This window comes from Bradyrhizobium sp. USDA 4011, from assembly GCF_054063415.1.
The window spans coordinates 1,872,215-1,928,415 of sequence record NZ_JBSSGG010000001.1 but is presented as its reverse complement, the minus strand read 5'-3'; the positions used below and the strand labels follow the sequence as shown (position 1 = coordinate 1,928,415).

50 protein-coding genes, 1 tRNA gene and 2 pseudogenes (2 of these 53 running past the window's edge) are annotated in these 56,201 nt (G+C 64.6%); 27 read left to right on the top strand and 26 right to left on the bottom strand.

Going from position 1 to position 56,201, the window contains the following annotated elements:
* On the top strand, positions 1 to 837 hold the 3' portion of the coding sequence (locus tag ACVW1C_RS08905; RefSeq protein ID WP_456758100.1) for a DnaJ C-terminal domain-containing protein. The gene continues 126 nt to the left of window position 1, outside the view; only the last 837 of its 963 coding nucleotides appear in the window; the start codon falls outside the window, past its left edge; it ends in the stop codon at positions 835 to 837.
* A gap of 390 nt (positions 838 to 1,227) precedes the next feature.
* Here the strand turns inward: ACVW1C_RS08905 and ACVW1C_RS08900 are convergent, their stop codons facing one another.
* Together ACVW1C_RS08900 and ACVW1C_RS08895 are read right to left on the bottom strand one after the other, a co-directional pair.
* A complete protein-coding gene (locus tag ACVW1C_RS08900; RefSeq protein ID WP_176532930.1) occupies positions 1,228 to 1,992 on the bottom strand; it encodes an anti-sigma factor family protein in 765 nt (254 codons plus the stop codon).
* A 67-nt stretch (positions 1,993 to 2,059) separates the two neighbouring features.
* Complete coding sequence (locus tag ACVW1C_RS08895) at positions 2,060 to 2,548, bottom strand: sigma-70 family RNA polymerase sigma factor (RefSeq protein WP_456758099.1); 489 nt, start codon at positions 2,546 to 2,548, stop codon at positions 2,060 to 2,062.
* Between the two features lie 175 nt (positions 2,549 to 2,723).
* On the opposite strand from ACVW1C_RS08895, the gene ACVW1C_RS08890 reads away from it, so the two are divergent.
* The 4 genes from ACVW1C_RS08890 to ACVW1C_RS08875 all read left to right on the top strand — a co-directional run bounded on the left by ACVW1C_RS08890 (position 2,724) and on the right by ACVW1C_RS08875 (position 6,631).
* Complete coding sequence (locus ACVW1C_RS08890) at positions 2,724 to 3,323, top strand: histidine phosphatase family protein (protein WP_456758098.1); 600 nt, start codon at positions 2,724 to 2,726, stop codon at positions 3,321 to 3,323.
* A gap of 75 nt (positions 3,324 to 3,398) precedes the next feature.
* Positions 3,399 to 4,487, top strand: a complete 1,089-nt coding sequence (gene aroC / locus ACVW1C_RS08885; RefSeq protein ID WP_456758097.1) for a chorismate synthase — start codon at positions 3,399 to 3,401, stop codon at positions 4,485 to 4,487.
* Positions 4,488 to 4,537: 50 nt separating this feature from the next.
* Complete coding sequence (locus ACVW1C_RS08880) at positions 4,538 to 5,731, top strand: adenylate/guanylate cyclase domain-containing protein (RefSeq protein WP_456758096.1); 1,194 nt, start codon at positions 4,538 to 4,540, stop codon at positions 5,729 to 5,731.
* A gap of 12 nt (positions 5,732 to 5,743) precedes the next feature.
* Complete coding sequence (locus ACVW1C_RS08875; protein ID WP_456758095.1) at positions 5,744 to 6,631, top strand: DMT family transporter; 888 nt, start codon at positions 5,744 to 5,746, stop codon at positions 6,629 to 6,631.
* 7 nt (positions 6,632 to 6,638) lie between these two features.
* Here the strand turns inward: ACVW1C_RS08875 and ACVW1C_RS08870 are convergent, their stop codons facing one another.
* Together ACVW1C_RS08870 and clpS are read right to left on the bottom strand one after the other, a co-directional pair.
* A complete protein-coding gene (locus ACVW1C_RS08870; protein WP_456758094.1) occupies positions 6,639 to 7,403 on the bottom strand; it encodes a hypothetical protein in 765 nt (254 codons plus the stop codon).
* Positions 7,404 to 7,491: 88 nt separating this feature from the next.
* On the bottom strand, positions 7,492 to 7,797 hold the full coding sequence (gene clpS, locus ACVW1C_RS08865) for an ATP-dependent Clp protease adapter ClpS (RefSeq protein ID WP_456758093.1): 306 nt from the start codon (positions 7,795 to 7,797) through the stop codon (positions 7,492 to 7,494).
* A gap of 255 nt (positions 7,798 to 8,052) precedes the next feature.
* On the opposite strand from clpS, the gene ACVW1C_RS08860 reads away from it, so the two are divergent.
* A complete protein-coding gene (locus ACVW1C_RS08860; protein WP_173641407.1) occupies positions 8,053 to 8,901 on the top strand; it encodes a DUF1194 domain-containing protein in 849 nt (282 codons plus the stop codon).
* A gap of 79 nt (positions 8,902 to 8,980) precedes the next feature.
* Here ACVW1C_RS08860 and ACVW1C_RS08855 read toward each other — a convergent pair whose 3' ends face one another.
* The 9 genes from ACVW1C_RS08855 to ACVW1C_RS08815 form a co-directional block, all read right to left on the bottom strand.
* On the bottom strand, positions 8,981 to 9,814 hold the full coding sequence (locus ACVW1C_RS08855; protein WP_456758092.1) for a nucleotidyltransferase domain-containing protein: 834 nt from the start codon (positions 9,812 to 9,814) through the stop codon (positions 8,981 to 8,983).
* Positions 9,815 to 9,867: 53 nt separating this feature from the next.
* Positions 9,868 to 11,109 carry a class I SAM-dependent RNA methyltransferase gene (locus tag ACVW1C_RS08850; RefSeq protein ID WP_456763025.1) on the bottom strand — a complete coding sequence of 414 codons (1,242 nt, stop codon included), beginning with the start codon at positions 11,107 to 11,109 and terminating at the stop codon, positions 9,868 to 9,870.
* Entirely contained in the window at positions 11,102 to 11,875 is a 774-nt protein-coding gene (locus ACVW1C_RS08845) for a TlyA family RNA methyltransferase (RefSeq protein ID WP_456758091.1), read from the bottom strand. The genes ACVW1C_RS08850 and ACVW1C_RS08845 overlap by 8 nt, the downstream gene beginning before the upstream one ends.
* Positions 11,872 to 12,435 (bottom strand): nucleoside 2-deoxyribosyltransferase, encoded by a 564-nt coding sequence (locus tag ACVW1C_RS08840; protein ID WP_456758090.1) that lies wholly within the window; start codon positions 12,433 to 12,435, stop codon positions 11,872 to 11,874. The genes ACVW1C_RS08845 and ACVW1C_RS08840 overlap by 4 nt, the downstream gene beginning before the upstream one ends.
* Positions 12,436 to 12,474: 39 nt before the next feature.
* Positions 12,475 to 14,403: a 1-deoxy-D-xylulose-5-phosphate synthase gene (gene dxs / locus ACVW1C_RS08835; RefSeq protein ID WP_456758089.1), complete on the bottom strand. Its 1,929-nt coding sequence runs from the start codon at positions 14,401 to 14,403 to the stop codon at positions 12,475 to 12,477.
* Between the two features lie 557 nt (positions 14,404 to 14,960).
* The gene (locus tag ACVW1C_RS08830) at positions 14,961 to 15,212 is read right to left on the bottom strand and encodes an exodeoxyribonuclease VII small subunit (protein ID WP_456758088.1); all 252 of its coding nucleotides are present in this window, start codon (positions 15,210 to 15,212) and stop codon (positions 14,961 to 14,963) included.
* A 125-nt stretch (positions 15,213 to 15,337) separates the two neighbouring features.
* Positions 15,338 to 16,264, bottom strand: coding sequence for a histone deacetylase family protein (locus ACVW1C_RS08825; protein WP_456758087.1), 927 nt, complete (start codon positions 16,262 to 16,264; stop codon positions 15,338 to 15,340).
* Positions 16,265 to 16,372: 108 nt separating this feature from the next.
* Complete coding sequence (locus ACVW1C_RS08820) at positions 16,373 to 18,040, bottom strand: bifunctional metallophosphatase/5'-nucleotidase (RefSeq protein ID WP_456758086.1); 1,668 nt, start codon at positions 18,038 to 18,040, stop codon at positions 16,373 to 16,375.
* Between the two features lie 76 nt (positions 18,041 to 18,116).
* On the bottom strand, positions 18,117 to 18,878 hold the full coding sequence (locus tag ACVW1C_RS08815; RefSeq protein WP_456758085.1) for a crotonase/enoyl-CoA hydratase family protein: 762 nt from the start codon (positions 18,876 to 18,878) through the stop codon (positions 18,117 to 18,119).
* Between the two features lie 404 nt (positions 18,879 to 19,282).
* On the opposite strand from ACVW1C_RS08815, the gene paoA reads away from it, so the two are divergent.
* Genes paoA through paoC form a run of 3 tightly spaced genes read left to right on the top strand, consistent with a single transcriptional unit; the run spans position 19,283 to position 23,096 of the window.
* The gene (paoA, locus tag ACVW1C_RS08810; RefSeq protein ID WP_456758084.1) at positions 19,283 to 19,924 is read left to right on the top strand and encodes an aldehyde dehydrogenase iron-sulfur subunit PaoA; all 642 of its coding nucleotides are present in this window, start codon (positions 19,283 to 19,285) and stop codon (positions 19,922 to 19,924) included.
* The gene (locus tag ACVW1C_RS08805) at positions 19,921 to 20,871 is read left to right on the top strand and encodes an FAD binding domain-containing protein (protein WP_456758083.1); all 951 of its coding nucleotides are present in this window, start codon (positions 19,921 to 19,923) and stop codon (positions 20,869 to 20,871) included. Before paoA ends, ACVW1C_RS08805 begins: the two co-directional genes overlap by 4 nt.
* A 17-nt stretch (positions 20,872 to 20,888) precedes the next feature.
* On the top strand, positions 20,889 to 23,096 hold the full coding sequence (paoC, locus tag ACVW1C_RS08800; protein ID WP_456758082.1) for an aldehyde oxidoreductase molybdenum-binding subunit PaoC: 2,208 nt from the start codon (positions 20,889 to 20,891) through the stop codon (positions 23,094 to 23,096).
* 27 nt (positions 23,097 to 23,123) lie between these two features.
* Here the strand turns inward: paoC and ACVW1C_RS08795 are convergent, their stop codons facing one another.
* Positions 23,124 to 23,852 carry an alpha/beta fold hydrolase gene (locus ACVW1C_RS08795; RefSeq protein ID WP_456758081.1) on the bottom strand — a complete coding sequence of 243 codons (729 nt, stop codon included), beginning with the start codon at positions 23,850 to 23,852 and terminating at the stop codon, positions 23,124 to 23,126.
* Between the two features lie 114 nt (positions 23,853 to 23,966).
* Entirely contained in the window at positions 23,967 to 24,530 is a 564-nt protein-coding gene (locus ACVW1C_RS08790) for a DinB family protein (RefSeq protein WP_456758080.1), read from the bottom strand.
* A gap of 128 nt (positions 24,531 to 24,658) precedes the next feature.
* Here ACVW1C_RS08790 and ACVW1C_RS08785 point away from each other — a divergent pair, with 128 nt between their 5' ends.
* The 3 genes from ACVW1C_RS08785 (at position 24,659) to rpsU (ending at position 26,266) form a co-directional block, all read left to right on the top strand.
* Positions 24,659 to 24,811 carry a hypothetical protein gene (locus ACVW1C_RS08785; protein WP_456758079.1) on the top strand — a complete coding sequence of 51 codons (153 nt, stop codon included), beginning with the start codon at positions 24,659 to 24,661 and terminating at the stop codon, positions 24,809 to 24,811.
* Between the two features lie 119 nt (positions 24,812 to 24,930).
* Positions 24,931 to 25,677, top strand: a complete 747-nt coding sequence (locus tag ACVW1C_RS08780; RefSeq protein WP_456758078.1) for a VOC family protein — start codon at positions 24,931 to 24,933, stop codon at positions 25,675 to 25,677.
* A 292-nt stretch (positions 25,678 to 25,969) separates the two neighbouring features.
* Complete coding sequence (rpsU, locus tag ACVW1C_RS08775; RefSeq protein ID WP_092124744.1) at positions 25,970 to 26,266, top strand: 30S ribosomal protein S21; 297 nt, start codon at positions 25,970 to 25,972, stop codon at positions 26,264 to 26,266.
* Here the strand turns inward: rpsU and ACVW1C_RS08770 are convergent.
* Complete coding sequence (locus tag ACVW1C_RS08770; RefSeq protein WP_456758077.1) at positions 26,263 to 26,745, bottom strand: hypothetical protein; 483 nt, start codon at positions 26,743 to 26,745, stop codon at positions 26,263 to 26,265. The genes rpsU and ACVW1C_RS08770 overlap by 4 nt on opposite strands.
* Before the next feature lie 208 nt (positions 26,746 to 26,953).
* A pseudogene (locus ACVW1C_RS08765) lies at positions 26,954 to 28,733 on the bottom strand (acyl-CoA dehydrogenase).
* Positions 28,734 to 28,953: 220 nt separating this feature from the next.
* Here ACVW1C_RS08765 and ACVW1C_RS08760 point away from each other — a divergent pair.
* Positions 28,954 to 29,028: transfer RNA gene (locus ACVW1C_RS08760), tRNA-Gln, on the top strand.
* A gap of 345 nt (positions 29,029 to 29,373) precedes the next feature.
* Positions 29,374 to 29,705 (top strand): annotated as a pseudogene (locus ACVW1C_RS08755) (thiaminase II/PqqC family protein); the annotation flags it as partial.
* A gap of 11 nt (positions 29,706 to 29,716) precedes the next feature.
* Here the strand turns inward: ACVW1C_RS08755 and ACVW1C_RS08750 are convergent.
* Complete coding sequence (locus ACVW1C_RS08750; protein WP_456763024.1) at positions 29,717 to 29,980, bottom strand: MBL fold metallo-hydrolase; 264 nt, start codon at positions 29,978 to 29,980, stop codon at positions 29,717 to 29,719.
* Between the two features lie 653 nt (positions 29,981 to 30,633).
* On the opposite strand from ACVW1C_RS08750, the gene ACVW1C_RS08745 reads away from it, so the two are divergent.
* Positions 30,634 to 31,575, top strand: coding sequence for a ring-cleaving dioxygenase (locus ACVW1C_RS08745; protein ID WP_456758076.1), 942 nt, complete (start codon positions 30,634 to 30,636; stop codon positions 31,573 to 31,575).
* Here the strand turns inward: ACVW1C_RS08745 and ACVW1C_RS08740 are convergent.
* Positions 31,572 to 34,430 carry an ATP-binding protein gene (locus ACVW1C_RS08740; protein ID WP_456758075.1) on the bottom strand — a complete coding sequence of 953 codons (2,859 nt, stop codon included), beginning with the start codon at positions 34,428 to 34,430 and terminating at the stop codon, positions 31,572 to 31,574. The two genes, ACVW1C_RS08745 and ACVW1C_RS08740, sit on opposite strands and share 4 nt — an antisense overlap.
* A gap of 92 nt (positions 34,431 to 34,522) precedes the next feature.
* Positions 34,523 to 34,954, bottom strand: coding sequence for a hypothetical protein (locus ACVW1C_RS08735; protein WP_456758074.1), 432 nt, complete (start codon positions 34,952 to 34,954; stop codon positions 34,523 to 34,525).
* Positions 34,955 to 35,143: 189 nt separating this feature from the next.
* Here ACVW1C_RS08735 and ACVW1C_RS08730 point away from each other — a divergent pair, with 189 nt between their 5' ends.
* On the top strand, positions 35,144 to 36,067 hold the full coding sequence (locus ACVW1C_RS08730) for a helix-turn-helix domain-containing protein (protein ID WP_456758073.1): 924 nt from the start codon (positions 35,144 to 35,146) through the stop codon (positions 36,065 to 36,067).
* Positions 36,068 to 36,084: 17 nt separating this feature from the next.
* Here ACVW1C_RS08730 and ACVW1C_RS08725 read toward each other — a convergent pair whose 3' ends face one another.
* Both ACVW1C_RS08725 and ACVW1C_RS08720 read right to left on the bottom strand, forming a co-directional pair.
* Positions 36,085 to 36,711 carry a hydrolase gene (locus ACVW1C_RS08725; RefSeq protein WP_456763023.1) on the bottom strand — a complete coding sequence of 209 codons (627 nt, stop codon included), beginning with the start codon at positions 36,709 to 36,711 and terminating at the stop codon, positions 36,085 to 36,087.
* A gap of 14 nt (positions 36,712 to 36,725) precedes the next feature.
* Positions 36,726 to 37,541, bottom strand: a complete 816-nt coding sequence (locus ACVW1C_RS08720) for an alpha/beta fold hydrolase (RefSeq protein ID WP_456758072.1) — start codon at positions 37,539 to 37,541, stop codon at positions 36,726 to 36,728.
* Positions 37,542 to 37,884: 343 nt separating this feature from the next.
* On the opposite strand from ACVW1C_RS08720, the gene ACVW1C_RS08715 reads away from it, so the two are divergent.
* The 8 genes from ACVW1C_RS08715 to ACVW1C_RS08680 all read left to right on the top strand — a co-directional run bounded on the left by ACVW1C_RS08715 (position 37,885) and on the right by ACVW1C_RS08680 (position 45,970).
* Entirely contained in the window at positions 37,885 to 38,523 is a 639-nt protein-coding gene (locus ACVW1C_RS08715) for a hydrolase (RefSeq protein WP_456758071.1), read from the top strand.
* 132 nt (positions 38,524 to 38,655) lie between these two features.
* Positions 38,656 to 38,940 carry a XapX domain-containing protein gene (locus ACVW1C_RS08710; protein WP_456758070.1) on the top strand — a complete coding sequence of 95 codons (285 nt, stop codon included), beginning with the start codon at positions 38,656 to 38,658 and terminating at the stop codon, positions 38,938 to 38,940.
* Positions 38,937 to 40,814, top strand: a complete 1,878-nt coding sequence (locus tag ACVW1C_RS08705) for an amidohydrolase (protein WP_456758069.1) — start codon at positions 38,937 to 38,939, stop codon at positions 40,812 to 40,814. Before ACVW1C_RS08710 ends, ACVW1C_RS08705 begins: the two co-directional genes overlap by 4 nt.
* A gap of 1 nt (position 40,815) precedes the next feature.
* Positions 40,816 to 41,256 (top strand): DoxX family protein, encoded by a 441-nt coding sequence (locus tag ACVW1C_RS08700; RefSeq protein WP_456758068.1) that lies wholly within the window; start codon positions 40,816 to 40,818, stop codon positions 41,254 to 41,256.
* Between the two features lie 25 nt (positions 41,257 to 41,281).
* Positions 41,282 to 42,235 carry a glyoxalase gene (locus tag ACVW1C_RS08695; protein ID WP_456758067.1) on the top strand — a complete coding sequence of 318 codons (954 nt, stop codon included), beginning with the start codon at positions 41,282 to 41,284 and terminating at the stop codon, positions 42,233 to 42,235.
* A gap of 8 nt (positions 42,236 to 42,243) precedes the next feature.
* The gene (locus ACVW1C_RS08690; RefSeq protein ID WP_456758066.1) at positions 42,244 to 43,665 is read left to right on the top strand and encodes an alginate export family protein; all 1,422 of its coding nucleotides are present in this window, start codon (positions 42,244 to 42,246) and stop codon (positions 43,663 to 43,665) included.
* A 1-nt stretch (position 43,666) separates the two neighbouring features.
* The gene (locus tag ACVW1C_RS08685; protein ID WP_456758065.1) at positions 43,667 to 44,362 is read left to right on the top strand and encodes a YoaK family protein; all 696 of its coding nucleotides are present in this window, start codon (positions 43,667 to 43,669) and stop codon (positions 44,360 to 44,362) included.
* Positions 44,363 to 44,368: 6 nt separating this feature from the next.
* Entirely contained in the window at positions 44,369 to 45,970 is a 1,602-nt protein-coding gene (locus tag ACVW1C_RS08680) for a Na+/H+ antiporter (protein ID WP_456758064.1), read from the top strand.
* Between the two features lie 58 nt (positions 45,971 to 46,028).
* Here ACVW1C_RS08680 and ACVW1C_RS08675 read toward each other — a convergent pair whose 3' ends face one another.
* Together ACVW1C_RS08675 and ACVW1C_RS08670 are read right to left on the bottom strand one after the other, a co-directional pair.
* Positions 46,029 to 46,658: an alpha/beta hydrolase gene (locus ACVW1C_RS08675; protein ID WP_456763022.1), complete on the bottom strand. Its 630-nt coding sequence runs from the start codon at positions 46,656 to 46,658 to the stop codon at positions 46,029 to 46,031.
* A complete protein-coding gene (locus ACVW1C_RS08670) occupies positions 46,655 to 47,593 on the bottom strand; it encodes a ring-cleaving dioxygenase (protein ID WP_456758063.1) in 939 nt (312 codons plus the stop codon). The genes ACVW1C_RS08675 and ACVW1C_RS08670 overlap by 4 nt, the downstream gene beginning before the upstream one ends.
* Before the next feature lie 123 nt (positions 47,594 to 47,716).
* On the opposite strand from ACVW1C_RS08670, the gene ACVW1C_RS08665 reads away from it, so the two are divergent.
* On the top strand, positions 47,717 to 48,610 hold the full coding sequence (locus tag ACVW1C_RS08665; protein ID WP_456758062.1) for a LysR substrate-binding domain-containing protein: 894 nt from the start codon (positions 47,717 to 47,719) through the stop codon (positions 48,608 to 48,610).
* Positions 48,611 to 49,621: 1,011 nt separating this feature from the next.
* On the opposite strand, the gene ACVW1C_RS08660 is transcribed toward ACVW1C_RS08665, so the two are convergent.
* Entirely contained in the window at positions 49,622 to 50,251 is a 630-nt protein-coding gene (locus ACVW1C_RS08660) for a hypothetical protein (RefSeq protein ID WP_456758061.1), read from the bottom strand.
* On the opposite strand from ACVW1C_RS08660, the gene ACVW1C_RS08655 reads away from it, so the two are divergent.
* The gene (locus tag ACVW1C_RS08655) at positions 50,250 to 53,081 is read left to right on the top strand and encodes a DEAD/DEAH box helicase (RefSeq protein WP_456758060.1); all 2,832 of its coding nucleotides are present in this window, start codon (positions 50,250 to 50,252) and stop codon (positions 53,079 to 53,081) included. The two genes, ACVW1C_RS08660 and ACVW1C_RS08655, sit on opposite strands and share 2 nt — an antisense overlap.
* Positions 53,082 to 53,944: 863 nt before the next feature.
* Positions 53,945 to 55,519, top strand: coding sequence for a porin (locus ACVW1C_RS08650; RefSeq protein ID WP_456758059.1), 1,575 nt, complete (start codon positions 53,945 to 53,947; stop codon positions 55,517 to 55,519).
* Between the two features lie 495 nt (positions 55,520 to 56,014).
* Here the strand turns inward: ACVW1C_RS08650 and ACVW1C_RS08645 are convergent, their stop codons facing one another.
* A protein-coding gene (locus ACVW1C_RS08645; protein ID WP_456758058.1) for an LLM class flavin-dependent oxidoreductase crosses the window boundary here: on the bottom strand, positions 56,015 to 56,201 show its 3' portion. It continues 848 nt past the right edge of the window; 187 of the gene's 1,035 nt are visible here — the last part of the coding sequence; its start codon lies beyond the right edge, outside the window — the gene reads right to left on this strand; it ends in the stop codon at positions 56,015 to 56,017.

Genomic DNA, 56,201 nt, shown 5'->3' with positions numbered 1-56,201 from the left:
GCCCGCTTTGCGGAGATCAACACGGCCAACGAGATCATCGGCGACGAGGACAAGCGCAAGCAGTTCGACCGCGGCGAGATCGATGCCGATGGCAAGCCGCGCTTCCAGGGATTCCCCGGCGGCGGCGCCAGCGGCCGTGCCGGTCCCGGCGGCTTCGAGTACAGCTTCCGCAGCGGCCCTGGCCCCGGCGGCATGGGCGGCGGCAGCTTCGAGGACATCCTCAACAGCATGTTCGGCAACGCCGCGCGTGGCGGCGGTGGCGCGCGTGGGGGGCGGGCCAGCCCGTTTGAATTCGAAGGCGGCGGGGTCGGCGTCGACCTCGATCTTTCGGTCGCCATGACGGTGTCGCTGGAGGAATCGATCAGGGGCGGCGACAAGCGCGTCCGCCTGCCGACCGGCCGTGAGCTCAACGTCAAGATTCCGCCCGGCGTCACCGCGGGCCAACAGATCCGCCTGAAGGGGCAGGGCGACACCGCGCAAGGCCACCCGCCCGGTGACCTCCTGATCACGATCTCGATCGCGCCGCATCCGTTCTTCAAGGTCGACGGCAACGATCTCCGGATCGATCTGCCCATTACCCTCTACGAGGCGGTGCTGGGCGGCAAGGTCCGGGTGCCGACGCTCGGCAGCGCGGTCGAATTGTCGATCCCGAAGAACACCTCGAGCGGCCGTACCTTCCGCCTCAAGGGCAAGGGGCTGTCGAAGGCGGGCGCCGTCGGCGACCTCTATGTCACGACCCGCATCATCCTTCCCGACGGGAACGATGCCGAGCTTGAGGCATTGATGCAGACGTGGCGGGAGCGAAATCCCTACAATCCGCGCAGCGATCTCGGCTGACCGCCGAGGGCGCGCCCCAAAAGACGCAAGAGACGCGAAACTGCGCTACCCCGGACTCTATCGGGGTAGACGCAGCCGTTGCGAGGGCGTCAATGGATGACCGGCCGTCCGAGGTCTCAATCTGCGGCGTGCAGATCGGACTGCGGAAAAAGAGTGCGGCCTCGAGAGGGGGACCAGCGCGGTACACAAAACCCCAATCGAGGCCGCGTGCGCCGATCGGCGGATCGGGCGCAGATCATCTTCGCGTGAGCATCCGGTACGACAATGAGACGCGTCCATGACGCGAATCGAAATTTTCAATGTCGGAATTGGGACGCCGAGTGAGGCTGGATTCACTTGCTCGAAACGGCACATTGGCGGCGGCTGATCGCCCCGTAAATCTACGGGAGATCAGCCGCCGTTCTTCTCCATCTGATCGTAGACGGCCTGCGCGACCTGGGTCAGGCGCGTGCGGTCGGTGCCGCCGCTGACGACATAGGCGACGCCGCGATCGGCCCAGAACAGCGCGCCGTCGCTGCCCTGGACGGCATAGCGCATCTGGGTCGCCTCGGTTTTCGCCTTGGCGGTGTAGACCGTGAAGCGCTCGCCGGACGTGCTCTCATACATCAGGAACGACGCCGGCCCGCTCGGCCCCGGCAGCAGGCGGCCGCCGACCAGCTTCAGCCCGGTGAGGTCGGGCGCGCGGACGTCCCAGCCGCAGCGCTTGGTCAGCCATTGCTGCAGATGATCGCGCTCGCTGCCGGGCACCTCGACGGGATGACGGACTTCGACCACGTAGAGCCGGTGCGCATCCAGCGCATCGAGCGTGAAGCTCTGGAAGGCCGACGGCGTCGCCGCGGCGCCGCGCGCGATCCAGCCGACGCCGCCGCCGGCGATGAAGGCCATCAGCGTCGCCGCCACCGCGCCATAGACCCAGCGGCGCGGCTGGCGCACCAGCCGCTCGAGTTCGAGCCGCTTCGGCACCGCCTCGTCCAGCACGGCGTCGTAGCGCGCATGCAGCGTCTCGGCCATCGCGCGCCATGACTGCACCCGCGCCGCGTCGTCAGGATGCGCGGCGAGCCACGCCTCGACATCGCCGCGGCGTTCGGCCGGCAGCTCGTTGTCGACGTAAGCATGCAGCTCGTCTTCGGTGACGGGGATATTCGGGTCGGTCATATCAATGGTCTCTGCCAAATCTTGTTCGAAAAACGTGCATGCGTAACGCCTGTCATCGCGCACATTATCACTTCACCCGCCTCAGCGTTGGGCGCTGGCCCTCGATCGAGGCCCGCACATGGGCGCGCGCGCGGGCGAGGCGGGACATCACCGTACCGATCGGCAAGCCCTGGATGTCGGCGACCTCCCGGTAGCTCATGCCCTCCAGCATCACGAGCAGCAGCACCGAACGCTGCTCCTCGACCAGCGTCGACAGCGCGCGCTCGATGTCGCGTCCCTCCGCCTCGGTGCCGCTGGCGTCGGCATTGTTGTCGAGCAACGGCATGAAGGCCGGTCGCCGCGCCAGAGAGCGCCTGCGGTTCTTGTTCAGATTGGTCAGGATCGTGTACAGCCAGCTCCTGACGTCGCCGCCGAGAAACAGCCGCTCCGAGCGCAGCGCGCGCACCAGCGTGTCCTGCACCAAATCATCGGCGATATCCGTGTCACGCACCAGCGCGCGCGCATAGCGGCGGAGCGCTGGAATCATGGCCTCGACACTTTGACGAAACGCGGTCATGCATCCCGGTCTTCGATGGTTGCGGCGATAGCCGCCTTGCTCAACATAACACCCTAACGGCGTGGCTATTCCGGTTTACGCCGACCTGCGCGCATAGCGCCTCGGCTGCGGCCGATTTGGGCTTGTCGCCAGCCAAAGTGCTGGTGTACCTCCGGGCCAGAAAAATTCGAAGCGAATGCCTGTGCCAACGATCTACTACATCCGCCACGGCGAGACCTCATGGAACGCCGAAGGCCGGCTTCAGGGCGTGCAGGATATTGCTCTCAACGAGCGCGGCCGCGCCCAGGCGGCCCATGCCGGCCGCATCCTCGCCGATCTGTTGGCGCGCGACGGCCGTGACAAGACGACGCTGCCGTTTGTCGCAAGCCCGCTGCTCCGGGCGCGCGCGACCATGGAACTGGTGCGCACCGAGCTTGGCCTGCCGCCGGGTGACTACGCCCTCGACGCGCGGCTGCGCGAGATCGCCTACGGGACGTGGGAAGGCTCGACGCTGGCGGAGGCGCAGGCCGCCGACCCCGTCGTCTATGCCCGCCGCCTTGCCGAGAAGTGGACGGTGTCGCCGGAGGGCGGCGAGAGCTATGTCGACGTGCAGGCGCGGATGACCGAGTGGTACCGCGCGGTGACGTCGGACACGGTCGCCATCGCACATGGCGGCACGGCGCGGGCGCTGATGGTGGCGCTCGGCTTCGAGACCCCGGTCTCGGCCGCCGACCTCACCATCGAGCAGGGGGCGGTCTACGTGTTCGGCGCAGCGGGCCTGCGGAAATATAGTTAAGAGGGCCCGGTCGGCCGCGTCCCTGGGGTTATCAAACCCGTTTGACGCTGCCGACCCTGCGCGTTACGACACGCCATGTCTTTCAATACTTTCGGCCATATGTTCCGCGTCACGACCTTCGGCGAGAGCCACGGGGTCGCGATCGGCTGTGTGGTGGACGGCTGTCCGCCGATGATCCCTCTGACGGTGGAGGAGATCCAGCACGACCTCGACCGCCGCCGGCCCGGCCAGTCGCGCTTCACCACCCAGCGCCAGGAGCCGGATGCGGTGAAGATCCTGTCCGGTGTGATGACGCATCCGGAGAGCGGCGTGCAGGTCACGACCGGGACGCCGATCGCGCTGTTGATCGAGAACACCGACCAGCGCTCGAAGGATTATTCCGAGATCAAGGACAAGTTCCGCCCCGGCCATGCCGACTTCACCTATGAGGCGAAATACGGCCTGCGCGACTACCGCGGCGGCGGGCGTTCCTCTGCGCGCGAGACCGCAACCCGCGTCGCGGCCGGCGCGATCGCGCGAAAAGTCCTGCCCGAGGTGAAGGTGCGCGGCGCGCTGGTGCAGATGGGGCCGCACAAGATCGACCGCGAGAAGTGGGACTGGGACGAGATCGCCAACAACCCGTTCTTCTGCCCCGACAAGGACAAGGCGGCGTTCTTCGAAAGCTATCTCGACGGCATCAGGAAGAGCGGCTCCTCGATCGGCGCCGTCATCGAGGTCGTCGCCGAGGGCGTGCCGCCCGGGCTCGGCGCGCCGATCTACGCCAAGCTCGACAGCGATCTCGCTGCGGCGATGATGAGCATCAACGCCGTCAAGGGCGTCGAGATCGGTGCCGGCTTCGGCGCAGCCGAACTCACCGGCGAGGAGAACGCCGACGAGATGCGGACCGGCAACAACGGAACGCGTTTCCTGTCCAACCATGCCGGCGGCGTGCTCGGCGGCATCTCGACCGGCCAGCCGGTGGTGGTGCGCTTTGCGGTCAAGCCGACGTCCTCGATCCTGACCACGCGCCGGACCGTGGACCGCAAGGGCGCCGATACCGACATCCTGACCAAGGGCCGTCACGACCCCTGCGTCGGCATCCGCGCGGTGCCGGTGGGGGAGGCCATGATGGCTTGCGTGCTGGCCGATCATTTTCTGCGCGACCGCGGGCAGACCGGGCGCTGATCCCCTGTATAGTGCAGATCACCGGATCGGGTGCTCGCCTGGGGAATGCCATGAACGCGTCGGAGCTTCGGGACATCATCGAATGGATGATCGGCGGCGCGCGATCGGCGCCGACCCCGCCGCAGATGATGGCGGAATGCTGCGAACGCCTGGTCCGGGCCGGGCTGCCGCTATGGCGCGTCGGCGTCTTCGTGCGCACGCTGCACCCCGAGATCTACGGCCGCCATTTCTTCTGGAAGCTCGGCGCCGAGGTCGAAACCGGCACCGTCGATCACAACATTCTGGACACCCCGGAATTTGCCGTCAGCCCGCTGTCGATCGTCTTCAAGCAGGGCGTTGAAGTGCGCGCGCGGCTCGACGATCCGGCCAGCAAGCGCTTTCCGATCGTCGTAGATTTGCAGGCCGAGGGCGTCACCGACTACATCGCCGTGCCGCTGGTCTATACCGACGGCTTCGCCAATGCCTCGAGCTGGACCACCAGGCAGCCGGGCGGCTTCACCGAGGAACAGCTCGACGCGATCCGCTCGATCACTGTCCCGCTGGCGCGCTACATCGAGATCATCACGCTGCGCCGGACCGCAACGCTGCTGCTCGACACTTACGTCGGCAACCGTGCCGGCGAGCGCATCCTGGGCGGGCAGATCAGGCGCGGTAGCGCCGATACGATGGATGCCGCGATCTGGCTGTCCGACCTGCGCGGTTTCACCGCGCTGTCCGACCGCTTGCCGGCCGAGACTGTCGTGGAGATCCTGAACCTCTACTTCGATTGCCAGGTTACCGCGATCCGCGACCATGGCGGCGAGGTGCTCAAATTCATGGGCGACGGCCTGCTCGCGGTGTTCCCGGTCGACGAGTATCTCGGCGACGAAGTGCAGGTGTGCTCGCGGGTGCTGGAGGCGGCACGCGCATCCCGCGCCGGGGTCGAGGCGCTGCAATTCCCCAATGGCGATGCCGTCGAGCGCTTCCGCTTCGGCGTCGCGCTGCATCTTGGGCGCGTGCTCTACGGCAATATCGGCGGCGGCAACCGGCTCGACTTCACCTGCATAGGCCCTGCGGTCAATCTCGCCGCGCGGCTCGAGAAGATCGCCGGCCGCCTCGGCCGCACCGTCGTGGCCTCCGAGCGCTTCGCCGGCATTCACGACGGCGGATGGAGCGATCTCGGCGAGTTCCCGATCGCGGGATTTGCCAAGGCAGAGCGGGTCTACGGCCTGTTCGACGAGGCGCCGATTGCGGCGGCCGGCTAGCGGCTGCGCGCGGTGATCGACAAGGACGCGCAACATCGCACCGGGATCGCGCTGGTCGTCGCGGCTGCGGCAGCCTGGAGCACTGCGCCGTTCTTCACCAGGCTGCTGCACTTCGATTCCTGGACCATCCTGTTCTGGCGCGGGCTGTTCGGTGGCGGTGCGATTGCGCTGTTCCTGGTCGCCACGCAGGGCTGGCGCGGCGCGCGCGATCTCGTCGTGATGCCTTTGAGCGGATGGCTGGTGGCCGGCCTCTCGACCTTCGGCATGGTGACGTTCATTCCGGCGCTGCAACTGACCAGCGTCGCCAATGTCGCCATTCTGATCGCGATGCAGCCGTTTGCGGCGGCCGCGATCGCCCGGCTTTGGCTCGGTGAGCGGGCGCGGCCCGGCACATTGCTGGCGAGCCTTGTCGCGCTCGCGGGTGTGGCGATCACCGTCAGCGGCGCCGGCGGCATCGCGGATTACAGGGGCATCGGCCTTGCCTGCGTGATGGTGCTGGCGATTTCGCTGATGACGGTGGTGATCCGGCGGCACAAGGGTACGCCGATGATCGCCGCCGCGGCGCTCTCGAACTTTCTCGGCAGCGCCGTCAGCCTGCCGTTGGGGCAGGGCCTCGGCGCGGTCACCGGCGCCGATCTCGGCGTGCTCGCAATGTTCGGCGCGTGCCAGGTCGGTCTCGGCCTCACCCTGTTCACGGTCGGCTCCCGATTGCTGCCGTCCGCGCAGGCCTCGCTGATCGCCACGCTCGAAACGCCGCTGATGCCGTTCTGGGTGTGGCTGGCGTTTGCCGAGGTGCCGTCGTCGCGCGCCCTGATCGGCGGCGCGCTGGTGATGGGGGCGGTCGTCGCCGACATTGCGCTGAGCCAGCGGGCGCAGCTCGCGCGGCCGGCCGAGCGGTGATGGCCAGCTAACCGCTGCGCGCATAAGACTGCTTCAGGCCGAAGGTCAGGATCGACAGCGTGATCCACAGCCGCAGCATCGCGAAGCCGAAGATGAAGACGACGTAGACCAGGCTCTTGATCGGTTGGCCCACCATCGAGGTCTGCCAGAAGTGCCAGATCGCGGTGCGAACCAACCCCTGCCCGTAGCCGAGCGCAACGTTGATCGCGCCCAGCACGAGCACCGCAGCGCCGAGCCAGAGCGCGTGCCGCCCAAGGTCCTTGACGGCGGCAAACAGCGCGACGCGACCGCCATTGCCTTCCGCATTGACGATGATCAGCAGCACCAGCGCCGCGATCGAGGCACTCCAGAACCGGCCGAGATGGGTGCCCTGATCGAACGCCATGCCGTCGAGGCCCCACATCAGGTGCGGTGCAAACGACGTGAAGCCGATCGCGGCGGTCCCGAGTGCCGCCGCGATCATCACCAGCGCGATCCGCCACAGGATCGACAGTGACAGTCTGGTCTGCTCGGCCAGCGTCAATTCACCAAGGGATGATCGGCCTCCGGAGGCCTGAATCGAGTCCCGTGCCGTCGCGAAGAAGGCGAGCAGCACGCAAACGTCGGCCAGCACCAGTGCAGGCAGCATCAGGCCTAGCTTGCCGTAGCCGACGATCCGCAGCGCCGCCGCGATGACGAGCCAGGGCAGAGCGGGCAGCGGGCGAAACGGCCCGAACGAGGTTTCCGGGCGGGTCTTCCGCAGTGAAAGCTGTTGGCGCAGTGCGACGGTCATGCCGCGTTCGTGCCATGCGATACCTAAAGCAGGCGTCGCTGCGATCGATAAAATTCGCGGCAAGACCTGCGGCAATCTGGCGCTGGCGCTATTCCTCGGGCTCGGTGGTGAACAGCAGCGGATAACCCTTGGCGCGGCCGGCGTCGGTGGCGCGCGTCGCCTTGGTCTCGGCGACATCCCTGGTAAACACCGCGACCACGCAGACGCCGCGCTGGTGCGCGGTCAGCATCACCTTGTAGGCTTGGTCGTCGGTCATGCGGAATTCACCCTTCAGCACGGTGACGACGAATTCGCGCGGCGTGTAGTCGTCGTTGACCAGGATCACCTTGTGCAGGCGTGGCCGCTCGACCTTGGTCTTGGTCCTGGTTTTCGGTTTGACGACGGTCTCGGGCATCGCACTCCCTCGCGATTGCCCGTAAGAATACCGTCTTCCCGCGCGTGTTGGAACCGTTCGATTTGCACGGCGTCATTGCGGCAACGGCACGGCGCGTTGCCTCATGCGTGGCAAGTGATGTCCAGCCTGCAAGCGTCTAACTTGCAGGCCTCTAACTTGCAGGCCTCTAACTTGAATGTGAAGGACAGATGATATCTGCGCTTTTCGCCGCCTGATTTGCGTGTCACCATCACAGGACACGACGGGAGGGCCGCAATGCGCTGGTATGTCTCGATCGGAGCGGTGCTTGTCGCGGGCATGTTGGCCAGCGGCGATGTGGCCGGTGTTGCCGCGCCCGGCCCGGGAACACAGACTGGCCGGCTGGCCGAAAAGGAATCCACGCCGAGCGTCGACATCGAGTTGATCATCGCGGTCGACGTCTCCTATTCGATGGACATGGACGAGCTCGCGATCCAGCGCGAGGGCTATGCGCAGGCGATCGTTTCCAAGGAATTCCTGCAGGCGCTGAAGGCCGGCCCGAACGGCAAGATCTCGATCACATATTTCGAATGGGCCGCCTCCAACGACCAGAAGGTCATTATTCCCTGGCGGGTGATCGACGGCCCCGAATCCGCCGATGCGGTCTCCGCCGAGATCATGAAGACGCCGGTGCGCCGCGCCTCGCGCACCTCGATCTCGGGCGCGATCTATTTCGCGATCCCGATGTTCGACGAGAATCCGCATCGCGGCCTGCGCCGCGTGATCGATATTTCCGGCGACGGCCCCAACAACAACGGCACGCCGATCACGCCTGCGCGCGATGCGGCGCTCGACAAGGGCATCGTCATCAACGGCCTGCCGATCATGGTGAAGGAGCCGTCCTACTCGACGATGGATATCGAAAATCTCGACTACTATTATGAGGACTGCGTGATCGGCGGGCCCGGCTCCTTCGTGGTGTCGATCAAGGATCGCGAGAAGTTCAAGGAAGCGATCCGCACCAAGCTGCTGCTCGAGGTCGCCGGCCGCACCCCCGAGCGCCCGATCGTGCGGACCGCCGAGAAGGAGCCGCGGGTCAGTTGCACGATCGGCGAGAAGATCTGGCAGGATCGCTGGGGGCGGTGAGGACGACCACGATGCTTCGTAGGGTGGAATAGTAGTCGAAGGCGCAATCCACCATATCCGCGGCCACGAAGACGCCAGGTTAGGCTTCAGTACAAATCTCTCGAACGTTGCTCTCGAGCTTGCGGAGCGTCTGCATCGCGGCCGTGTGGTCCGCGGCGCCGATCTGTCGCCACACTTCGGCAACGCGCCCGGCGAGACCGCGAACGGTCACTGGAAAATTCGCCGCCTGCGCCAGCGCGCCCTTTTCGTTGATCAGATACTGCCCGTTCAGTGCAAACAGCACCTGCGCGATACACGCCAGCGCGCGATAGGCGCAGCCGGCGATATGCGTGCTGTCGCCGCGCGGCAGCGCAAGCCCGGCATTCTCGATCGCGAACAGGATTTCCCATTGAAAGCGCCGCACCAGCGCATCGCGCAGGGCCGGCGGGTAGGGCGCGGTCTTTGCCTTCAGCGCCGCGACGAGGCCGTCGGGATCATGCAAGGCACGGCACAGCGCCACCTCGCCCATCCAGATCGCCGAGCAGAAGCCGTGCGGATGGCCCGGCTGGTAGTGCATGCTGACCTCACCGTTCCGGCAGGCATCGATCACCGTCGTGACCTGGTCGATGCTGCGGTAAAGCAGGTCGACCTTGCGGCCGCCGATCGCGAGCCAGGCGCCGCCGACGATCCACGGACCCCATTCCCCGACCGCCGTCACATGGGCAGCGGTGGGATCATCGACCAGGCCGGTCACCACCGCGCGCAGCCGATCGATATCCGGAGGGGCGTTATCCCGATAGTAGAGGCCGAGATCGGTGTCGGAGGCCTCAAGCGCCGTGCCGCGCGCCCGCGAGCCGCCGAGCACGATGGCGGCGACGCCCGGGACGCCAGCGAGGACGGGAATGATGCGCGCGAGCAGCGGATCGTCGGACATGCGATGCGGATTATAGCGAGGACATCGCGCGCTGCGATAGTCACAGCGAAGTCTCAGCGCGCAAAGCGCGCCACCAGCTCGACATGCGCCGTGTGGCGGAACTGATCGACCGGGGTGACGCTAGCGATCTTGTAGCCGCCATCGATCAGGATTTTTGCGTCGCGCGCAAACGTTGCAGCGTTGCAGGACACCGCGACGACCACCGGCACCTTGCTCGCCGCAAGCTGGGTGACCAGCGCCTGCGCGCCCTGCCGGGGCGGATCGAACACGACGGCGTCGTAGTCGCGCAATTCCTGCGGCATCAGGGGGCGGCGGAACAGGTCGCGCGCCTCGGCCTTGAGCGGCTTCAGCCCCGGCGTCGATTGCGCAGCCTTCTGCAGTGCCGTGACCGCGCCGGCGTCGCTGTCGAAGGCCGTGACCCGCGCCTTCTCGGCGAGGCGGAGCGCAAACGGGCCGACGCCGCAAAACAGATCGGCGATGTGCTTGGCGCGTCCGCAATGCTCGCGAACCAGCGCCGCAAGCGTCTCCTCGCCCTTGGCGGTCGCCTGCAGGAACGAGCCCGGCGGCAGTACGACCTTCACCTGTCCGATCGCAATCTCGGGAGAGCTGCGCTGCAGCACCAGCTCGCCATGCCGCGTCAGGCGTGCCAGCCGGTGCTTCTCGGCGACCCGCGACAGGGTGGTGATCAGGCTGGTCGGCAGCGCGCCGGAGCCGCGTACATCGATGTCGAGGCCGTTGAGGGTCGCTGTCACCTGGATGTCGAGCGGCTTGCCGGTCGAGATCAGCGGCTCGGCTGTGGCCCAGGCCGCCTCGAGCGCGCCGTCGAGCGCCGGATCGAGGATCGGACAGCGGTCGACCGGGATGATGTCGTGCGAACCGGCCGCAGCGAAGCCGACCTTGAGCACCTCATGGGTGCCCAGGCGTCCGTGCAGCGTGATGCGGCGGCGGCCGGCGCCATGGGCGTCGAGCAACGGCGCGACTTCGGCCGCGACCTTTGCCTGTGCCAACGTCTCGACCACGATGTTGCGTTTCCACGCGCGATAGGGCGCGTCATTCCAGTGCTGGATCGCGCAGCCGCCGCAGACGCCGAAATGCGGGCAGAACGGCGTGATCCGCTCAGGGCTTTCCTGCGTCACCCGCACCAGCCGCCGCCGGTCGGGATGATTGCCCGGAACGTCGTCGACCTCGACCGTTTCGCCGGCCAGCGTGTAGGGCACGAAGATCGACTGCACGCCGTCGATCGCGACACCGTCGCCGCGATGGCCGACATGGTCGATGGTGAGAAGCTCAGCCACGGCGCGCACCGAGGAAGAATTCGACATTGCCGTCGCCGCCGGTAATCGATGACGGGAACACCCGAATGTCGGTGCAGCCGAGCGAGGCAGCAAAGGCGGCGATATCGTCGCAGATCTCCTGGTGCACCATTGCGTTGCGGATGACGCCGCGCTTGGCGTGCTTGCGCGCCGCCTCGAATTGCGGCTTGATCAGCGCCAACAGATGCATCGGCGCCGCCGCCAGCGACAGCGCCACCGGCAGCACCAGCTTCAGCGAGATGAAGCTGACGTCGATCACGACGACGTCGGGCCGCGCCGGCAGGCGCTTGCCCTCGAAATTCCTGATGTCGGTCTCCTCCATGGAGACGACCTTCGGATGCCCCTGCAGCGAGGGATGCAGCTGGCCGTGGCCCACATCGATGGCGAAGACGAGGCTCGCACCATTGGCGAGCAGCACTTCGGTGAAGCCGCCGGTCGAGGCGCCGACATCGAGGCAGACATGGCCCTCGACCTCGATCGGATAGTGTTCGAGTGCGCCGGCGAGCTTGACGCCGCCGCGCGAGACGTAGGGATGCGCCGGCTCGGCCGTGAGTGCGGCGCCGGGCGCGACGAGTTCGGATGCCTTCGCGATTGGCTTGCCGTCGGCGGTGACGAGGCCGGCGTCGATCGCGGCGCGCGCCCGGGCCCGGCTTTCGAACAGGCCGCGCTCGACCAGCAACACGTCGATGCGCCTGCCGGCGGATGCGTCGTTGTCGTTGTTGCCCGGCCTGGTCACTTGCTTGGTCATTTGGCGGCCTGTCGGCGCTGCGCGGCGGCGAGCCGCACGCAGGTCTCGAAGGAGGTGAGGTCGTGCCAGAGGTCGGCCGCAGGCTCCCTCGGTGTTACCAGCGGACGGCCGTGCAACTCGAGCGCATGCATCATCATCAGATTGTCCGGCAAGCCAAACTCTTCCACCGTCAGCCCCTCCGCGTCGATCAGGCGTCCGTCGGATGCCGGCACGACCTGCTGCAGCCGCGCCACGCGATTGGCGTAGGACGTGGGATCGTTCGAATAGGCGAGGCACAGCTTGCCGCGTCCCGCCATGTAACCGAGTTCGTAGACGGTGCCTGCGTCGGCACTGGGGCCGCGAAACGGCGTCAAATTGGCGATGACGGCGTCGGCCGATTCCATCATCGCCTCGTTGCTTTTGAAGATGGTGAGCGAGGCGCCGGCGGCGGTGGGATCGATGCTGTTGTCGAGCGGATACAGCCCGGTCAGCCCGTGATAGGCGCACACCTCCGCCTTGCGGCGGCCGATCTCCACGGCATCCGGCAGGAACACGTCAGGACCTGCCAGATAGATTTTCATGGACTTGCCGGCGCCCCCCGGGAGCGCCGCCCGAAGCGATTAGGCGAGCTTGACGGTCTCGGTCTTGTAGTCCTTGCCGAGGGTCTCGAACACCTTGGCAACGATGCTCTTGGCGTCGAGACCGGCGCGGGCATACATCGCCGCCGGCGTGTCGTGGTCGAGGAACACGTCGGGCAGGATCATCGAGCGGAACTTGAGCATGCCGCTGTCGAGCATCGCGTTGTCGGACAGGAACTGCATGACATGCGAGCCGAAGCCACCGATCGAGCCTTCCTCGATGGTGATCAGGATCTCGTGGTCGCGCGCGAGCTTCATGATCATCTCCTCGTCGAGCGGCTTCATGAAGCGCGCGTCGGCGATTGTGGCGGAGAGACCGTGGGCAGCGAGCTCGTCGGCGGCCTTCTCGCACTCGGCGAGGCGGGTGCCGAACGACAGCAGCGCGACCTGCTTGCCCTCGCGGACAATGCGGCCCTTGCCGATCGGCAGGGGAATGCCGACTTCCGGCATCTCGACGCCGCGGCCTTCGCCACGCGGATAGCGCAGCGCGCTCGGACGATCGTTGATGGCAACCTGGGTCGCCACCATGTGGACCATTTCCGCCTCGTCGGAGGCGGCCATGATCACCATGTTCGGCAGACAGCCGAGATAGGCGTTGTCGAACGAACCGGCATGGGTCGCGCCGTCGGCGCCGACCAGACCGGCGCGGTCAATCGCGAAGCGGACCGGAAGGCTCTGGATCGCGACGTCGTGGACCACCTGGTCATAGCCGCGCTGCAAGAAGGTCGAATAGATCGCGCAGAACGGCTTGTAGCCTTCGGTGGCGAGGCCGGCGGCAAACGTCACCGCATGCTGCTCGGCGATGCCGACGTCGAAGGTACGCTCGGGGAACGCCTTGTTGAAGATGTCGACGCCGGTGCCCGACGGCATCGCCGCGGTGATGGCGACGATCTTGTCGTCCTTCTGCGCTTCCTTGACGAGGCTCTGGCCGAACACGTTCTGGTAGGCCGGCGCATTCGGCTTGGCCTTTGCCTGGGTCCCGGTCGCGACGTCGAACTTGACCACGGCGTGGTACTTGTCGGCGGAAGCCTCGGCCGGGCCGTAGCCCTTGCCCTTCTGGGTCACGACGTGAACCAGGATCGGTCCGGTCTCCATGTCGCGGACGTTCTTCAGCACCGGCAGCAGATGGTCGAGATTGTGGCCGTCGATCGGGCCGACATAATAGAAGCCGAGCTCCTCGAACAGCGTGCCGCCATCCATCATGAAGCCGCGGGAATATTCCTCGACGCGGTTGGCGCGGTTGGCGAGGATCTTCGGCAGGCGCTTGTTGATCTGTTTGGCCGCCTCGCGCAGCGAGCGGTAGGTCTTGCCGGAGTAGAGGCGCGACAGGTAGGCGCTCATCGCGCCGACCGGCGGGGCGATCGACATGTCGTTGTCGTTGAGGATCACGATCAGGCGCGAGTTCATCGCGCCGGCGTTGTTCATCGCCTCATAGGCCATGCCCGCCGACATCGCGCCGTCACCGATCACGGCGATAACGTTGTTCTTGCCGCCGGAGAGGTCGCGCGCCACGGCCATGCCGAGGCCGGCCGAAATCGAGGTCGAGGAGTGCGCGGCGCCGAACGGATCGTAGTCGCTCTCGGTGCGCTTGGTGAAGCCGGAGAGGCCGCCGCCGGTGCGCAGGGTGCGGATGCGGTCGCGGCGACCGGTCAGGATCTTGTGCGGATAGGCCTGGTGACCGACGTCCCAGATCAGGCGGTCGCGCGGGGTGTCGAAGATGTAGTGGATGGCAGTGGTCAGTTCGACCACGCCGAGTCCGGCGCCGAAATGGCCGCCGGTCACCGACACGGCGTCGATGGTTTCCTGGCGGAGCTCGTCGGCAACCTGCCGCACCTGCTCGACCTTCAGCTTGCGCAGGTCATCCGGCGTGTGAATAGTGTCAAGAAGCGGCGTCTTACTAAATGTGGTCACAGCGAATTTCCAATTTTTGCCTGTCGGAACGAACGGCCCGACGCGAGATGGGTTGGCGCGCTCACCGCGCAGCGAATGCCAGACACTGGGTGCCGTCCCGGCAGGCCCCTGCCTGGTTGTAAGCCTAGATTCACTCCGGATTGGACCACGTGATATGCACCACCTTGGTCGCTCTTCACCCGTCCCGGTTCAGTTTTGTCGAACCATTTGAGATGCATGCCGCCCGAAAATCCGGGCCGGCCGCCACCCTCAAATGCCCATAGAACTGGAAGCATTACACCAAAGCCGTAGCCAAAGCCAACCCGATAGGGAGCGCAGGGTTCCTATGCGCTGTCCTGAAAAGCCTAGACTTTTCAATGCTTGGGCCGGGGACGGGTTCCATTTCCGCTTATTTAGCGGCAGCCTGGATGGTCCGGATCGGCCTGATTTGCAACCGCACCCGATCGCCACGGTTGCCCCGCGGCGTGGTCGATCAACGGAAATGCACAGCAACAATCGCCCGCCGGTCGTGGACATCGAGTCGCATGATCGCGGGCGTATATTGGCGCCTCGAGTCGCTACTGCACGTCGAGCGGCTCGGTGCCGGTCGGCTGGCCCGAGGCGTCGCTGGTGATCTTGTCGACGCGGGCTTCGGCCTGGCGGAGCAGTTCCTCGCAGCGCCGCTTCAGCGCCTCGCCGCGCTCATAGATCGCGACCGATTCCTCAAGCGGGACCTTGCCGTCCTCGAGCCGCTTGACGATCGATTCGAGCTCCTCGATCGCGCGTTCAAAGGAGAGCTTCTTGACGTCGGCTTGAGTGTTTTCGGCCATTATGTGTTCCCGGTGCGCCGATCAGACCGTGATCGGATCTTGTCGTCCAAACATGACCTGTCGCAGGCCATGCTTGCCCCGGCGCAGAATCAATCGAATTTTTGCGGGGGTATTGTGGCGGGGATTTATCCGCCCATCAATGCGGTGACGTGAGATGCCACCGACTCTTTCAGGCCCTCGAGGTCGTAGCCGCCCTCCAGCACGGAGACGACGCGGCCGCCGGCGCTCTTGTCGGCGAGGTCCATCAGCTTGCGAGTGACCCAGCCGAAATCCTCGCCGGTCAGGTTGATCGAGGCCAGCGGATCGCGGTGATGCGCGTCGAAGCCCGCCGAGACGAGGACGAGCTCGGGGGAAAACTTCTCGAGCTGCGGCAGGATCAGGTTCTCGAAGGCGGAGCGGAATTTGGCGCCGCCGTCGCCGGGCGCCAGCGGCGCGTTGACGACGGTGTCGTGCTCGCCGCGCTCGCCTGAAGCGCCGGTGCCCGGGAACAGCGGCATCTGATGCGTCGAGCAGTACATCACGGTCGGATCGGCCCAGAAAATATCCTGCGTGCCGTTGCCGTGGTGGACGTCGAAATCGATGATCGCGGCGCGCTTGATGCCGTATTTGCGCTGCGCGTGGCGCGCGGCGATCGCGACATTGTCGAAGAAGCAGAAGCCCATCGGGGTCGACTTCTCGGCGTGATGCCCGGGCGGGCGCACCGCGACGAAGGCGTTCTGGTGCGCGCCGGTCATCACCGCATCGGTCGCCGCCACCGCGCCGCCGACGCCGCGCATCGCGGCTTCCCAGGTGCCCGGCGACATCGAGGTGTCGCCGTCGATATAGATCATGCCGGAGGTCGGCGCGATGTGGCGCAGCTCGCCGACATAGTGCTCGCCATGACAGAGCAGCACGCTGTCGAGGTCGCCTTCCGGCGCGAAGTCGCGCGCCAGGGCCTTGAAGCGGTCTTCGCCGAGCACCTCGGCAACCGCGCGCAGCCGGTCGGGGCGTTCGGGATGTCCGGGTGGGGTCAGGTGTTCGAGGCAGGCGGTGTGCGTCAGAAGCAGTGTCATGCAAATTCCTGGCGCATTTGGGGCGCGTGCGAGGAGCGCCTAATTTAGGCCGTTACCGGCCCGCCGGAAAGGCCTGTCTCCGCCCCACGGATGTTCCATGCCCGCAATTCAATTGATCCGCTCGATCCGCTTTCCGGCCGCCGGGCCGACCGGGCTGTTGGCCTTGAAATAGGCATAGAGCGCATCGACGTCGTAGATGCCGAACTGCTGCGCCGTTCCTTCCTTGAACACCGTGAAGCCGTCGCCGCCCTCGGCGAGATAATTGTTCACGGTGACGCGGTAGCTCGCGGCCGGGTCGATCGGCTTGCCGTCGAGCAACATCCGCGCCGCGATGATGCGCGCGCCGTCGCCCTTGCTCGCATCCCACGCATAGGCGAAGCCCTTCGAGACCTGCAGGGCGCGCGGCCGTTTCGGGTCGGCCCATTGCTGCTCCAGCACGTCCTTGAGCTGCTTGCCGGTCAGCGTCATCGTCACCAGCTGATTGCGGAACGGCTGGCTGGCGAAGATGTCGGCATAGGTGACGGCGCCGTCCTCGCGCTTGACGATGTCGGTGCGCACGCCGCCGGGATTGGTGAAGGCGATCACCGCGCCGCCATTCGGCTCCGAGCTGGTGGCAAGCAGCTGTGCGTCGGCGACGATATCGCCGAGCGGGCTTTCGCCGGTCTCGGCCGGCGTGCGCGACAGCGTTTCCGTCACCGAGCCTGCCGCGCGGTTGGCGATCGGCGCGGCCAGCCGGTCGTAGGATTCCAGCAGCGCGCTCTGCTCGGGATCCTTGGCTGTGCCGCCGATCTTCACGATGGTGTTGTCGGCCTTGGCGCTGATCACGTCGTGGCTGTTCGGATCGAGCTGAAGGTCGATCGCGGTGACCAGCGTGCCGTATTTGTCGCCGGAGGTGACGAGCCGTCCGTCGATCTCGCAGACATAGGCCTGGTGGGTGTGGCCGGAGATCACGACGTCGACCGCGCGATCGAACTTCTTGACGATGTCGACGATCGGCCCCGAGATGCCGGGGCATTCATTATAGTCGCCGGTCGGAAAGCCGCCTTCGTGGATCAAGACCACGATCGCCTCGACGCCCTTCGCCTTTAGCTCGGGGACCAGCGCATTGACGGTCTCGGCCTCGTCGCGGAATTCCAGGCTGGCAACGCCGGCCGGCGATACCAGGTTCGCCGTGTTCTTCAGTGTCAACCCGATGAAGGCCACCGGTATGCCGTCGAATTGCTTGATCTCGTAGGGCGGAAACACCGGCTTGCCGGAGGCCTTGTCGATCGTGGAGGCGGCGAGATAGCGGAATTTGGCCCCCAGGAAGGGATGCGGCCCCTGGCATTTGTCGACCGGGTGGCAGCCGCCATTCTGCATCCGCAGGAGCTCGTCCTTGCCCTCGTCGAATTCGTGGTTGCCGACCGACGAGATCGCAAGCCCCATCATCGACAGCGACTCGATGGTCGGCTCGTCGTGAAACATCGCCGACAAGAACGGGCTCGCGCCGATCAGGTCGCCGGCCGCGACGAAGATGTTGTTGTGGCCTTCGCGCAGCTGCTTGACGACGGTGGATAATCGCTCGGCGCCGCCGGCGGGCACCATGATCTTCCTGGTCGCGTCAGCGGGATCGGTGATGCGGATGCCGCCCGGCGGCGGCCGCAGATAGCCGTGGAAATCGTTGATCGCGAGAATGCGCAGGCTCACCGGCGCTGTGGTCTGCGCCAGGCAGGGGCCTGCCGCGGCCAGTCCGAGTGCGCAGAGCGCGGCGAGGGGCGTAAGGCGGGGCTGTCTCATGACCTGTCCATGGCATGCACGATCATGGAACACACGATCATGGCGCGACGCCACTACAATTTTGCGACGCTTCGTCTCAATCCTTCGTGCGCGCCATGAAGGCCTTGAAGGCGCTGACCGCCTCGTTGGAGCGCATCCGCTCGCTGAACAGATGGTTCTCCTGCTCGATGCGGCGGGTGACGTCCTCGGGCGGCAGCCGGATCAGGCGTCGCGAGATCGCCACCGCCTCGGCCGGCAGCGCGCAGATCTCGCGCGCCACCTTGTGCGCCTCGACCTCGGCATGCCCCGGCGCCACCACGGTGTTGACGAAGCCGGCGACGCGGGCGTCGTCGGCCGACATGGTGCGGCCCATCACCAGCATCGCGAAGGCGCGCTGATGGCCCATCGTGCGCGGCATCAGCAGGCTGGAGGCGCCTTCCGGCACCAGGCCGAAATTGGAGAACGGCGTCGAGAACAGCGCGGCCTTGCTCGCCAGCACATAGTCGCAGTGAAACAGCATCGTGGTGCCGATGCCCATCGCGACGCCGTCGACGGCGGCGATGATCGGCTTCACATTGTGGGCCAGTGAATACAGGAACTTGACCAGGTCGGAGGCGGGCGGCGTCTCGCCGGCCGAGGTGCCCTGCGCGAGCAGGTCCTCGATATCGTTGCCCGCGGTGAACACGCCGGAGCCGCCGGTGATGATCAGGCAGCGGATCTTCGGATTGTTCTGCGCCTTGTCGATCGCACCGCTGATCGCGCGAAACATCTCCTGGGTGATCGCGTTCTTCTTCTCGGGCCTGCGCAGCCGGATCACGCGTGTGGCGGCTTCGTCGGTGACTATGACATGCGCGGTCATCAAGCAGTCCCAGAGTAAGCGGTCCGAGTGTCCGCCGGCAGCGTCGCCGGTGGAGGTCGTGACCGCTATCCTACATGATCCCGTGCAAGCCCCAAAGGCTCCAGCGCGTTCCGACCTGCTTTTCCACGTGGGTGAGCATGAGAGCGGCGCAATGCAGCTAACCGGAATCTCGCGATTCTAGGCAGGAGACGTTGGTCGTAGGCCGGAGACGCACGAGGTGCCGCGGGCGCGGCAGTCGCGCCATAATGGCGCACGTGGCCCGCCCCCAGCCGCCGTGGTGCTCGCGAGCTGTTTAACCTCCCGCGAGAAACATTCCGCCGCCCGCGGCATTCCCCTCAGCTGACAGGCCGAGCCGACCACGTCGTTGTCGTGGTTCCGCGTTCGGCCGACTGGAGGAGAGCGGCATGCAGATATCAGGACGTTTGGAACTATCCCGGCGCCATCTGTTGATTGTCGGAGCCGCCTCGCTGGCAGCGTCGTCGGTCACGCCGCCGCCCACTGCGGCCGCCCAATCTGCCCCGAATGGAGCGCCTGGAATGACAAAAGTATCGTTTGAGGTGAACGGCGAAACCCATCGGCTCGAGCTCGATACCCGGACCACGCTGCTGGACGCGCTGCGCGAGCACCTGCACCTGACCGGTACCAAGAAGGGCTGCGACCACGGCCAATGCGGTGCGTGCACGGTGATCGTCGATGGGCGGCGGATCAATTCGTGCCTGACGCTTGCCGTGATGCATCAGGGCGACGCGATCACGACGATCGAAGGTCTCGGCACGCCGGACGCGCTGCATCCGCTGCAGGCGGCGTTCGTCGAGCACGACGGCTACCAATGCGGCTATTGCACGCCCGGCCAGATCTGCTCGGCGGTCGCCGTGCTGGCGGAAGTCAAGGCCGGCATCCCGAGCCATGTCACGGCCGATTTGAACGCGCCGGTGCGATTGACCAATGCCGAGCTCCGCGAGCGCATGAGCGGCAACATCTGCCGCTGCGGCGCCTATTCCAACATCGCCGAGGCGATCAGCGAGGTCGCCGGGAGGAACGCATGAGATCATTCAGCTATGAGCGCGCCAGCTCGCCGGGCGCCGCGGCCGCAGCCGCCGCCGGCACTGCGAACGCAAAGTTCATCGCCGGCGGCACCAATCTGCTCGACCTGATGAAGCTCGAGATCGAGACGCCGGCGCATCTGATCGACGTCAACGGCCTTGCGCTCGACCGCATCGAGGAAACCGCGGACGGCGGTTTACGGATCGGCGCCCTGGTGCGCAACACCGATCTTGCGGCGGATCGGCGCGTGCGGCGCGACTATGGCGTGCTGTCGCGCGCACTGCTCGCCGGCGCCTCCGGCCAGTTGCGCAACAAGGCGACGACGGCGGGAAATCTGCTGCAGCGGACGCGCTGTCCGTATTTCTACGACACCAATCTGCCCTGCAACAAGCGCAAGCCCGGCAGCGGCTGCGCCGCGATCGGCGGCTTCAGCCGCCAGCACGCGGTGGTCGGCGCCAGCGAAGCCTGCATCGCGACCCATCCGAGCGATATGGCGGTGGCGATGCGCGCGCTCGACGCTGCGGTGGAGACCGTGCGGCCCGACGGCACCACGCGCAGCATTCCAATCGCCGACCTGCATCGTTTGCCCGGCGATAGCCCGGATATCGAGACCGTCCTGCAGCCCGGCGAATTGATCACCGCGGTGGTGCTGCCGAAGCCGGTCGGCGGCGCGCAGACCTATCGCAAGGTGCGCGACCGCGCCTCCTATGCGTTCGCGCTGGTCTCGGTTGCTGCGATCGTGCTGCGCGACGGCACCGGCCGCGTCGCGCTCGGCGGCGTCGCGCCCAAGCCGTGGCGGGTCGAGGCGGCGGAGGCGGAATTGCCCAACGGCGCCAAGGCCGTCACGGCGCGCCTGTTCGCCGATGCGAAGCCGACCAGGGACAATGCGTACAAGCTGCCGCTCGCCGAGCGAACCTTGGCGGCGGTGCTGCGCGAGGCCAGGGCTTGAGATGAGGGCTTGAGATCATGCGTTTCGAACATCCCGCGACCTTCAACCCGATCGACCAGCTCAAGGTGATCGGCCATCCGACCAGCCGGATCGAAGGGCCGCTGAAGACCACCGGCACTGCGCCCTACGCCTATGAGCGGCACGATGTCGTGGCGAACCTGGCCTATGGCTACGTTATCGGCTCGGCGATCGGCAAAGGCCGGATCGCCGCGATCGACCTCGCGGCGGCGAAGGCTGCGCCCGGCGTGCTCGCCATCGTCACGGCCGACAATGCCGGCAAGCTCGGCAAAGGCGAGCGCAACGCGGCGCGGCTGCTCGGCGGGCCCGAGATCGCGCATTATCACCAGGCCGTCGCCGTCGTGGTCGCCGGAACCTTCGAGCAGGCGCGTGCCGCAGCGCAGCTGGTTCGCGTCGATTACGTCAATGGTGACGGAAGATTCGATCTGGCCGCGGAGCACGACAAGGCCATCACCCCGAACCCGTCGTTCGGCGGCCCCGCCGATACCGCCGTCGGCGATTTTGCCGCCGCCTTCGCCGCGGCGCCGGTGCAGCTCGACGCCACCTACACGACGCCCGATCAGAGCCACGCGATGATGGAGCCGCATGCCTCGATCGCGGCATGGGATGGTGACAAGCTCACGGTCTGGACCTCCAACCAGATGATCGCCTGGGGCGCGGAGGACATGGCGAAGACGCTTGGCATCCCCAGGGAGAATGTCCGCCTGATCTCGCCCTATATCGGCGGCGGCTTCGGCGGCAAATTGTTCCTGCGCGCCGACGTGCTGCTCGCCGCGCTCGGGGCGCGTGCGGCCGGCCGTCCGGTCAAGGTCGCTCTGCAGCGGCCGTTGATGTTCAACAACACCACCCACCGTCTGGCGACGATCCAGCGCATCCGCATCGGCGCCGAACGCGACGGCAGGATCACCGCGATTGGTCATGAAAGCTGGTCCGGCAACGTCAAGGACGGCGAGCCCGAGATGGCGGTGAGCCAGACCCGCCTGCTCTATGCCGGCGCCAACCGGATGACGGCGACGCGGCTGGCGGCGCTCGATCTGCCCGAGGGCAACGCGATGCGTGCGCCCGGGGAAGCCTCCGGCATGATGGCGCTCGAGATCGCGATCGACGAGCTTGCCGAAAAGCTCAGTGTCGATCCGGTCGCGCTGCGGATCACCAACGACACGCAGGTGGACCCGGAGCATCCGCAGCGGCATTTCTCGCAGCGCCAATTGGTGCAGTGCCTGAACGAGGGCGCGGCGCGCTTCGGTTGGAGCAAGCGCAATCCGAGACCCGGCCAGGTCCGTGACGGGCGCTGGCTCATCGGCATGGGCGTTGCGGCGGCGTTCCGCAACAACCTCGTGACCAAATCGGCGGCACGCGTCCGTCTCGACCAGCAGGGAACCGTGACGGTCGAGACCGACATGACCGATATCGGGACCGGCTCCTACACCATCATCGCGCAAACTGCGGCCGAGATGATGGGCGTGCCGCTGGACAAGGTTGTCGTGCGGCTCGGCGATTCCGACTTTCCGGCGTCGTGCGGCTCCGGCGGGCAGTGGGGCGGCAACAATTCCACCGCCGGCGTCTACGCGGCCTGCGTCAAGCTGCGCGAGACGATCGCGCAGAAGCTCGGCTTCAATTCCGAAGAGGTGCTGTTCGCCGACGGCGTGGTCCGTTCCGGCAATCGCAGCGTGCCGCTGGCGCAGGCGGCCGGCGATGGCGATCTTGTGGCGGAGGATGCCATCGAGTATGGCGATCTCGCCAAGACCTATCAGCAATCGACCTTCGGCGCGCATTTCGTCGAGGTCGGCGTCGACGCCGACACCGCCGAGATCCGCGTGCGGCGAATGCTCGCGGTGTGCGCGGCGGGCCGCATCCTCAATCCGAAGGCGGCGCGCAGCCAGGTGATCGGCGCGATGACGATGGGCGTTGGCGCCGCGCTGATGGAGGATCTGGTGGTCGACAAGCGTCATGGCCTGTTCATCACGCACGACCTCGCGGCCTATGAGGTGCCGGTGCATGCCGACATCCCGCATCAGGACATGGTCTTCCTCGACGAGACCGATCCGATGTCCTCGCCGATGAAGGCCAAGGGCGTTGCCGAGCTCGGCATCTGCGGCGTCGCAGCCGCGGTCGCCAATGCGGTCTATAACGCTACCGGCGTGCGCGTGCGCGACTACCCGATCACGCTGGATAAGCTGCTCGCGCAGATGCCGGAGCCGGCCTAGCTGCCAGTCGAGCTCGTCTCAGTCTCTCTACGCACGTCCGACGAACGAGCGGATGCCGCGGCCGATCGCGGCGCCGTGGTCGAGCAGCGCGCCGAGGTGATCGCCGGGCACCGACATCGCATAGAGGCCGTTCTCCGCGGCAAAACGCTCCATCGGCGCATGCGGGCCGTCGTCCTGGCCGTTCCAGAGCAGCACCGGCACCCGCGAGGACAGCACGGCGTCCTTGGCGCCATCGACCTGACCGAGCGCGTCGAAGCAGGCGCGCACGCCGCCTTCGAGATCCGGCGTCACCCATTCGGCGAGCTGCGGCACCGTGCGGCGGGCGAAGGTGATGAAGGCGCCATAGGTCAGCGGGCCGGCGTTGCCGCGCGGCAATCCGGTAAGGAAATCCCAGCCGCCGATCGCCAGCGACGCCAATCGCGTCGGGAAAAATCTGGCCACGCCGACGGCGACCCAGCCGCCCATCGAATGCCCCACCACATGCGCGCGCTCGCCGCCGAGATCGTCGATTACCGCGACGATGTCGCCGGCACGCTGCGCCTGGTCGTAGAGCGCCGGATCGGCCGGCTTGTCGCTCAAGCCGTGCCCGAGCGAATCGACGCAGACGACGCGAAAGCGGTCGGCGAGTGCGTCGACCACGCCGCATTGCTTCCAGCTCGCGGCGTCGAGCAGCAGTCCGTGCTGCAGCACGATCAGCGGTCCGGATCCTTCGACGGTATAATGGATGCGCTGGCCCCGATGATTGGCAAAAGGCATTCGAAAGTTCCCCACGTTTCATCGACAGGTGAGCGTGGAGGGGGCCGGATTCAAGACCTTGTTCCGGATCGGGAACCCGATCGCGGGGACCTGGCGGTGGCGGAAACCTGGCGTTCAGCCGCCCCACACGGTGGCTTCGCTCCAGCCAAGGTCCTTGAACTCGGCCGCCCGCAGCGGGGCCTCGCCGGCTCCGAAGAATTCGTCGAGCTGCGGCGGCTTGACGGTGGTTTCGGAGAGCATGGCGTGGGCCTGGCCGCGATGATGGATCTGGTGCTGAAACAGGTGCATCAGAAGGCGGTCGCGCCGCTCGGTCTGCACCGAGCTGTCGCGATTGACATTGACGACGTCGTCGAGCCGCTCGGGCGTCAACGCGTCGCAGTGAACGATCAGGCGCTGGTCGATCGCACGCTGCGCAGGTCGCAGCTCTGCGACGGACGGGTAGGGCACCTCGTTCGCCCACGCTTTCGGCCCGAGCCAGCCGCCTTCGAGCGCATCGACGTAGAAGAGGTCGATGACATGGATGTGGTTCAGCGTCGCCTGTAGGCTTGGGAAGAACCCGGTCCGCGTGGCAGCAAATTCCGCCTGGCTGAGGCCGGCGCATGCCGTGAGCAGGCGATGATTGGCCCAGGCGTTGTTGTAAGCAAAGGCACGAAAGGTCTGAACGAGGCTTGCCGGCATATTGATCCTCACTGGATTGAATGGATCAGGCAGGCGCCGCGGCCGAGCGGCTCTGGTCGTAGCGCTACATCAAGCACAGAGCGTATATCGCGCCGGGTCGGGACGGGCTATTCGATCTCGTCAAGGGCTTGCTCGCGACGCTGCGCTATGAGAACCATGTCGGCGCGGCGAGCGGCGATTTCGTCATTCTGCACGGCCGGTTCAGCGGTCATGGTCTGCCGGCGGCATGGGTCGGCGCCGACATCGTCCGCATGGAGGGTGACGTGCTCGCCGAGCACTAGGACGTCATTCAGGATGAGGCGACGCGCGAACAGTCGCGCAGCGGACTGCCGATGTTTGGCAATCGCTTTCCCGGCTGAGCCGGCCCAGCGAGCGCGCACGGCGGCTGGGGAGACCGGACATGCAACTCGCAAAGAACGTGATCGACGTCGGCCTTTCCACCAACAATCTGGAGCCGATGCTGCGGTTCTGGCAGCAGGATGCCGGGCTTCGCTTCGATCATGTGCAACCGATCCGGCGCGGGCAGAAGCAATACCGGCACGACGCACATGGTTCGGTCATCAAGCTCAACCATCACATCGAGCCGCTGCCGGAAGCGGCGCCGAGCGGCTATCGCGAGCTGATCGTTGCGCGAGACGGCGTTGGAGCGCCGCAGCGCATGGCCGATCCCGACGGCAACGGGGTTTGCCTGGTGGCGCCCGGACATGACGGCATCACCCAAATTGCCGTTTCCATGGCCGTGCGCGACCTCGCCGCGCATCGCAAATTCTACGGCGATATTCTCGGCTTCGCCGAGCAATCCTGGTCGGGCGGTCCGGCATTTCGCCTCGGCGCGAGCCTGATCCTGCTCAGGGAAGATCGGGCCGCGACCGTCGATCAGGTTCGGGGCGCGCGCGGCTGGCGCTACATCACGCTCCAGGTCGCCGATATCGACGCCGTGCATGCCGGGCTGCGCGCCAAGGGCGTGCGCGAGGGCCTCGCGCCGGTCACGCTTGGCGAGATCGCGCGGATTTCCATGATCCTCGATCCGGACGGCAACTGGATTGAACTGTCCCGCCGCGCGTCGATCGTCGGCAGCCTGTCCGATCACTCGGGCCCGCTACCGTCTTCCGGCTACGATCTCGAACGCCTGAAGCGCGAGAGATAAATCCCGGAACTGGCAATTGTGCCTTGCATAGCTGAGATAAGTGTATACTTGTATACTATCGACTGGCCTTGAGCCTTGTAGATCGGTCCCAGGGGACCCTTTTTCAAAGACATCGTCGGATGAAAGGGAAGGCGCAGTGCTATCAGCACTGCGGCTGAAGCTTTCGTCACCTTGTTGATCGGCTGCCGTTTCACGGATGTACTGGAATGGCAGTGCGGCCCGCTCTGTCACCGATAGAGCGGGCATTCGTATTTGTGCGCTTGACGTGTCTTCTACCGCGAGAGGTGATCTGTTGCAGGTTCTTGTCAGGGACAACAATATCGACCAGGCACTGCGCGTTCTGAAGAAGAAGATGCAGCGCGAAGGCGTCTTCAGAGAGATGAAGCGGCGCCGCTCGTTCGAAAAGCCTTCGGAAAGAAAGATTCGGGAGAAAGCCGAGGCCGCGCGGCGAGCTCGCAAGCTTGCCCGCAAACAGGCGATACGGGACGGATTGATTGCGGCTCCGCCGAAGAAGCCCAGATTGCTGGCGCCGAAATTCCCGGCACTCAGTCAATTGGCGCCGCGAACCAGCGGCCCCCGAGAGAGTTAGTCCTCCGTACCGCAATCCTGTTGGAGGGAGCGTGCAAGATGAAGCAGCGACCTTATCGAGGCAATGGATGTCTCCAGGAACGCATCTCTGACGAACTCTGTCGTCGGCGAGCCGAAGACCGGGATGTTCGATCGAAGGACCAGGTGCGACGGCAGCGTGCGCAGGACCTCGCCGGCACGGCCATCAACGCCATGACAGATCATTCGGCCAGCCGGATCGATCAATCTGCCCGCAAGCATGATCTGCTGGACGGTCCCAGGGAGTTTCGCTCGTCTCGCCAGGATCGTTGACGGAACGGTCGTGCAGCTTCTTGCCTTGACTGCGAAACCGGTTGGCAGGCGACGGGAGTCCTGGTCGGTGCCGATGGCGGAAGCCCGATCACTGATTTGCCCGACGGCGCAAGCGCCCGCGGCAAAAATATTTCGCGTCATCAGAAATGCAAAGCCCGGACGATTCATGTCGCGAGAGCGCGAGTCCATGACTCCGCGGCCGCGCCACACATTCACTGTCGTCCCGGCGAAGGCCGGCACCCATAACCACGAATGTTGCTTGTTGCGCGACGTTGGAGCCACAGCTCTCTTCAACAACACGACCCTGTGGTTATAGGTCCCTGCTTTCGCAGGGACGACGATCGAGGATGTGGGCAATGCCACACATTCACCTGCGATGAGGGCGGCGGAAAGCGTCCTATCCCGCCAGCACCGCATCCGCGCCGGTCACCGCCTCGGCGCTCTCCGTCACCGTCTTCTCCAGCGACGGCGCCTGCACCGAGATGTTCTCGGCGAAGAAGCGCGCCAGTGCGACGTAGCGCTGCGGCTCGGCCTCGCCGTTCGCTTTCGCAGCCAGCGCTTCGCCGGCGAGCATGCAGCCGCCGAGCGTGGCGCCGAACAGCCGCAAATAGGGCGTCGCGCCGGCCAGCGCCTCGTTCGGCGCCGAGGCCAGCCGCTCGAGCAGCCATTTGCTGGTGCGCTCCAGCGCGGCATGGGCGTCGCGCAGTTTGGTGCCGGTGGTGCCGAACGCCGGATCGTTGGAGGTCTCGACCTGCTTGATGGTGGCGGCGAGCTCGTCGAGCAGCGCCCATACCGAGGCGCCGCCATTGGCGCCGAGCTTGCGGGTGACGAGGTCGATCGACTGGATGCCGTTGGTGCCTTCATAGATCGAGGTGATGCGGGCATCGCGGTAATGCTGCGCGGCGCCGGTCTCCTCGATGAAGCCCATGCCGCCATGGACCTGCACGCCGAGATAGGCGACCTCGTTGCCGATGTCGGTGGAGAACGCCTTGGCGATCGGGGTCAGAAGCGCGCCGCGTGCCGCGGCGTCTGCGCGCACCTTGGCGTCCTTGGCGCGCACCGAGACGTCAAGCGCGACCGCGGTGGCGTAGCAGATCGTGCGCGCCGCCGCCGTCATGCTGCGCATCTGCATCAGCATGCGCTTGACGTCGGGGATGCACGATGATCGGATCCATCCCGTCGCCCTTGTGGCCGACCGCTTTTCCCTGCCGGCGCTCCTGCGCATAGGCCAGGGCCTGCTGATAGGCGCGGTCGGCGATGCCGACGCCCTCGAGGCCGACGCCGAGGCGGGCCTGGTTCATCATCGTGAACATGCAGCGCATGCCCGCGTTTTCCTCGCCGATCAGAAAGCCGATCGCGCCGCCCTTGTCGCCCATGGTCATGGTGCAGGTCGGCGAGGCGTGCATGCCGAGCTTGTGCTCGACGCCGGAGGCATGGATGTCGTTGCGCTCGCCGAGCGAGCCGTCGGCATTGACCATGAATTTCGGAACCAGGAACAGCGAGATCCCCTTGGTGCCGGCGGGTGCATCGGGCAATCGTGCGAGCACGAAATGCACGATGTTGTCGGTCATGTCGTGCTCGCCATAGGTGATGAAGATCTTGGTGCCCTTGATGCGGTAGGTGCCGTCGGGTGCGCGTTCGGCGCGGGTGCGCAGCGCGCCGACGTCGGAGCCGGCGTTGGGCTCGGTGAGCTGCATGGTGCCGGTCCATTCGCCGGTGACGAGCTTCTCGAGATAGGTCTTCTTCAGCTCGGCGCTGCCATGGGCATCGAGCGCCTCGATCGCCGACAGCGTCAGCAGCGGGCAGAGGCCGAAGGCGACGTTCGATGCGCTCCAGATCTCGGTGCAGGCGGCGTTGATCGCGAGCGGCAGGCCCTGGCCGCCGAACGCTTCCGGTCCCGACACCGCGTTCCATCCCGCGGCGGTCCAGCGCTGATAGGCGTCGGGCCAGCCGGGCGCGGTCGTCACCTTGCCGTTGTCGAGCTTGATGCCGTGCTCGTCGCCGACCTTGTTCAGCGGCGCCAGCACATCGGAGGCGAACTTGCCGGCTTCTTCCAGGACGGCAGCGGTGATGTCGGCGTCGAAATCGCCGTAGTGGCCGGCCGCCACGGCGGCAGCGAGCCCCGCGCCATGATTGAGGGACAGCAGGATATCGTTGATCGGCGCACGGTAGGTCATGGCGTTACTCCCGACGAGGCGTTTGGAAATTGTCTTCCCATGAAACCAGCGGCCTCTCAACTGTCCGAGCGGACATCGTCCGGTCCGTTTCGGCCACCGCGGCGTCGCCCTATAATAAGGGTGTCGGCATCAACCTGCGGCTTTCCTGCCTTTTCGCGCGCCGCCCTGTTGAAAAGGCCGGACTCACCCTATAGACCGGCGTGGCCTTCGATCGGCGCGTTGGGGCGTAGCCAAGCGGTAAGGCAGCGGATTTTGATTCCGCCATTCGGAGGTTCGATCCCTCCCGCCCCAGCCAGAATTAAGACATTGATTTTGTTACTTTAATCGTTGCGGCTTCGGTCGCCTTTTCGGGGCATTTGGAAACGGATTTGCCCCGTCATTTGGAAATCTGTGCCTATTTTGTTTCGATGCCAGTGCGCGACGGTTGTCGAGTCGCGTCACGTGAGCGACGTTCAAATATCAGCTGTGAATGAAAATCGAATTGGCGTCGGGTCTTGCTACGACGCGTGCCGTTGTATCACGCCGTCACCGCTTGCCGCGCTCTGCTCAACTTGTTCGAGCTGCCTCCGCGCCAAAAGGTGCGCGCGACGTTTGCGCGTTGCCGCTAGAGCCCGCCGCGTCGTTTCCTTGGCGTAGCCCCGATCTGCTGGCACTCAAGGTGGCGCTTGCCCCTGCGTGATCGGGTACGCGGAGATCGCCACGCGGCTCGCCTCGCGACCGTATGCGAACGCTGCGACGAACCCCTATCGCGTTTGGATCGCCGAGTACGCCGGCAGGCCATACCAGGAGATCGCAGCAAAAGCGCGGGCGCACCTGGAGCATCTCGCCGATCTCTACGCCACGCCGGCCCGCGAGGCAGAGCTGATTGCGATCTTCAAGGAAGCCACCCGGCTCGAGGCAGACTTCCGGGAGATGGGCTGGCGCGCGGGAGTGTTGAATAAGCCTTCGGCAATCGTCAGGCTTATTACCTGAAGGTCATAGGTTCAAATCCTATCCAGCATTTCAACCAACTCGCGCACCGTTTCTCGCCCGGCGAGGGATTGCGTACGAACGGCGGCTTTTGACGAACTACCTCCGACGTGATCGGCATGGAGGTGGGTGAGATAGACCTCGTCGATCTGCTCGGGCCGGTAGCCGGCAACGGTCAGGTTCTCGACGAGATGGCCGCAGCAGTCTCCGTACAGGCCGCGCGTGCCGCTGTCGATCAGCACGGGCTTGCTCCCGGTGTTGATCAGGACAGCGTTGATCGAATCTTCCGCGGGGGCTGCAAGCCGGTCCGCTGCGAGACGAGATTCGGATTCGCCGGCATCCGCAAGATCCTGCGCGATGTCCTCCGGGCCGGGCCGGTAGTCGGACAGGCTCGGGCCACGCCGCCTTCATGGAGCAGGATGACCGGTGGACCGCAGCCCGCCTGGCGATAGTGCTGGCGGATGCCGTTGGCCCTGATCGTACCGCGTCCTGCGTTGTCCATTGCGATCGGATCCCTGACCGGTGTGGGCGGCGAGCAATGCCGAGGCGACAGCGCTCAATTTGACGTGCATGTCCCGGCCGGCGCGCGTGCACATAAGGCTCGATCTTGTTCCGATGTTGATCCAAAACAAATCCCGCTGATTGCACATCCTGGCGCGCGGTTGTACGATTGCGTCCAGGTTGAACGTGAGGATGCTGCCGGTTGTAGCTCCCAAGTCCGTCTGGCCCGCCACGTGATCGGGCGAAAATCCAAGACATTTCGACCGGTATCGGCCTCAATGAGCGATCAGGCAGCTGCGCCTGCCAATGGCGGGAGCAGGGACGACGAATTGCGCTCGTGTGCGATTTGGATCGGCATATCGAGGATTGCGTATCGGCTATGACGGGTTCCTTTTACTACTGTTCAGCAAGGCAACGGTGAGCGCATATCGTGTCCGAACCAGACAGATCGTGCTCGCCATCTCGTGGACTTCATCACGTCACGACAATCATTGATGACGTGCAGCGCGCCGCGAATTTTTATGCCGGCGTTCTCGGTCTGAAACGGGTCAAGAAAACGGTCTGCTACGACGACCCGGGCAGTTACCATCTTTACTATGGTGACGACGCCGGGAGCCCGGGAACGGTGCTGAGCACCCTGGCATGGCGATGCGTCGCAAAGGGATTGGTTGGGGTCGGCGAAGTCGTGCAGACCGCCCTTCGCGTGCCGGCCGGATCGCTCGAATGGTGGTCGGAGCGGCTCAAGGCCGCGAGCGTCGCGTGCCGGTTGGATCATTCGCCATTTGGCGAGCTGCTGCTTTGCTTCGCCGATCCGGACGGAACGACGCTTGCTCTGGTGGAAGCAGTGCAGGATCGCCGCGAAGCCGGGCGCCGCGATGCCGTTCGAGCGGTCATGGGGTTGAACGAGGTGACCTTGAACGTCCGCGCGGAGGACGCCACGGTCGATATCCTCGAGGACGTGCTGGGTTTCAGGCGCGTTGCGCAGGCCGATGATTCGATCCGCTTCCTCGCACATGACGGTCCTGGAGGTGCACTGACGCTGCGGATGGTGGGCGCGTCGTCGCGGGGCCGGCTTGGAGGCGGCACGATCAGGCATGTCGCCTTCCGCGCCGCCAATATCGCAGATCAATCCGAAATGATCCGTAAGCTTCAAAGACGGCACGACATCGCCGTGACCGAACCGATTGAGAGAACATATCTGACTGCGATCGGCTTCCGGGCGCCGTGCGGCGTGCTTTTCGAGATCGCAACCGATGGGCCCGGCTTCGCGGTCGACGAGCCGCGCGATCAGCTCGGAGAGGGTCTTAGATTGCCTGGCTTTCTCGAGGAGCGTCGTCTGGAACTGCACAACATCCTACCCCCGTTGAGCTAGCCGGGCTTGCGGTTGTTCAACCCGTCGAGCATGGCCCTGGTCCGCTGGAAAGGCACGGCGTCGAAACCCTCGGTGAACTTTCCGAGCGTCCGCTCCAGTACCGCTGCAGCCTCGCTATTTCGTCGCTGCCGGCCCAGGAAGCTTGCAAGACTTTCGGCCGACCTAAGCTCCCATCCAAGGGCGGCTTGCCGTTCCGAAACTTCGAGCGCATCGCGCAAATGGGTTTCGGCCGCCTCCGAGTCGGGTCCCTGCAATGCAGCCAGGACATCGCCGTGGATTCTCAGCGAATCCGGCAGCAACCAGAGCGCCTCCGTAGCCTTGGTTCGCTCCAGGCATTCCGCGGACGCCAGCAGCGCCTCTTCCGGTCGATCGTCCGCGGCCAGCACCTCGGCCAGGCGGCCGAGAAACGGGATCGCTACGTTTTCATATTGTGCGCCGCTCAGCTTCGAAAGCGCCTCTCGCAACAATCTTTCGGCGGGCTCGATCTGGCCGCGCAGGAAGAGCAGCCTGCCTTCGAAACCGATCGACGAAAACACGTAGCTTTGGATATTGTTATCCTGAGCCACCTGCCTGAACCGCTGTATCGCGCAAGCAGCCTTGTCGAGGTCCTCCAGGCTCAGGAACAACGAAACCCCGCACCAGCTGAGTGCCTGGCAGATCGATGTCGGATTGCCGGTCTCCTCCGCTTCGGAATGCGCCGACAGACAGGCTCGAACAGTTCGATCGAAGCGTCCCAGATTCCAATAGGCCCGCGCCATCACGCATTGCGCATAGACCGAGTGGTTCAGTCCCCATCGGCCAATCTGCGAGACGTCGCTATGGGTTCGGAAGTACTCGTGGGCCTCGCGCGCGAGTTCCAGGGCGGTCGCATACTCGGCGCGGAAGAAGAGCGACGCACTCTTCGCGCTCTTCGTCATCGCCAGCGCCGCCGGCTCGTCGGCGTCAGCGACGAGCCGCTCGATCCTCTGCGTCCCTTCCAGTGCGCCCTTGAAGTCGCCGCGCCGATGCAGGAACACGATGAGGCCCAGCCGGGCCCTCAGCTCCCATTGCCGGTCGCCTAGGCGTGCCGCAAGCTCGATTGCCCTGTTCAGGGCGTCGCGCGACTGGCCCGTCATGCCCTGGGTGAACATCACGGCGAGCCCGTGAGCTGCCTTCAGGACCATCTCGTTGCGCTCGCCTTCGATCGCCGGATCGAGAGCGTCGATCGCCTTGGTCGTCCACGCGATACATTCCGTCAGCAGCGAATTCTCCAGCCACACGGGCACGGCGGCGGCTGCGAGCGCAACGCCCGCCTGCGCGTGGCTGTCCGCCGAGAACGCCCAGTCCAGGATTCCGCGCACATTATCGAGTTCCTGGACCGCATCCCTGAGGGTTTGCACCTGTTTCGGGCCGTCGGCGTATCTGCAGAGCATTTCGGTGACGCAGGCCGCAAGCCGGGCGGCGAGTTCGTTCCGCTCGGATTGCTCGACCAGCTTGGCAAGCGCGAACGCCTTGGTGATCTCCAGCAGCCGAAATCGGGTGCGCTCTGAGCCGATGTCGACCGAGACCAGCGATTTGCAGACCAGATCAGCGAGGATCGATGCGGTGTCGGCGCCCTCAGCTACCGGAATCACGGAGACGGCGGCCTCCAGCGTGAAGCTGCCGGCGAAAATGCCGAGGCAGCGGAGAATGTATCGCTCGCGTTCGCACAGCAGCTGATAGCTCCAGTCGAGTGCCGCCGCGATCGTGCGATGCCGTGCCGGCGTGCCGCGGCGCGCGTCCGCGAGCAGGTGCACGCGGTCCTCGATCCTGGTGGCCAGTCCATTGACGCCGAACGCGTCGACGCGCGCGGCCGCGACCTCGATCGCGAGCGGGTTGCCGTCCAATTCGCGGCAGATCTGCGCGGCAAAGCCGGCATTGGCATCGGTCAGCTCGAAATCGTTGACGATGGCGGCCGCCCGCTCCACGAACAACTGAACTGCCGGATAGCCCAGCAGGTCCTTCGGTCCGAGGGATACACCGATTGGAGGCACCTCGAGGGGAGCGAGCCGGAACACCTGTTCGCCATCGACGCGGAGCGGCTCCCTGCTTGTGGTCAGCACCTTGATGCCGCCGGCGCCGCGCAGCAGCTCGCCGATGGCGGCCGACGCCCCCTCGATCAGATGCTCGCAATTGTCGAATACCAGAAGGAGGCTCTTGTAACGGAGCGCCGCCGCGATGCCGGACAATACGTCGCTCGAACGGGCGTCGATCGGAAGGGCGGACGCGATGACGCTCGAAATCAACGCGGCATCCGTGATCGAGCCGAGGTCAATAAGCCACACGCCGTGGGGAAACAGCGGCAACATCGCTTCCGCCAGCCGAAGCGCGACCGACGTCTTTCCGACGCCCGGCGGCCCGACGATACTCAGCAGGCGACTGTCGGTCAGTCTTTGCGTCATCGAGCGAAGCACTTCGGCGCGCCCGACCAGCCGGTTCAGTTGCGCCGGCAGGTTGTGAGCCGCCTGCGCCGGCTGATCAACGGCGGGGCGCTCCTCTTCGAGCACCTTGATGGGCGCAACGAAGCGATACCCGCGTCCCGGACTGTTGACGATGTACTGGTTGGCGTTGTCGTCCTCGCCAAGCGCGCGGCGAAGCGCCGCCACCTGGACGGTCAGGTTTGCTTCAACGACGAATGTATCGGGCCACGCGATCTCGAGGAGTTCGTGCTTACTCACCAGTTCGCCCGCGCGCTCGACCAGCGCGATCAGGATTTCGATCGCCTTGCCGCCGAGGCGAATGACGCGATCGCCCTCGAGCAGGATTCGTTTGGAGGTCGAAAGGCGAAACGGTCCGAATAGAAACGTACGCTCTGGTCTGTCGTTGCGGTCGGGCATCCTTCAGTCAGCCATGGGCCTTCTCAAGGACCCTCACTACGCCACAGCCCGGAGGGTGTCCATCCCCTCAAGGATCCGCGCGAACGAGGACGTCACAGCTGTTTTTCGCGCTCGACCTGAAGGGCAATCGCCTGCCGACGGGCCATGATCGCGGTCATGGTGAGGCGTTCGGCCTCGACCGTTGACAGTGCCGCCAATTCCACCGCGACCGTGGCCATCTGCTCGATCAGATCGGCACGGGCGTGCAGCTGCGCGGTCTGCCGCTTACTGATCCAGCTGGACAGGGTTTCGGGCGCGAGCGCGGCGTCGCGTTCGACGCCCGTGCGCAATGCCTCGCGAAGCGCTGCGGCGCGTTCGACGGACTCCTTGATTGTTGCCTGCAGTTCCTGCGTCCGGTTCACGAATTCAGCCTCGTGAGCGGCAGAGCCCCCGGCGAACAGTCCGTTGATGTTGCCAAGGCTCACTTGCAGGCGAGCCAAATGGAGGTGCAATTCCTCGCCGAATTGAACCAAATTGCCGTTCATAAAATCCTCGTCTCATCGATGTAGGCAACTCTCTCGCGGCGGAAGGTCGCGGCCAACTAAAACCTTGCAAATTTCATGTGGTTGATGGCAACGCCGTATCAGCGCGTGGTTTTTGGAACGATTTACTGGCCATGCGACGGGACGGGGAATAACCATCGTCGCGGTGTGCAGAATCTCGACGGGGCTCCGATGAACGACACCGACACTTCATCCGATGGCTTTTATGGCCGTCGACTGGCCGCGCACCTCGGAATGGAAGGCGATTGCGTTCGCAAGATCAATCGCCACGGCAAGCTCGCGCTTGCCATCACGAGATTGACATGTACCCGCTTTGTTCGTGAGCGGACTGCGGCGATTCCGTCGGAACCTGCATTCAGCATCCTCCATCAACTGGGCGATCTGGACCGGCACTCATGCTGGCTCGCCGGCCGCCCGAGGTATTCCGGATCGTTCGGTGCGGGAACGGTGAGCGTCATCGACCTGCGCGACAATCCGCAGTGCGAGTTCAGAGGCCCGTTTGATGCTCTTCAGTATTACATCCCGCGCCGCGCTCTTGACGACTTCGCCTACGAGAACAGCGCGAAGCCGATCTCCACGCTGAAGTGGACCCGTGACCGGCGCGATCCCTATCTGTCCACGCTTTCAAACGTTCTCCTGAGCGCTCTCGAAGAGGAGAGCGCGAACAATCAACTCTTCGTCGATCAACTCGGACTGAGCTTGCTCGCCCATTTCGCGCAGACCTACGGCGATCTCAGCTCGCGCGAAGGCATTCAGGAGGGGGGACTGGCGCCGTGGCAGGAGCGGCGCGCCAAGGAGATCATGCGTGCCCGCCTCGCCAGCGGTTTGACGATCGCCGATGTCGCGGCCGAGTGCAGGCTGACGCCGAGCCATTTTGCCCGCTCGTTCCGGCGCAGTACGGGCATCGCTCCCCACGAATACCTCTCCCGGCTCCGGATCGACGAGGCCAAGCGCCTGATGACCACCACCAGGCTGCCGTTGGCAGATATCGCGCTGATCTGTGGGTTCGGTGACCAGAGCTACTTTACCCGCGTCTTCTCGCGCAGCGTGGGAACGAGCCCCGGCGCCTGGCGCCGGGCTCGTTCCGAAGGCTAAGGGACTTCCGCCAAAGCCTAGGTCGGATGGATCATGTCGCGCGCGTACGACAGTCCGATGCCGTATCCACCGCCATGGGCTTCGACGATGGCTCGTGCATGATCGTATGTCTCCCGGCGGGTCCAGTCCCGTTGCAACTCCGGAAGCACCTGGATCCATGATGTCGGCCGTGCGCCCGCGGCTTCCATGCGCCGAAGCGCGAGGTCATGGCCGACCGTAGTGAGACCTCCGCAGGCGTCGCCGACCACGTAGACCTCGAGCCCGGCGGCCAACGCCGATAAAACCGCGAAGCTGACGCATGCTTCGGTCAGCAGTCCCGATACGATGAGGCGCCGCCGGCCAGTCGCGAGAATCGCTTCGCGCGCATGGTCGTCTTCCCAGACGTTCATGTTACGCCGTTCGATCGGCACGATGCCGGGCAAGGCCGCACTGACCGCCGGCATCAGCGGGCCGCTGTAGACTTTCGTCGCAGAGGTCGAAGCAATCACCGGAAGGTTGAACGCCGTGGCGGTTTTCGCCAGGGCGATCACGTTGTTGAGGAGGATTTGCCGGTCGATGGAGCCGACGCCGAAGGCGAGCCCCGCCTGCTGGTCGGCGAACAGGAGCGCGCAGTCTTTCGGTTCGAGAAGGGGAGCGTCAGTCATGTGATCACCCAATGTCACGCCTTGAGGAATTCAAGCAGATCCGCGTTGAGCTGGTCCGCGTGGGTCGTGGCAGTCGCGTGCGGAGCTCCGGGATAGACCTTGAGCGTGGCGGACTTGATCATCTCGGCCGCGAGCTTTCCGGTGTATTGAAGCGGGACCACCTGATCGTCGTCGCCGTGGACCACCAACGTGGGAACGTTGATCTTCGCCATATCCGGGCGGAAATCGGTTTCGGAGAACGCGGTCACGCAGTCGATCGTCGCCTTGATGGAGGCCTGCAAGCCGATCTGCAGCGTCTGCTTGAATGTGCCCTGGGAGACCTTGGTGCCGTGGTTGGTTCCATAGAAAAGCGGACTGAAGTCGTCAAGGAATTGCGGACGGTCCTTGGCGAGCCCGGCCTTGATGCCGTCGAAGACGGCCTTGTCGACACCGTCATGGTCCGCCGTCTTGCCGAACAGGGGTGTCACGGCGCTCACCAGTGCCAGCTTTGACACCTGCGAGGAGCCATGGCGCGCGACGTAGCGCACGATGTCGCCGCCGCCCATCGAGAAGCCGACCAGGGCGACGCCTGTGAGCTCGAGATGCTTGATGAGTTCGGCTATGTCATCTGCGAACGTATCGTAGTCGTAACCTTCCCAAGGCTGGCCCGACCGGCCAAAGCCGCGGCGATCGAACGCCACGGCACGGAAGCCGTGACTGGCGAAGAACAGCATCTGGGCATCCCACATGTCCGCGCTGAGCGGCCAGCCATGGCTGAACAGGATCGGTTTTCCGCTGCCCCAGTCCTTGAAGTAGAGGTCGGTACCGTCCCGTAGTTTCAGCAGCGCCATGAGTTGCTCCTTTGTGTTGGCGATGGCGGCGCACAGATGCGGCGGGCCATCCTCCGCCAAACTCATCGATGGAAGCCCCCTTTGGCTTGGACGGCCTCGGCGCTGTTTGCACGGCCTCGCGGTCTCGGCTGAGCGCGCCGTCTGCAAGCTCTGACGCGTGATCCCGAAGGGAGACATCTCCAAGGGCAGTTTTGTCGCATGCAAGCCCTCATCGCGACTTCGTCCAAGCAGCGAACAACCTGTCCAAGCGGCGGCGCCACCTTCGGGTCATACACTCGAAGCCGTGCGGACGCTGGATGTCATTCGCTCCGGCCGGCAATCGTCAATTCTAGGAGAAATCTCGATGTCCAAACTCGATATGCTGACCCCAGATAACAGCGCTATCGCGCTGATCGACTACCAGCCGGCGATGTACCAGGGCGTCCAGTCGCACGACCGCCTCGTGGTGTTCAACAACGTCCAGATTCTGGCGAAGGCCGCCAAGCTGTTCAAGATTCCGACCGTGCTGTCCACGGTGGCGAAGGATTCGTTTTCCGGGCCATTCATGCCGGAGGTCGCCGAGCTATTTCCCAATCACGACATCATCGACCGCACCTCGATGAACTCCTGGCTCAATGCCAATTTTCGCAAGGCGGTCGCCGCGACGGGGCGCAAGAAGTTCGTGGTCGGCGGCCTCTGGACCGAGGCCTGCGTGATGTTCCCGGCGCTGGACATGCTGAAGGAAGGCTATGAGGTCTACATCCCGGCGGATGCATGCGGCGACCTGTCCCTGGAGTGCCACAACCGCTCGATGGATCGCCTGGTGCAGGCCGGCGCGGTTCCCATCACCTCGTGCCAGTACGCGTTCGAGTTGCAGCAGGACTGGGCGCGCACCGAGACCTATGACGGCATGATGGAGATCCTGAAGGCACACTCGCCTTACGGCATCCAGATCCGCTTCTCGAAGTGGGCGCTCGGCGAGCATGCGTCGGAGGCTGGCTAAAGCATGATCCGGAAAAGTGCGAAGCGGTTTTCCGAATAGATCATGCTCAAACACGGGGCTGACGCGCGCTGGCCTGATCGCATCGCGCCGCAAGCCGCCTGATTTCTCCCTCCATCCTCCGAGAGGGGTGCGATGAAGATCTACATTCTGTCCCTTGGCGCCGGCCTGCTGGTCGGCGTCATCTACAGCCTTCTCAACGTACGTTCGCCCGCTCCTCCTTTGGTGGCTCTGGTCGGTCTGCTCGGCATCCTCGTCGGCGAGCAGATCGTCCCGGTCGCCAGGCAGATCGCCGTCGGCGAGGGCCTCGCCGCCGCATGGCGGCAGGCGAAGTGCGCGCCTCACATGTTCGGCCTGCTGCCGGGGCGGCACGCCGAGGAAGTCAAGACAACCACAGATGTTGCGGAGAAGGCGTCATGAGCGCTCCTGATACGATTCTTCATCGCGGCCTTTTCACCACGCTCGACCGTTCCAACCCGGCCGCGAGCGCCGTCGCCATCAAGGACGGGCGCTTCACGGCGGTCGGCCACGACCACGACGTGATGAAGCTCGCCGGACCATCGACCAGGGTGATCGATCTGAAAGGACGGCGCGTCCTCCCCGGGTTGATCGACAATCATCTTCACATCATTCGCGGCGGGCTCAATTTCAACATGGAGCTGCGCTGGGACGGCGTGTGGTCGCTGGCTGACGCGATGGCCATGTTGCGGAAGCAGGTGGCGATCACGCCGCCGCCGCAATGGGTGCGTGTCGTCGGCGGATTCACCGAGCACCAATTCGCCGAGCGGCGCCTGCCGACGATCGACGAGCTCAACGCTGTCGCGCCGGATACGCCGGTCTTCATCCTCCATCTCTACGACCGCGCGATGCTCAATGCCGCAGCGCTGCGCGCCGTCGGCTACACCAAGGACACGCCGGAACCCCCGGGCGGCGAGATCACGCGCGACGCGAAGGGCAACCCGACGGGGCTCCTGCTCGCCAAGCCGAACGCCAACATCCTCTATGCCACGCTGGCAAAAGGGCCGAAGCTGCCGTTCGATTATCAGGTCAACTCGACCCGGCACTTCATGCGTGAGCTGAACCGACTCGGGGTCACCGGCGCGATCGACGCCGGCGGCGGCTTCCAGAACTATCCGGAGGACTATGCGGTCATCCAGAAGCTCTCGGACGAGGGGCAACTCACGATCCGGCTTGCCTACAACCTCTTCACCCAGAAGCCGAAGGGCGAGAAGGACGACTTCCTGAACTGGACCAGGACCTCCAAGTACCAGCAGGGCACCGATTACTTCCGCCACAACGGCGCCGGCGAAATGCTGGTGTTCTCGGCCGCCGATTTCGAGGATTTCCGCGTCGCCCGGCCGGACATGCCGCCGGAGATGGAGGGCGAACTCGAGGGCGTCGTTCGCATCCTCGTCCAGAACAAATGGCCGTGGCGGCTGCACGCGACCTATGACGAGACGATCTCGCGCGCGCTCGACGTGTTCGAGAAGGTCAACCAGGACATGCCGCTGGACGGCCTGCACTGGTTCTTCGATCATGCCGAGACGATTTCCGACCAGTCGATCGATCGCATCGCCGCGCTCGGCGGCGGCATTGCCGTGCAGCACCGCATGGCCTATCAGGGCGAGTATTTCGTCGAGCGCTATGGGTACGGTGCCGCCGAAGCGACGCCGCCGGTGAAGAAGATGCTCGACAAGGGCGTCAAGGTGTCCGCGGGCACCGACGCGACCCGGGTCGCATCCTATAATCCCTGGGTCTCGCTCGCCTGGCTCGTGACCGGCATGACGGTCGGCGGCTTGCGCCTTTATCCGCCGCGCAACTGCCTCGACCGCGAGACCGCGCTGCGGATGTGGACCGAGAATGTCACCTGGTTCTCGAATGAGGAAGGCAAGAAGGGGCGCATCGAGGTCGGGCAGCTCGCCGATCTGATCGTTCCGGATCGCGACTATTTCTCGTGCAGCGAAGCCGAGATCGCCGATACGTCGAGCGACCTCACGGTGGTCGGCGGCCGTATCGTCTACGGTGCGGGGGATTTCAAGGCGCTCGACACCAACGCGCCGCCGCCGGCGATGCCGGATTGGTCACCGGTACGCAGCTTTGGCGGCTACGGCGACTGGCTCGGAGCTGACGGCAAGGCAAAGGCGGTGCGGGCGAACGCCATGCAGATGTGCGGTTGCGGCAGTGGCTGCGGTGTGCACGGCCATGACCATGCCCGCGCCTGGACCGGCAAGCTGCCAGTGTCGGACCTCAAGAGCTTCTGGGGCGCGCTCGGCTGCGCCTGCTGGGCGGTTTGAGATGCATGCGAAGGCCGCCACGCCGCGCTGGATAGCAGCCATCCTGTCCTGGCCGTGGCTGCTGCCGATCGCCAGGGGCGCGCTGGTCTCCGCCTTCCTGATCGGCGGCATCCAGAAGCTCGCCGATTTTCCGGCAGCCGTCGCCGAACAGGCGCATTTTGGTCTGCAGCCGGCCTGGCTGTGGGCCGTCGCGGCGATCGTCGTCGAGCTTGGCGGCTCCCTGCTCGTCGTCGCCAACCGGTTCGTCTGGCTTGGCGCCGGCGGACTTGGCGTGTTGACTTTCGTGGCGATGCTGACCGCGAACGCATTTTGGCTGTCCACAGGCCACGAACGGTTCATGGCGATCAATGCGTTCTTCGAACACCTCGGCCTCATCGCCGGTCTTGTCGTCGTGACGATCTGCGCTGAAAAGACGCGATCTCGTCGAATCAGCGAATTCTAGTCCAATCTCGCTCAAGGAGTTGTCCATGAAACGGCTATCGGCATCGATTCTGCTCTTGTCGGTTGCGGCTATTGCCGCAGCGGCGCCAGCGGTCGCCAGGGATGCGGGAAAGGCCGGCAGGGAGATGGTCGCGGTGGCGCCGCAATACGATACGACGCATGTCTATGTCGCGCCTGATGACGTGGACAAGTTCGTGTCGAGCTTTCTGGCGACGTTCGGCGGTCAGAGCACCAAGCAGGTGGTTGCGACCGTAACACCCACGCCGAGCAGCACGACGTCGCAGCTGCTTCAGACGCCGGTCGGCACCGTCTCGCTGTTCGGCTTCAAGACGCCGGTACCGTATCCGTTCGGCGCCGAACGGAACGGATATCTGGTCAGCGACATCGACGTTGCGATCAAGGCCGCCCGTGCGGCGGGCGCCGATGTGATCGTCACGACCTTTCCGGATCCGATCGGGCGCGACGCCGTGATCCAGTGGCCGGGCGGCGTCAATATGCAGATCTACTGGCACACGACCAAGCCGAACTACGCGGCCTTCGAGAAGATCCCGGAGAACCGGGTGTATGTTTCGGCCGACAGGGCGGATGCGTTCGTGCGGAGCTTCCTTGCCTTCTCGCGCGGGAAGGTGGTGTCGCAAACCGCGAAGGCCCCCGCGATCGAGATCGGCAAGACGGGACAGACTTACGGGAGGATTCGCATCGAATCGGCATTCGGCAAGATGGTCGTTCTCGTGACCGACGGTCAGTTGCCCTATCCCTACGGCCGCGAGACGACGGGCTATGAGGTGGCGGATCTTGACGCGACGCTTGCCAAGGCAAAGTCGGCCGGAGCCACAGTCCTTGTCGAGCCCTACACGTCCGAAGGAAGGTCTGCAGCGATCGTGCAGTTTCCGGGCGGTTATATCGCGGAGATACATGCGACGCCTGCCAAACATGCTGCCCGTGCAGACCTGCAGCCTCTCGAACGCGCCTTGAAGTAATGGTCGTTATGCCGGCATGGATCGACAGGCGAATTGTCAGGACGCTATTGCCCCTTCTGGCGATCGCGTCCTCAGTCCATGCCGCCGTTGCGGCGGACGCGGATGACGCGACTGCGAAGCGGCCTACGATCCAGGCCAACCGGTGGGCCGAGGACTGGTCGGTGCTCGCCGATCCCAGGTTGCGGACCGAAGCTTTCGACGGGCTCAAATACATTCCCCTGTGGGCCACGGATCCGAAGAGCTACGTCTCGCTTGGGGCCACGTTGCGCGAGCGCTTCGAGTCGAACAGTGCGGCGGCGTTCGGAACCAGCAATACCCCCGCGGACAGCTACCTCCTGCAGCGGCTTCAGGTCCATGCCGACGTGCATTTCGACGAGAACTGGCGGGCGTTCGTCCAGTTCGAGGACGATCGTGCCTTCGACAAGCTGAACGTCTCCTCGGTCGATCAGGACCGCCTCGATCTGCGACTGGCGTTCATCGAGTATGTCAACACCACTGCGGCGGGCACCTTGAAGGCGCGCGCCGGACGTCAGGATTTTGCGTTCGACCTGCAGCGCTTCGTTTCATCGCGGGACGGACCGAACGTGCGCCAATCCTTCGACGCGGTCTGGGCCGATTGGGAAAGCGGTGTCTGGCGCATCCTCGGATTCGTCAGCCGACCCGTTCAATATTTCGACGTGCGTCCGTTCGACGACACGTCGAACGACCGCTTCAAGTTCAGCACGCTGCGCGTGGAACGGAAGGTCTTCGGAAACGACGAGCTGTCCGGCTATTATTCGCTCTATGAGCGCAGTGACGCCAAATATCTCGACGCGCGCGGTGACGAGCAACGGCATATCCTGGACGTACGGTTCGCAGGCAAGGGCGCCGGATTCGATTGGGACCTCGAGGCCATGGGGCAGGCCGGCCAGGTCGGTACGACGGACGTGCGGGCCTGGGCGGTCGGTGCGCGGACGGGCTACACCTTTTCCGATGCGACATGGCAGCCCCGCATCGGCCTGCAGCTTGACGCGGCATCGGGCGACCGCCACCCCGGAGACGGTGTGGTCGAGACCTTCAATCCGCTGTTTCCGAACGGCTACTACTTCACGCTGGGTGGCTATACGGGGTACACCAATCTCATCCATCTCAAGCCTGCGATCCTCGTCAACCCCACGGATCGGCTCAAAGTGATGGCGGCCGTTGCGTTCCAGTGGCGTCAGACGACGGCTGATGCGATCTATGTGCAGCCGAACGTGCCGGTCGCCGGAACGGCCGGAACCGGCAGCGCGTGGACGGGTGCGTACGGGCAGCTGCGCCTCGACTACGCCTTCAACGATCATCTCACCGGCGCGATCGAGGCGGTACACTTCGCCGTCGGCAATACGATCCTCGGCGCCGGCGGGCACACGAGCAACTATCTCGGTGTCCAACTCCAGTACGGCTGGTAGCATGTCAAAGCCTATTTCCCTTCTCGCCCTGCTGATGAGCCTCAACGCAGGCTTCGTTGATACGGCCGGCTTCCTCGCCCTTCAGGGGCTGTTCACGGCGCATGTCACCGGCAACTTCGTCACGTTCGGTGCCGCCATCGTGCTCGGGACGTCCGGGGCGTTGGCCAAGCTGCTTGCGCTTCCCGTTTTCTGCGCGGTCGTGATCGTCACGAGGATCTTCAGCTTCTATCTCCCCGCCATGGGACTGCCAATCCTCCGCTCGATGCTGGCGATCAAGACCCTGCTTCTCGCGATCGGCGGCGCAGCGGCGGTCCATTTCGGGCCGTTTGTGCAAGGAGACAGCTGGCAGGCGATTGTCACCGGGATGCTTCTCGTTGCCGCGATGGCCATTCAGAACGCGGCTCATCGCATCCATATGGGGTCGGACCCGCCCAGCACTCTGATGACGGGAACGACGACCCAGATCATGATCGATGTCGCTGACGTCCTGCGGCGCGCACCGGTCTCGGTTCTGACTGTTGCAAAGCCCCGCTTGGGCAAGATGTCGGCGAGTGTGGCTGCGTTCGCCTTGGGGTGCGGGGCCGGCGCCTGCCTCTATGCCAAGTTCGGCACCTGGTGCTTCGTTCTGCCTCCGCTTCTCGCGTTGCCGGCGGTGTTCCTGGCGGGGGGCGAGCCTGCACCGGAAAAGACGGCCTAGCGCGCGATGAGTTCAGCCGAGTCTTTCCAGACCATCCTTCTGCTGCTGATGATTGCGGTCGTGCTCGACACGGTGGCTCGTCGCTTGCGCCTGCCGTCCGCGTCGGTGCTGGTGCTGGCCGGCATTGTGCTGGCCCTGGTTCCGGGACTTCCCGAGGTGGAGTTCGACCCGGACTTCGTCATGGTGCTGTTTCTGCCGCCGCTCTTGCTCTCGGGCGCCTATTTCACGGTGTGGCCTGACTTTCGCGCCAATCTCAGGATCATCCTGCAGTTGGCGGTCGGGGCCGTCGTGTTGACGACCCTGCTGGTCGGTGTCGTGACGCACGTCTTCTTCCCGGCATTGCCCTGGGCCGCGTGCTTTGCGCTTGGCGCAATCGTTTCGCCGCCTGACGCCGTCGCGGCGCGGGCCGTGCTCGACCATCTCAACGTCCCGCCGCGCATCGCTGTCCTTCTCGAAGGCGAAAGCCTCATCAACGACGCATCGGGCCTTGTTCTCTTTCGTTTCGCAGTCGCCGCCGCACTGACCGGCGCCTTCAGCGCGGAGGCGGCCGCAGCAAGCTTCGTCTACGTTTCGGCCGTGGGCATAGGTATCGGTCTCGCGCTCGGCTGGATATGCGCCTTCGTCGCGGGACGATTGACCGATGCCAGGCTGACCGTAGTCTGGACCTTCCTGTCGGCCTGGGCTGCCTATCTGCTGGCCGATCGCCTGCATGTGTCGGGCGTGCTTTCGACGGTTGCGTGCGGGCTGGTCCTTGGACGCCTGCAGCACAAGGCCCTGAGCGCAGCGTCCCGCGTGCAGGCGCTGGCGGTGTGGTCCGTCGCGACCTTCGTGATGGAGGCGCTGGTCTTCGTATTGGTGGGGTTGGCGCTTCGCGGTGTTCTGCACCGCTTCGGTTCGGATTGGGGGATCGTGCGTACGCTTGCGCCGGCAGCCGCGACGATCTTTGCAGTGATGGTGCTCGCCCGGTTCGCGTGGATCTTTCCGACCGCCTACATTCCGCGCGCACTGATCCCGTCGCTCCGCGAGCGGGATCCCTATCCACCGCTGGCCGTTCCTCTGGTGATGAGCTGGGCCGGGATGCGCGGGGTCGTCAGTCTCGCCGCCGCATTGTCATTGCCGGAGCATTTTCCCGGCCGCGACATCATCTTGTTCGTGACCTTCTGCGTCGTCGCCGCGACCATCGTCGTCCTCGGACTGACGCTCGGTCCGGTCGCGAAGACGCTGGCGGGGAAGGAGTTCCTGCTCCGCGGTGAAGAGACGTTGTCGGAAGAGGTGCTCCGGGCCGAAATCGCCCGTGCGCAGTTCGATGCGATCCGCGCGCATTCTGTCGGGGCCGAGGGCGAGCACGCGCACCCGCGGCTCGTCGAACAATACGGACATCGCCTTGCGGTCGCCGAGGACCATGCGCTCGCCAAGGGAGCCCATGAGGAACGCAGGCTTCAGCACTACCGTGCCGTATTGATCGCGGTGGAAGCCGGCCGCAACAGGCTTCTGGAGCTCTTCAACGCCGGGCGCATTCACGACAGCGTCATGCACAGGCTGGAAGGAGAGCTCGATCAGGAGGAGCTCTTTGCGGCGCGTGTGGTCGAGCTGATCGAAGTTGACTGACGTGCGCGCCCAGCAATGGAGCCGAACTGTCGGAGTGACAGTTCGGCTCCTGATCAAGCTAGGCGACCTGAGCGTCAACGTCGGCAATCCAATCGCGGGCCAGATTGACGTCCGCTTGCGAAAGCTGGTGGCCGGCCGGCAGCGTTCTGAGGGTCACCTTGGCTCCGGCGTCCGCGAGCATCGCCGACAGTCTTGCCGCATTGCCGGCCGGAACGATCGGGTCTGCCTGCCCCGAGAGGATGAGCACCGGTTTGCCGTCGAGCCTGGCTTTCGGCGGGTCGGACAGCGGCACCATCGCCCGAAGCAGGACTGCGCCGGCGAGAGCGTCCGGCTTCATCAGGAGAAGCGCGGCCGCGATGTTCGCGCCGTTGGAAAATCCCACGGCGACCGGCGCTGCGATGCCGTGGCGTCGTCGCGCGTCTTCGACGAATGCCCCAAGCTCGAGCCCGCGCTTGCGCACGTCTTGTTCGTCGAACACGCCCTCCGCCAGGCGTCGGAAGAAGCGCGGCATGCCGTGTTCGAGGACGCGGCCGCGTGGCGAGAGCAGGGCCGAACCCGGCGATATCATGCCGCCGAGATGCAGCAGGTCGTTCTCGTCGCCGCCGGTGCCGTGCAGGAGCAGCAGCGGAGGCGCGTCAGCCTTGCTGGCTTTCTCGAAACGATAGACGAATGAGTGGGCGTCCGTCAGGATACGGCTCCTTCCAGCTTCGGCAAGACACCTTCGATTTCCTTGCGATGCGACTCGAGGAAGCCCGGCAGCTTCAGTTCGCGTCCCAGCGTCTCCACCGGCTCATCGACGGCGAACCCCGGGATGTCGGTCGCGATCTCGAACAGCACGCCGCCGGGTTCACGAAAGTAGATCGAGCGGAAGTAGTTGCGATCCTTCTGTTCGGTCGGATGCAGTCCGTGATTGTCTACGAGCCGCTGCGCCATTCTGCCCTGCTCGGCGTCGTCGGCCGCGCGGAAGGCGATATGGTGCACCGAACCGCCGCCTTCATGACCGCGCAGGAATCCCTTCGCCTCATAGATGTCGACGATGCTGCCGTTGACGTCACCGGCCGCCTTGTAGCGGATCACGGAACCCTCTCGGGCCGTCTCCTTGAAGCCGAACACGTCAGTCAAGATCGCCGCGCTCTTTGCGGCATTGTCGAGCAGCAACGTCACGCCGTGAAAGCCGCGGATCGCGTGCTCGACCGGAACGTCGCCATTGCTCCAGGCCGGCTCATCTTCGGCGCCCTGGACGCCGACGAGCGCCAGCGCCATGCCGTCCGGATCCGTGAACGGCAGAACCGATTCTCCGAACCGCTTTTCCTGCGCTTCGTAATGAATGCCCTTTTCAAGGAAACGCTGCGTCCAGTAGCCGAGCGAGCGTTGCGGCACGCGGAAGGCGGTCTGGTGGGTCTCGCCGACACCCCTCCGGCCCGGAGGAACGCCCTGCCAGGGAAAGAACGTCAGGATCGTGCCGGGCCGCCCGGTCTCGTCGCCGTAATAGAAGTGATAGGTGGCGGGATCGTCGAAATTGACGGTCCGCTTGACGAACCGCAGCCCAAGATCCCGCGTGTAGAAGCCAAAATTCCTGATCGGGTCACCGGCGATGGCGGTGACGTGATGAAGTCCTGACACGTTTTTCCTCCAGCTCGAATGAGCAACTTCGTTTCGCGAATACATATCGGGCGGCTTTGTTCCGAGGACAATTCGTGGTTTTATGGCATCTATGTCTACGATTTGGCGACAATCGAGGGGGAAATGGACAAGCTGGCGAGCCTGAGAGCCTTCGTGAGGGTCGTCGAAAGCGGCAGCTTCGCCGAGGCCGGCCGCCAGATGCGGCTCTCGCGGTCGGCGATCAGCAAATATGTCGGCGATCTCGAGGAGAGCCTCGGGGTGCAATTGCTGAACCGCACCACGCGGCACGCGAGTCCGACCGAAAACGGCCAGATGTATTTCGAGCGGGCCGTCGTCATCCTTTCGGAGGTCGATGCGGCGGATCAGGCGGTCACCCAGTTGCAGTCGGCGCCGCGCGGCCTGTTGCGCGTCAATGCGCCGATGTCGTTCGGCACGATGCGCCTGGGGCCCGCGCTCGCCGATTTCATGACGAAATATCCGGACCTTCAGATTCAACTCGTGCTGAGTGACGATCTCCTGGACCCCGTTCAGGACGGCTTCGACGTCACGCTGCGCATTGCCGAACTGGAATCCTCGAGCCTGATCGCGCGCAAGATCGTCCCCATCCCGCGGCTGGTCTGCGCATCGCTCGACTATCTGAAGCGTCATGGTACGCCGCTCCATCCGCAGGATCTGCGCGATCACGTCTCCCTGACCTACGGCTTCCTGCTGACGGGCAATCAATGGAAGCTGACAGGCGACGATGGCGTCCATTGGATCCAGCCGGCGTGGTCGCTGTGCGTCAACAACGCCGAGGTGCTGCGCGACGTAGCGGTCAGGGGCAAGGGCATCGCGCTGATACCGGAGTTCATCGCGGCGGAGGCCCTGAAGAACGGCAGCCTCCAGGCCATCCTTGCGAACTATTCGGCTCCGCCGCTCACCCTATACGCGGTCTATCCGCCGACGCGACATCTTGCCGTCAAGGTTCGGCTCTTCATCGATTTTCTTGTCGATCGGTTCGGTTCGGGCGCAGGCTGAGCGCGCTACTCAGCGTTTCTTTCGTGCGACCAGCGATTTGCCGAGCGCGAGGCCGTATTCTTACGACTGCGACGATACCTTCCACCAGTCCGATGCGGGCCTCATTATCCCAAAAGAATGGCCCCAGCTAGGGACGCTGAGGCCCAGGTACGATCATCCATGAAGGTGGATCGGTCACCCAATCAGCAACCAGCCGACGCTGACGACAAGTGCGAGGAACGACGCCGCGGCAACGCCGAGGAAGCCGTACTCCACTCTGTCCGTGTGATCCGATCCAAACATGATGCCATTATGTATTCCGCTCGGACCTTTGCATTAAAATATGAAGGTCAGCTAGCGTGTCCTAATTCGTTGCAGCGAATGTCCGGCCTCGACCGGCGATGGATGGGAAATCAAAACGGCCGTGACCTTCTGTTCGAATTCGCTGGGGGTGAGCCGAGTGAACAAATGAGCGAGCGGTTATGGCAGTCGTCAGTCCCAAAAAAAGACGCCGCCGGTCTCACAAATACACGCCCGGCGGCGTTTTCTTCCTGAACTGGGACACTGAAATCCCCAGCACAGCTTAGATTGCATGGCCTGTGCCGCAGGGCCGATGGAAAAGCCCACCGGGCGTGAACCAGCGGGTTTTCCTTTAGTGACGGCGCCGTTAGGCCGCAGGCGGATTGCTGGCCCGACGGTGGTATCCGTAACCTCGATGCACGCCATAACCATAGCGACGCGGGCCTCGACCAGGATGGATGTAACGATCGCCAGAAGAGAACCGATGATGAGGAAGCCCGCCTTGGCTAGGCTCTCATTTCCAGAGGCGATTATGGCCCCTGCGATGCAGGCGCTAAGCAGCAAGGGATCGGCGATCCACCGAGTGCTAAGCACTTAGCCAACTACATGCTGCTCGAGCGAAAAGCGGCCATCGTCAGTACATCGGTACGTCTTCCTTATTTGGAAATGCCTGCTAAGCAGTTGATATTACTAAAGGCGAATTGGCCCATTTTTTCCAAATGCGTATTGGACTCATTGAGTAATCAAGCGGATTTTGATTCCGCCATTCGGAGGTTCGATCCCTCCCGCCCCAGCCATCAAACAAGGTATTGATTTCGATGGAGGAATCGATTCCACCGATCGAGGCCTTGCCGTTATTTCGGGCGGGATTGCGCCTGCCGTCTGGAAATCCGTGCTGCTTTGGTTTCCATGCCGGTGGGCGACAAGCTCCGAGTCGCCCCGAAATCCTCTCACCAGGCGATCGGACTCACGACGTAACGATGGATTTGACGTGGCGAATACCAAGAAGGCCCGCGCAGCTGCTGGCGCGAGGAAGAAAAGCAAGGGATTGACGCGTTCCGGGATCTCATCCTCCTCGCCACTCGGCATGCTGGCGCTGCATCTTCTCGAGCAATGGAAGAAGTCCGGGCGTGACGGCATCGTCTTCCTTGCGGAAAGCGAGAACAGGGCGGAGCGCCTCGGCAGCGTGCTGCATTCGCTCGATCCTTCGCTCGAGGTGCTGGTGTTCCCGAGGCTGAATACCTTGCCGTTTGACGGGTTGGAGCCGTCGCACGAGATCGCCGGCAGGCGGAGCTCGGTGTTGCGGCGTCTCGCGAAGAGCAAGAAGCCGGTCTTCCTGGTGTCAACGGCGGAGGCGATCATGGAGCGGTTGCCGCTGCCCGCCAGCTGGGGCCGCCTCAGCATCAGCCTGAAGGTCGGTGCGCGCTATTCCGAGCAGGAACTCAAGGATCGTCTCGAAGCCCTCGGATACGATGTCGACGAAGAGGCGGACTATCCCGGAAGCGTCCTGTTCCACGGAATGACGTTCGAAGTGTTTCCTGCCGGCGCCCTCGGGCCGTACAGAATCGAGCATTCCGGTGGCGTGATCCGCAGGATCGCCGGAGTGGATCCCAACGAACACGACGTCGTGTTCGACACCCAGGAGCTGTTGATCGATCCGATGTCGGAACGGATCGCGTTGGGAGGCAAGCGAGCACAGCGGGCGGCGCTGCCGGATTATTGCCCGCGCGCCCGCTGGATCGCGGATGCGGGAGTTGCAGGTCACGCCGATAGCTGGCTGAGCACGATCAAGGAGGCGGCCGGCCGCAGAGAGACGGAGCGCGAGTACTTCGGCCCCGTCGACTGGAAGCGTCTGACCAAGCGCATGAGTGCGCTGCCGCGCAAGGCGGCGTTCACCCCGACGCCCGATTTCTCGAAGGTCGCCTCGTCGCGAAAAGCGCTCCGCGCCTTTGTCGCCGACATGCAGCGTGCCGGATCGCGGCTGGTGTTTGTTGCGGCGGTGGAGGACGACCTGCGCGCGATCGAGCGCATGAGCGGGGTCAAGGCGGAGCGCGTCGGAGGTTGGAGCGAGGCGGCGAAGGGGCGGGGTGGCGAAGCGGCGCTGCTGGCTGACTTCGACACCGGCTTCATCGGTTCGGGCCGCAAGCCGCTTGTCGTCGTCACGGCGACCGACGTGCTCGGCAGCCGGGCGCATCATCCGCAGCCCATGGCCAGAGCCTGGAGCGCGGCATTCGATCATCCCGACGTGCCGGAGCGCGGCGCGGTCGTCGTTCATCTGCCGCGCGGGCTGGCCGTGCTCGATGGCTTGCAAACCCTCGACATGGGGAAGGGATCATCGCGCGAGATGATCAGGCTGGGATTTGCCGGGGACGACGCCGTGCTCGTTCCGCCCGCCGACCTTGCCCTGATCTGGCCGTATGCGGCGGAGCGCGGCAAGCTGACCTTGGACAAGGCGGACGGAAGCACGTGGTGGGCGCGACGGACCAGGGCGGAGCAGGAGATTCAACTTGCCGCCAAGACGCTCGCCAAACACATCGCGCAGCGGCGCCGCCGGCGCGCTCCCAAACTGGTCGCTCCTGGTCCCGCATACGAGCGGTTCGTCGCGCGCTTTCCGTATTTCACGACAGTCGACCAGGCGAAAGCGATTCGGGACGTGCTGGATGATCTTGCGTCGGGTCATCCGATGGACCGGGTCGTTTGCGGCGACGTCGGGTTTGGCAAGACCGAGGTTGCCTTGCGCGCGGCGGCGGCCGTTGCCCTGTCGGGCAAGCAGGTTGCCGTCGTCGTGCCGACGACCGTCCTGGCAAGACAGCACATCGCGACGTTCCGCAAACGGTTTGCCCCGCTCGGCATCGAAGTCGGAAGCTTGTCGCGCGCGACGTCGGCTGCGGAGATGAAGCAGACGAAGGAAGGCCTGCGAAGCGGAAAGATCAAGATCGTGGTCGGCACGCAGGCGATCGCGTCGAAGGACGTGAAGTTCGCCAAGCTGAGCCTGGTCATTGTCGACGAAGAGCAGCACTTCGGGGCAGCGGAGAAGGCGAAGCTTTCGGGCCTGGCGAAGAGCGTCCATACGCTTTGGATGAGTGCCACGCCGATCCCGCGTACGCTTGCGGCAGGTCTCGCCGGATTCAGGGACCTGAGCGTGATCGCATCCCCGCCGGTCCATCGGCTTCCGGTCGTGACCAAGATCGCGCCACTTTCGGACGCCGCCATTGCCGCTGCACTGCTGCGCGAGCAGCGACGTCACGGGCAAAGCTTTCTGATCTGCCCACGCATCCAGGATCTGGATCCCCTGTTGGCACGCGTGCAGGCGGTGGCCCCGGAGCTCCGCATCGCTTGCCTGCATGGCAAGCTACCGACCGACGAGATTGACGATCGGATGATGAGCTTCGTCGAAGGCGAGGCCGACGTGCTGCTGGCGACCAACATCGTGGAAAGCGGTCTCGACATTCCGCGGGCGAACACCATCGTGGTCTGTTGGCCGGAAAAGTTTGGGCTGGCACAGCTCCACCAGCTCAGGGGGCGGGTGGGACGCGGTGGCATACGCGCTTTCGCGTACATGCTGACGGAATCGAACTCGGAGCAGTCCGGCAAGCGTTTGGCCGTTCTCGAGGAGTTCAGCAGACCGGGCGCCGGTTTCGCGATCAGCGAGCGCGATCTGGATCTCAGAGGTGCCGGAGATCTGCTTTCCGAGCGGCAATCCGGCCACGTGCAGGTTTTCGGACCGGTGCTCTACAGCCACCTTCTGAAGCTGGCCTCGGAGAAGAGCGACGACCGGGCCGCGGATCTTTGGGTGCCCGATCTCAACCTTCCACTCGCCGACCTGCTGCCCAAGAACTATGTGCAATCGGAATCCATGCGCCTTGAAATCTATGGCCGCGTCGCGAGGTGCCGGAGCGAAGACGATCTGGAAGATCTGGAGGAAGAGACCTCTCGCCGCTTCGGCAAGCTGCCGTCGGCCGGCCGGGATTTCTTCGCCGCGGCAAGGCTCAGGATCGACTGCAAGCGGCGAGGTATCGTGAGGCTCGACGTCGGGCCTGAGGCCGTCGCAGCGACGTTTCTGCCGGGGAGGCTGCCCAAATCCAGAGCACGATCGCTACAACGCGACGGCGATCGCGTCTTTTATTCAGGCAAGACAAACGAACCGCCCTTCGAGCGGATCGATGATCTGCTCGACATCTTGGACGAGTGAGTACAACGTTACTACGTTACTCCTGGCCAAGACTCCTGGCCAAGCCTTCGTCGTCGGCATTCCCCGATGCGACCGATCGCGCCGCGCTTCACGGCGCCGCCTGACTCTCGTCAGATGCGAGTCTTGTGACTGCATCGGAGCGCATCGCCCCATGCCAGTGCATCACGCGCGCAGTGGAGACATTTCACTACGTGGCGGCTGCGGAGAACAAATCGACCGATTCCGCACGCTGACATCGCGGTGACATGTAGCGCCGGTAGTGCACATGTGAGGCGGTCTGTCCGCCGTCTTCCAGCCTGCTCCGAGCAATCGGAATGCCCCCTTCCAGGCGCGAGTCGACGGTATTTAAGGCGGGCTATGTCGTTCAGATGCCGGTATTTTTGGGCCCAAAGATTGTGCACAGAGCCGGAATCAGCGGCGCCGGAATGGGCTCCGATTTTCGCTTTCTCCGTAGGATTACGCGTTTTGCACACCGTTCCGCCCGGTGTTGCTCAGACTTGTGGCTGCTAGCGGTATCTCAAATATTCCTATTATATTTCAATGGCTTGATGAAATGCCGCAGTTCAAATGCCCGTGATATTTGTGCAACATTTGCCCGAAAACAGCCGCAACCCGCCCCAATCCGAGCGGTCTTTTGTTGCGTGATCGGGGGCCTTCTGTCTCATATGGAACTGCGACGGAGGGGGGCATCCCGAGGTCGTCCCGTTTTAGGTGGTTCGCTTAAGTCCCTCGCGTTCATGCGGGTGTGTCCGAAGGCGCGAAGCGACTGAGCGGGGATTTAAGGGACAAAGGGAACCAACCTAGGGTGTTTTACCCGGCGGATCCGGAACCTTCCCTGAGATAGAGCAACTTGGAGGTTTAACATGAAGATGGTTAAGAGCCTTATCCTCGGCTCGGCGGCGGCTCTCGTCGCGGTCGGCGGAGCTCAGGCGGCCGATCTTCCCGTCAAGGCCAAAGCGGTCGAGTACGTGAAGGTTTGCTCCCTGTATGGTCCCGGTTTCTACTACATCCCGGGCACCGATACCTGTATCAAGCTGGGCGGCTATCTGCGTATGGATGTTCTCGCGAACACCAACTCGGACAACACCGGCAACACCTCGGGCGCTGGCGGGGCGAACAATCGTTTCACCAACGGCTATACTTGGCGTTCGCGTGAAGACCTCAACATCGATACGCGCACCGCGACCGAATACGGCGTGGTCCGCACCTTCTTCGATGCGACGTTCACCTGGACGTCGGACACCTACGCTGGCCAGGGCAACGGCGCGAGCGTCTACTCGGCGATCGGCAGCGCTTCGGCTCCGAACAACGCGAACTCCGGTGCAGTTGCTGCTGGTACGGTTGGTGTCTACTACGCCTTCATCCAGTTCGCCGGCTTCACCATGGGTAAGGCGGTCTCGCAGTTCTCGGCTCCGTGGGCCAACTACCCGGGCAACAACTTCGACGGTCTCGTCGGCGGCGGCGGTACGGTCACTGGTGTGAACCAGTTCACCTACACCGCGCAGTTCGGCAACGGCGTGTCGCTGTCTCTGTCGGCTCAGGATCAGTCGGCCTACTATCAGGCTGGTGTGGCCAATCTTGGCGCCCTTAGCCCGATCGGCGCCGCTATCGGCGCTACCGGTCCTTTCGGCGCCAGCGACTATGCCGGCACGATTTCTCCAGACTTCGTCGCGATGCTGCGTGTCGACCAGGCTTGGGGACTGTTCCAGGCTTCGTTCGCGGCGCATGACAACCATGCGGCCTACTACGGCGGCACTGAGTTGACCGGTCATCCGGACGACAGGTGGGGCTGGGCTGGTCAGTTGGCCTTGTCGATCAAGAACATCCCGACCGGACCGGGCGACACCATCAACATGCAGGGCGTGTATACGGACGGCGCGACCCGCTACAACATCCAGGACCTCGCTGGTTCGGCAGGTGCGAATACCATTTATGGCGGCACCGGTCTGGCCGGCGCCTATCAGAGCGTAGGGTTCGGCATTGCGCCCGACTCGGTGTTCGCGACCGGAACACAACAGCAACTGGTTCAGACCTGGGGCTTCCGCGGTGCATACGTGCACAACTGGAACCCGTACTGGAACACCTCGATCTACGGTGCCTATGCTGCTGTGATGTACAACGACACGGCCAAGACCCTCATCTGTGGCGTTGGCGGCGTCGGTGGTTCGATCCGGAGCGCACTTGCTCCCGCGGGCAGCGGAGCTGCGCTCACGACCTGCAACCCCGACTACAACATCGGGCAGATCGGTACGCAGACCCAGTGGACCCCCGTCAAGAACCTGACCTTCTCGGCGGACTTGGTCTACACCCATCTCGATCAGAAGAACGCAGGTACGGTCGTGGCGCCCAGCACGCCTATCGGCAAGCCCGCAGCTCTCTACGAGGTGAAGGACCAGAATACGGTTCTCCTGATGCTCCGCGCTCAGCGCAACTGGTAATACCGGTTGATCTGACTGTGACCTAACAGAGCCCCCGGTGGAAACACCGGGGGTTTTGCTTTGTCCAGTCACGCAGCGGCTCTCACAAGAGCGCCATTTTTTCGTACGATGTCATATTCTATTCATTATTGCGTACCGCCCACCGATGGATCGTTTGGCGACCGATGACGGTAGCTCAACAAATCATTCGCCTCATTCGCGAGCAGCCAGGTCTTACCGAACGCCAGATTGCCGAGCGCATCTTCGGCGAGAGGGGCTCCATACAGCGCGTCAATCCAACGTGCCGAAAGTTGGTGGCAGCCGGCTGGCTGGAGCGGCACGGCCGAGGATGGGCGGCGGACCCGTTCACGTATCACGCCGCAAGGCCCGATCTCTGAGCCAAGATTGGGACTGATCCGATTGTCCCGGGCAGCCGGGCTTCTCATGGTCTATCTTTAATTTGCCCCCGGCGCCAAAACGCCGGGGGGTTTGCTTTGGTGGGCTCGCTCCCGCCGATCAGGCGGCGAGCATGTCGCGCACCATCGGCACCACCTTGCGGCCATAGAGCTCGATGCTCTTCATCAGCTTCTCATGCGGCAGCGGGCCAGCCGAGTATTTCAGCTGGAAGCGCGCCGCGCCGAGCGCCTTCACGGTCACCGCGATCTTGCGGGCGACGGTTTCCGGCGCGCCGACATAGAGCGAG

What these genes read in the sequence shown, in the direction of transcription:
- ACVW1C_RS08770 (WP_456758077.1), bottom strand. Translation starts at nt 26,745, where the DNA reads ATGGACTCGCGCTCTCGCGACATGAATCGTCCGGGCTTTGCATTTCTG.
- paoC (WP_456758082.1), top strand. Translation starts at nt 20,889, where the DNA reads ATGCGTTTCGAACATCCCGCGACCTTCAACCCGATCGACCAGCTCAAG.
- ACVW1C_RS08710 (WP_456758070.1), top strand. Translation starts at nt 38,656, where the DNA reads ATGAAGATCTACATTCTGTCCCTTGGCGCCGGCCTGCTGGTCGGCGTC.
- ACVW1C_RS08660 (WP_456758061.1), bottom strand. Translation starts at nt 50,251, where the DNA reads ATGATCGCCTCCGCCGTTGACACCAGGAAGACCGGCTTCTTGCTCTTC.
- ACVW1C_RS08705 (WP_456758069.1), top strand. Translation starts at nt 38,937, where the DNA reads ATGAGCGCTCCTGATACGATTCTTCATCGCGGCCTTTTCACCACGCTC.
- ACVW1C_RS08840 (WP_456758090.1), bottom strand. Translation starts at nt 12,435, where the DNA reads ATGAAAATCTATCTGGCAGGTCCTGACGTGTTCCTGCCGGATGCCGTG.
- ACVW1C_RS08725 (WP_456763023.1), bottom strand. Translation starts at nt 36,711, where the DNA reads ATGACTGACGCTCCCCTTCTCGAACCGAAAGACTGCGCGCTCCTGTTC.
- ACVW1C_RS08735 (WP_456758074.1), bottom strand. Translation starts at nt 34,954, where the DNA reads ATGAACGGCAATTTGGTTCAATTCGGCGAGGAATTGCACCTCCATTTG.
- ACVW1C_RS08855 (WP_456758092.1), bottom strand. Translation starts at nt 9,814, where the DNA reads ATGTCCGACGATCCGCTGCTCGCGCGCATCATTCCCGTCCTCGCTGGC.
- ACVW1C_RS08845 (WP_456758091.1), bottom strand. Translation starts at nt 11,875, where the DNA reads ATGACCAAGCAAGTGACCAGGCCGGGCAACAACGACAACGACGCATCC.
- ACVW1C_RS08720 (WP_456758072.1), bottom strand. Translation starts at nt 37,541, where the DNA reads ATGGCGCTGCTGAAACTACGGGACGGTACCGACCTCTACTTCAAGGAC.
- ACVW1C_RS08815 (WP_456758085.1), bottom strand. Translation starts at nt 18,878, where the DNA reads ATGACCGCGCATGTCATAGTCACCGACGAAGCCGCCACACGCGTGATC.
- ACVW1C_RS08890 (WP_456758098.1), top strand. Translation starts at nt 2,724, where the DNA reads ATGCCTGTGCCAACGATCTACTACATCCGCCACGGCGAGACCTCATGG.
- ACVW1C_RS08740 (WP_456758075.1), bottom strand. Translation starts at nt 34,430, where the DNA reads ATGCCCGACCGCAACGACAGACCAGAGCGTACGTTTCTATTCGGACCG.
- aroC (WP_456758097.1), top strand. Translation starts at nt 3,399, where the DNA reads ATGTCTTTCAATACTTTCGGCCATATGTTCCGCGTCACGACCTTCGGC.
- paoA (WP_456758084.1), top strand. Translation starts at nt 19,283, where the DNA reads ATGCAGATATCAGGACGTTTGGAACTATCCCGGCGCCATCTGTTGATT.
- ACVW1C_RS08795 (WP_456758081.1), bottom strand. Translation starts at nt 23,852, where the DNA reads ATGCCTTTTGCCAATCATCGGGGCCAGCGCATCCATTATACCGTCGAA.
- ACVW1C_RS08680 (WP_456758064.1), top strand. Translation starts at nt 44,369, where the DNA reads ATGAGTTCAGCCGAGTCTTTCCAGACCATCCTTCTGCTGCTGATGATT.
- ACVW1C_RS08715 (WP_456758071.1), top strand. Translation starts at nt 37,885, where the DNA reads ATGTCCAAACTCGATATGCTGACCCCAGATAACAGCGCTATCGCGCTG.
- ACVW1C_RS08870 (WP_456758094.1), bottom strand. Translation starts at nt 7,403, where the DNA reads ATGACCGTCGCACTGCGCCAACAGCTTTCACTGCGGAAGACCCGCCCG.
- ACVW1C_RS08650 (WP_456758059.1), top strand. Translation starts at nt 53,945, where the DNA reads ATGAAGATGGTTAAGAGCCTTATCCTCGGCTCGGCGGCGGCTCTCGTC.
- clpS (WP_456758093.1), bottom strand. Translation starts at nt 7,797, where the DNA reads ATGCCCGAGACCGTCGTCAAACCGAAAACCAGGACCAAGACCAAGGTC.
- ACVW1C_RS08665 (WP_456758062.1), top strand. Translation starts at nt 47,717, where the DNA reads ATGGACAAGCTGGCGAGCCTGAGAGCCTTCGTGAGGGTCGTCGAAAGC.
- ACVW1C_RS08805 (WP_456758083.1), top strand. Translation starts at nt 19,921, where the DNA reads ATGAGATCATTCAGCTATGAGCGCGCCAGCTCGCCGGGCGCCGCGGCC.
- ACVW1C_RS08895 (WP_456758099.1), bottom strand. Translation starts at nt 2,548, where the DNA reads ATGACCGCGTTTCGTCAAAGTGTCGAGGCCATGATTCCAGCGCTCCGC.
- ACVW1C_RS08820 (WP_456758086.1), bottom strand. Translation starts at nt 18,040, where the DNA reads ATGAGACAGCCCCGCCTTACGCCCCTCGCCGCGCTCTGCGCACTCGGA.
- ACVW1C_RS08700 (WP_456758068.1), top strand. Translation starts at nt 40,816, where the DNA reads ATGCATGCGAAGGCCGCCACGCCGCGCTGGATAGCAGCCATCCTGTCC.
- ACVW1C_RS08900 (WP_176532930.1), bottom strand. Translation starts at nt 1,992, where the DNA reads ATGACCGACCCGAATATCCCCGTCACCGAAGACGAGCTGCATGCTTAC.
- ACVW1C_RS08830 (WP_456758088.1), bottom strand. Translation starts at nt 15,212, where the DNA reads ATGGCCGAAAACACTCAAGCCGACGTCAAGAAGCTCTCCTTTGAACGC.
- ACVW1C_RS08860 (WP_173641407.1), top strand. Translation starts at nt 8,053, where the DNA reads ATGCGCTGGTATGTCTCGATCGGAGCGGTGCTTGTCGCGGGCATGTTG.
- ACVW1C_RS08730 (WP_456758073.1), top strand. Translation starts at nt 35,144, where the DNA reads ATGAACGACACCGACACTTCATCCGATGGCTTTTATGGCCGTCGACTG.
- ACVW1C_RS08695 (WP_456758067.1), top strand. Translation starts at nt 41,282, where the DNA reads ATGAAACGGCTATCGGCATCGATTCTGCTCTTGTCGGTTGCGGCTATT.
- ACVW1C_RS08655 (WP_456758060.1), top strand. Translation starts at nt 50,250, where the DNA reads ATGGAGCGGTTGCCGCTGCCCGCCAGCTGGGGCCGCCTCAGCATCAGC.
- ACVW1C_RS08880 (WP_456758096.1), top strand. Translation starts at nt 4,538, where the DNA reads ATGAACGCGTCGGAGCTTCGGGACATCATCGAATGGATGATCGGCGGC.
- ACVW1C_RS08780 (WP_456758078.1), top strand. Translation starts at nt 24,931, where the DNA reads ATGCAACTCGCAAAGAACGTGATCGACGTCGGCCTTTCCACCAACAAT.
- ACVW1C_RS08825 (WP_456758087.1), bottom strand. Translation starts at nt 16,264, where the DNA reads ATGACACTGCTTCTGACGCACACCGCCTGCCTCGAACACCTGACCCCA.
- ACVW1C_RS08790 (WP_456758080.1), bottom strand. Translation starts at nt 24,530, where the DNA reads ATGCCGGCAAGCCTCGTTCAGACCTTTCGTGCCTTTGCTTACAACAAC.
- ACVW1C_RS08685 (WP_456758065.1), top strand. Translation starts at nt 43,667, where the DNA reads ATGTCAAAGCCTATTTCCCTTCTCGCCCTGCTGATGAGCCTCAACGCA.
- ACVW1C_RS08690 (WP_456758066.1), top strand. Translation starts at nt 42,244, where the DNA reads ATGCCGGCATGGATCGACAGGCGAATTGTCAGGACGCTATTGCCCCTT.